Genomic DNA, 57,671 nt, shown 5'->3' with positions numbered 1-57,671 from the left:
AACAACAATCGATTGAATAGAGTTTGCCGATAAATTTCCAAAAACCGAAGAATTCTCGTTATTGGCATATGGAATTCCATCTACTACAATTAAAGGCTGACCGCCTGATCTGCTCCCATAAATAGACCCGAAACCTCTGATTCTGATTTTATCACCTAAACCTCCCTGACCCGTTGCTGATGTTACTTGCAGACCTGCAGCCTGACCTGCTAATGTATTTATCAAATCTCTGGAAGTAACGTAAGTAACTGAGCTGCTAATCATTTTTTTTTGATAACTTATACCATATGCTGTTACTACTACAGATTCCAGATTATTCGAATCAGAATCTAAGGAAGTAGAATTTCCTGAAATTTGAGCATTTTCTGAAAATACTGTTTTTCTTTCTGCATATTTATAATCCGTTTCATTAGTCACAGTATTCGATAAAGTGTCTTTCATCATCGAAAATTCTGCATGATCTGAAAATGAATTTTTAATTGTATTTTCATTCTTACTTTTAGTTTCGGCAACCAGATAAGCTAAATCTGAAAAATGAACTCTATTAAATTTAAAATAACCGCTTGAGTTACTTTTTGTTTCATACACTTTTCCATTATCGGTAAAAAACAACACTTTTACAGAGACTGGTTTGTTCTTATAGTTTAAAACGAAACCTTCAATCGTATTGCCTTTTTCTGGTTCGATATTATTTGTCTGTGCTATTAATTTTTGAAGATTTTTTTGATCGTATTTTCTCCATCCGTGTGTATTTAAAAGTAAATCAATGGCTTCTTCTCTTTCTTCCATTTTTTTATTCTCATCAAAATAAAATCTTGGTTCGTGAATTTTTCCTTTTAATTCTGCACCTAAAAGCATCCATGATAAAATATTATCCTGCTTATCATCAATATAAGTTAAGAGTTTTGAATCGACTACTGAAACAGAAAGATTAGACGCAATTGGATTGTTATTTTTATCTTTTGTTACTATCGAAACTTTTACCTGTTCTCTTGGCAGATAATTTTCCTTATCTGTTTTTATTTCTATTTTTAATCCATCCTGATAATTAAGGAAAACTAATCTTTCAGCCACAATTTTATTTTCAATTAATAATGAAAAAGACTGAATTCCAACAGGAAAATCTTTTGTTTTTACATCAACCAAATTCCATCCTTTTACTAGATTAAGATTCATCGTATTATGAATTTTAGCTGTATTCCGAATTAGTATTTTTGCCTCGATGGCAGCTGGGACAAAAATATTTAGAGCAACATTGTCTTTTTGTTTTTTTGCATTTACTACAAAAACATTTTTTACTGCCACTGGCAAAGCAATTTTTTCTGCCGATTTGAAAGGGGAAGTTACAACTCCAAAATACTTTTTATTTTCTTCTGTTTTTAAAACTACATTTCCCATTCCGTCATGCAGACTTTTAAAGTCCGCGATTTTATTTCCTGCTTCATCTTCAATAAAACCTGCAGCATCCATTGGAAGTCCAAATTCATTTTTTGCAATAAAAAACAAAGAAGAAGCTTCATTCAACACAAAATTGCCGCTTTCTGGTAGAAATTGAAGATCTATAAAATTTAAGTTAATAGGAATTGAACGTGTTACCGATTCTTGAAAATTATCATAATCGAGCATTACATTCAAAATTCCGTCGTTGGATTTTAAATCATTTGGAAGCTTAAAATTAATTACGGCTTTTCCTAAATCATCTGTTTTACCTTGAAGTGAATCGATTTTTTTTCCGCCAATAAAAACGTCATATTTAAAAGCATAATTTTTAATAGGCTGACTTTCGAGATTTTTCAATTCAAAATCAGCTTCACAAGTTTCACCTTTTCCGTAGGCTTTTTTCTTAAAATCGAGTGTCATTAAAATTCTTGGCGAAACCACTTTTTGCACAAAAACGGTTTTCTCAAAAATATTCTCGGAAACCTGATTCTGAATTCTTGTATAGGCTTTAATTTTATAGATTCCAGAAGCTCCATCTTCGGGAATTGTATACGAGCAAATCGCATTTCCGTTTTCTATACTATATATTTGACTGGTAATTTTTTTGTTACCGCCATCCAATAAATCCACATATAAATAATCACTTAAAGTTGTTGGCCGGTTATCACTTTCGGTAACGTAAGCTTTAAAATGAATAGTTTCACCGGGCGTATACAAAACGTTATTTAGATGTAAATAAACTTTTTCTGTTATCGAATTTTTATAAACAGTATTCCAATCCTTTTCAATGTTTTGAGCCAGAATAGTTTGAAATGCCAATAAGAATATCAGGTATTTTATATTTTTCATTTTCTTAAAATTTAATCATTAATGAAGAACCAAAGCTTCTCATCATTGGTGAATTAAAATAGTCTAATCCGCTTGTATCTATCGAATTAAACATGGCATTATTACTAAAAGCTGTTTTGCTTTTTGAAGCTATAAAAGCATTATTGACAAAAAGGGAAATTTTAAAACTAATCTTTTTCAAGCCTCTCGAATAGGATAAATTAACAGAACTTAACCGCAGATAAGTAGCATCTTCCATGGCGTCTTCAGCAATTCCGTCGGTTCCATATCTTGTCCATCGATTTTGTTCAACCGGAAACACCGGATCATAAAATGAAACTGCTTTTGTATTTATTGAACCCGATTGTGTGACACCTTTAAAAACATAATTAGTAACATTGCGCTCTTTTCCTGTTATTTCAGATTTTCCGTAGTAATTTAAAGTCTGCTGAGTTCCGTTCCAGATTTTTCCGCCCTGGCTCCAGTCTAACGTTAAGCTTAGTTCGAAATTTTTATAATTAAAGCAATTATAGAAACCAACAACAAAATCGGGATTAGGATTTCCTAAAATCTTGGGCTGTGCATTTTTTATCGGAAAACCTTCGTTATCAATAATTATATTATCATTAGCATCTCTTAAATAACTGCTGCCTGCAATTACCCCAAGCGGCTGTCCAACAATATAATTTTTACTAATATCTGTAAAACCAGCAAATGGAATTCTTGATTGATTGTTGTTTAGACTGGTAACTTCGTTTTTATAATAAGTAAAATTTAAATTGAAACTATGGCTAAAACTTAAGCGATAGTAACGCAATTTTTGAATTTCAAGTTCAACACCATTCTGCTTATAATTTACATTTGGAGACCAAGAAACGGCATTTGAATTAAAAATGGGCGCATAAAGGTTTTCAACTTTTTTATGATAATAACTTAAGTTAAAATACCAATTGTAACTTGCATAGTTCAATTCCAGATTGGTAGTACCCTCTTGTGTTGCAATTGCATTATTTGGAGTAATTAGTTCCAGCGAATTTTTAAGCTCTTTAAATTGATTAGTGCTGTATAATAAAGAATTAAAATTTAAATTATTGTTTTGTAAGGATGGCTCAACTTCATTATAACCGTGGCTTACAGCGAATACAAGTGGCGAATCAAAAAGGTTCCTAAACTCGGCAGAAACAAAATAATTAGGCAGAATATCATTTTTGACGGTTGAAGAATAATTTAAACTTGAATTTGCTTTTAAAATCAAATCCTGATCATAGTCAAATAGATCATCAATAGTATAAGAACCATTTATGTTATAAAGAACTTCAAATCGTTCCTGAGAAAAGTTGAGTTGATTTTGTATTGTGCCATTATTTGGAAAATCAGCCGGCGAACTAAATCCGCTAAAATAATTGCGGTCTAATTTTCTCTGTTGGAATCTAAAATCGACTTTTGATTCGATAAAATGACCATAATCAAACTTATATCTATAAACATCTGAAAAGGAATAACTTTTAAAGTTTTCTGTTCTTTTATCAAAATTAGGCGTGTTTACAGAAGCAAAATAAAAATTTTGTCCATTTGTATTTATAATTTCCGAAGACTGAAAACCAACATTTATACTATTTTGGTTTGGACTATCTGCATAAATATGATTGAAGTTAAAGGAAAGCGTTTTACTTTTATTTTCGTCTGCATTATTCTGAATTAAATAGTACGGATTATTTTCTAAAGCAGAATAACTTCTCTGCATTCCATTTGATAAAGTCGAAGTATATTTATTGTCAAAATGAATGGGCGTTACGGCATTTGCATAAATAATTTTATTAATTCCGAAATTGAAATTCGACAGATTATTTTCGAAATCATTATAACTTAAAAGTGTTTCAATTTTACTTTTGTCTGAAACGTTTCTAAAATATTTTAAAGAAGTTGTAATTTCATTATTTCGAGATTCGGGAATTGAAAGATTGCCGGTTTTATAACCAAAATTCACTTTTAGGTAATTTCCTTTCGGGCTTTCGACTTGAGCTGTAAATGAAATTTTATTGTCTTCAGAATTTCTAAAAAAATTATTGGGGTTATAAAGCTGCAACGAATTTTGATTCGCAGATGTTTTATTTACAATATTGCCAGAAGGATAATATTCTGTAGCATTCCCAGAATAAGTTAAAGAATTAATATTGGGTCCCCAGCTAAAAATTTCATTTGTTTCTGGAGATTGATAAGCTAATTCGCCGTTTTGGCTTCGTCCCTGCGCATATATTTTTTGATATTTTGGCAAGCGAATTGGCGTTGAAAAAGCATATTCCTGATTAACTTCAAAAGATAATTTATGATATTGACTTGAATTTTTTAAGCCATAAAAACCGTTATCATGTCTGGTTATTTTCATAACTCCTTGATTTTCGAGATTATTTCCCAGATTAAATTCAAAATATCCCGAAGGATTTGAAATCCCTGCAGAATCAATTGGCTTTTTTATTTTTTGAATGTAATCATCCGTATAAATAGGCGCTACAGATCCTTCATTATTTTTAAAAGTGCTATTGGTAATTTTAATTGTTTTGGTTTTCAAACCGATAAATGAAATCTGTAACTCATCTCCTATTTTAACTTCGATGGAATAATTTCCGTAAAAATCCGAAGTAGTACATCTGCTTGTATTTAAAATGCAAATGCGTGCACCGGGAATAGGTTCGTTATTGTTGCTCACATTTCCTTTATAAATTGTTTGCGAAAATCCAATTATTGGGAGTAATAGAAAGAGTAATAGTTTTTTCATATTCGGCTTTTAAATATATAGAGCGTATTTTTTTGTAAAAGGTTGGGAACAAAATAAAAAATGTAAGGATACAGCAAAATTTTAATTTTATATTAATTTTTTTTAACTTCACCTGTAACAAAAGTGATCTCAACACTACTAATACTTATATGAGCGAAAATCTAGAACAGTCATTTGTTGCGCAATTGCAGGCAAATCAGAATATAATCCACAAAATTTGTAGATTATATACTGCCGGCGAAGACGCCCATAAAGACTTGTTTCAGGAAATTACTATCCAGCTCTGGAAAGCATATCCAAAATTTAGAGGCGACAGTAAATTTTCGACCTGGACGTATCGTGTCGCTTTAAATACAGCCATTACCTTATACCGAAAAACAAAAAGAACCATATCTACCGTAGATTATGAGAGTCATCAGCATTTTGTAAAAGATGTAGATTACAACTATGAAGAGGAAGAACAGATTAAATTGATGTACAAAGCGGTTTATCAGCTTAACGACATCGAAAAAGCATTAGTTTTTATGTATTTAGAAGACAAAGATTATCAAGAAATAGCCGAAACCTTAGGAATCAGCGAAGTGAATGCGCGCGTGAAAATGAACAGAATTAAAGGGAAACTTAAAAAAATACTAAATCCTTAAAAATTATTATGAAAGAACTGGATTTACTAAAAAAAGACTGGCAAAAGAACTCCGATTCTTTTGAACAAATTTCTGAAAAAGAAATCTATAAAATGATTCACAAAAAGTCATCTTCAATTGTGAAATGGATTTTAATTATCAGTATTTTGGAGATTTCGTTTTGGACTTTTTCAAACTTATTTATCAACACCGATGATGTTTTGCGAAAAATAAATCATCCGGAAATTGTGGTTACGCTTGAATATTTAACTTATTTGAATTATTTAGTGGGATTGGTTTTTGTATTTATCTTCTATAAAAACTACACTACAATTTCTACAACTGTTGCCACCAAATCTTTAATGAGTGCCATTTTAAGAACCAGAAAAACGGTTCAGTATTACGTTTGGTACAACTTAGGAATGATTGTAATTACATCCATTTTAAGTTTCTTCATCGCTTTTGTTTACAATCCTGATATGGCTTTTTTAAGAGAAAAACTTGCCATAGACGGAAAAGCAATGTTTGCTACAATTGGAATATTAACCTTAGTGATATTAGGTTTCTTTGGATTGTTCTGGTGCTTCTACAGATTGCTATACGGAACTTTATTACGCAGATTGTATGTGAATTATAAGGAGCTGAAGAAAATTGATTTCTAATTGAGGGACAAAGGCTTAGAGGGACAAAGGCTTAGAGAGACAAAGGTTCAAAGGTTTTTTGAAAGGCGCTAAGGTTCTGAGATGCTAAGATTCTAAGTTTTTCCAACTTGAAACCTGAAACCTGAAACTTAAAACAAAAAAAATCTAAACTCTAAAATCAGAAATCTAAAATTCCTAATACTCCCACTGTCTGAATTTATTTAGTTCTTCCTGTGCTTTGATTTCTTCGGCTGGAATAACTTTTAAGAAAGATGGATGCTGTTCGATAGCGTATTCTACTTTTTCTACGATTTCTTCGATTGTATCGTTTTCATAATCAATTTCAAGAGGTTCTTTGATGATGAAAGACTGCAGGATATTTTTCTTTTTCATACGAAGTCCTTTTTTATCAAAAGAACGACGGAAACCATCAATAACAATAGGAATTACGATAGGTTTATGCTGTTTGATTATATGCGCGGTTCCTTTACGAACGGGTTTAAAAGATTTTGTTGTTCCCTGCGGAAAAGTAATAACCCAGCCGTCTTCAAGGGCAATACGAATATTTTCTGTATCGTTTGGATTTACGTCACGTTTTTCAGTAACATCAACACCTTTTGCACGCCAAGTTCTTTCTACGGTAATTGCTCCAACATAAGCTAAAATTCTTGGCAGTAATCCGGCCTGCATGGTTTCTTTTGCGGCTACGTAGTAAATATTCATTTTGGGCTGCCACAAATAACCAATGTTCTTAATAGTATCTTGACGTCCGCTTAAACTTGCGTTAAAGACATGAAACATTGCCACAACATCGGCAAAATAAGTTTGGTGATTGGATATGAACAAAACGTTTGTGTCTGGAAGTGTTTTAATAATTTCAGATCCTTCAATCTGTAATTCATTAAAACCTCTATATCTTCTATGAGTCATGGCTCCCAAAATACGGATTAACCATTTCTTGATGAATAATATATGCCCAAAAGGATTTCGCTTAAACAATCCCATAACGTTGTTTTGTATTTTTTAGGTTAAGTCGCAAACATACAAAAATTATTCTTTTAGCAATACTAATATACAATTTACGAAATAAATCTGTATATCAATGATTATCAAAATGTTAAATTAAAGTTATTATGATTTTTCTGAGAAAGTAAATTTTAGAACATCTCTCAATTCGCTTAAAATCATTGCGGTTGCACCCCAAACAATATGATTTTGAATATTAAATGCCGGAACCAAAATATCATTTCCGTAAGAAGTTGATAATTTGCTTTCGATTATAATTTCATCGTCTAAAAAAACAGATAACGGCAATTCGAGAACATCCGCAACTTCTCTTGCATCGGGATAAAATGCAAGTTCTTCTTTGGCAATTCCTAAATAAGGATGTACTAAAAAGTTACTTGGCGGAATATACATGGGTGTAAAATGCTTTATAATTTCAATTTTTTCAGGGCTAACACCAATTTCTTCGCTGGTTTCACGTAAAGCTGTTTCCTGATAATCACGATCTGTGAGTTCGTATTTTCCGCCCGGAAATGCAATCTGCGATGAATGAACGCCATTGTATGCATTTCGAACAATTAGAATCAAATGTGTTTTTTCGTTTTTAGGATAAAACAACATCATAACTGCTGCAATTCTTGGATTTTTTGCGTCAATATCTAAGTTTTTCAACGCCTGAATGCGTTCTAGAGGCGCCATTTTTGCGTGTGATGATTCTGCCGGAAGTTCAACTGGAATTAAATTAGGAACATATTGCAAAAAATCTTGAAAATCCATATTCAAAGTTTATTTTTGTACTTTCAAATTAAAATATAAATATACTCTAGAAAATGCGGTTCTACAAGTTTTCTAAAACAAAGCCATAAAAATGTACAGCAGAGAAGAATCACAAAGAATAAAAAGGGAATTTTGGGTCGCTTTTGCAGAAAAGTATCCAAGAAAATGGGTTCTTTATGATACCAAAATCAAAGATTTCTCTTTTAAATTTTATGTAGATAATAAAAAAGCGCAGGTTTTAATTGACATTGAACACCGAAGCGACGAAAAACGAAATGCATATTTTGAAAAGATTGAAGCTTTAAAAAATATCCTTGAAGAGGAATTTATTAAAGACTTGGTTTTCGAAAAAAACCACACTTTAGAAAGTGGTAAAACTATAAGCAGAATTTGGGTTGAAAAACTTGGAGTTGGTTTTAGCAATCGCAATAACTGGGATGCTATTTTTGATTTCTTCAACGAAAACATGCATGCTCTTGAAATGTTTTATCTGGAGTATGATGAGTTTATTAAAGAGATTGAAGTTTAGGTCGAAAGCTGCTAAGGTTCTGAGATACTGAGATTCTAAGTTTCTTTTTATATAGTAAACCCGACAGGTTTTTGAAATCTGTCGGGTTTATTATTATAACTAAAATTTATTTTTACTTTTTAATTATCTTTTTGGTTGTTACACCAGAATCTGAAAAGACTTTGATGAAATATACTCCAGGTGTAAATCTTGACATATCCACATCAATATTCTCTCCACTTTGTATTTTAGACGAATACAGTTCTTTTCCGTTTGATGAATAAACGGCCACTTTTGTTGGCACAACAGCATTTGAAAAAGATAAACTCATTTTTTCCTGTACAGGAACTGGAAATATTTGAACGTTAGAAATTGATTTTTCAGCAGTTACTGGATCAAGTCCTAATGAACCTGATTTCTTTCCTAAATTAACTTTTACAATTACAGATGAAATTCCATTAGATGGATTATTTACCTTTCCAAATGCATACATATATTTCGTATCTGAACTTGTATTTGAATCCGATTGTGATTTTGATTTTTTTGATGTTTCAGAGTTCTCTGCAACAGGTTCTTCTGAAGCAACAAGATCAGTAACCTGATCGATAGTAACTGGCATTGCAAAATTATTTACAAGTGTTCCATCTAGATTTATCGCTGTAACTTTTGAATCTCCTTCTGTAATATAAAGAACAGAATCAATTTCTTCGATTTTTCGATAATCATGACTCTGTGCATAACCTATTTGGTATAAACTTAAATTTTGATTAAATTGAAGATCCATCTCACCATCTTTCGATAATTTAACGATTTGATTTGGAATAGAAATTCCGTTAAAACTTGAAAAACCACCAGCCGTAATAATTTCACCAGAATTCAATACAACAATTTTTGAAATCCCTGCATCAGGCCCTTGCCCAATATTAAAGCTGGTATCAATTGAAGTATCAAGATTAAACCTAATCAACTTTGGAGTATAAATTCCCGTAAAACTATTTAAAATTGAATGACAAAGAATTTTATCGTCTTGCATTTCAAAACTAATTCCGGTAATCCAATAATCCGGACTTGAATTTATGGTGTAAACTGATTCCTGAACTCCATTTTCATTTAAAAGAAATAATCCCCATTGATCTGTTATTAAAATTTTACCGCTTTCTAATACTTTAAACTGCTCTATTCTTAATAATTGACTATCGGCCTTATAATCAAAATTCTTAGTGATGTTCCCTTGATTATCAAGTTTTAAAAACAAATCTTTAGTACTAACAAAAATTGTTGAATTATCAATTATTTGAAACTGTCTAATATCTCCCAGATAATTTTTAAAAACAAAAGACTCATCTACAGTTCCTGTTTCGTCTAACATTCCTATTCCAAAAGTTTCGACATCATTAATTTTAACAAAATCTCCTTTAACGATTAGTTTTCCATTAAAATAACCACCCGTTTCAAAACTACCTGCTCGATTTGGTTTTAAATTAGGAGAATCAATATTATTTCCATTCAAATCAGATGTTGATAAACCATATCTGTTTCCAGTATATTCAGAATTGTTATAAAGGATTTTATTATCTATAAAACTTAAAACAAAATTATCAAATCCAAATTCATTCAATTTAATTTTATTAAACTCTTCATCCAATGATCCATCAGATTTTAATCTTACCAGATAATTATTAGCAGAAACTCCATCATTAACTACTGTATCAATGTATAGAAAAGAGTCTTTTATTCCTACAACAGAGTTAGCATAATTATAATATTGTGAAGAAAAACTAGTATCAAATGATCCATCTGAATTTAATCTGGCCATATTGTATGTCGCAGTATTATCGACCATTTTTAAAAAATTGCCGCCTACTAATAATTTACCATCATCCTGAATAGTTAGTGAGAAATCACGACCATTAGCTCCAACTCCCACATCAAAACTTGAATCAATTGAGCCTTCGTTATTTAATTTTATAATGCTGTTTCTCGTTATTCCATCTACAACCGAAAACATACCGCTTACATAAATAGAATTACCAAAAACTTTTATATCTGATACTTTTTTATCAAACGTAATAACATTGTTAAAACTGTCATCTAAAGTTAGATCAGTATTATATCGGTACAAATTTCCATTATCAACTGCCCAATGTCCTAAAGAAACAAGAATTTTATCATCAGCTTGTACAGTTATTGAACTTACATCAGTTAATGATGTAATTGATGTAATCAATTCACCATTAGAATTTAATTGAAAAATAGTAGTTTGTTCACCAGGACTCCCCCACGGATTATCAACATTAGCCAAAACTATAATATTGCCACTACTTTGCAGCTCAGCTTTTTTTATTTTTAAGTTATTAGGGTTAGCAAATAGAAATGTTTCATCAAGTGAATAATCGGCATTTAATCTAATTAAGTTGTGAACTGGCGTATTTCCATAAAATGCAATATCACCTCCTAATAAAATTTTACCACCCGGAAGTTCTTTGGTAACAGTGATTTTTGCCGCTTTATAAGCTATAGGTTGCACAAAAGTATCATCTACAGTTTGACCGTAAGATGATAAAATTCCAATAAAAGTAAGTAATAATAAAGAGTAAAGTTTTTTCATTCGCAATGCGTGGATTAAATTAATTTGTTTTTGGGCTAAAGATTTGTTTTAAAATTTACTGTAATTATTTTGCTTTTTTAGCGAAAAACAAGGCATACACAGCACTATTTTAACAAGTCAAATATAGCTTTTTTTGGATGCAAACTTTGAAACTATTTATTAAATAATTAAAATAAAAAACCCGACATTTTGAACTTGTCGGGTCTATTAATTATGTGAGTTTATTTAAATAATTTATACGGTAAAAATATTATAAACTATAATATGATCGTCGTAATTAATATAAAGCTGTTTGCGATTATCTTGTTTTTTACGTGTAATAATAGAAAGTTTGCATTCCTTTCCGTCATTGTCTTTACACATAAAAGAATACACAATATCAGTATCGTTTTCCTCTCGTTCGATGTAATTCAGAATACTAAAAAGCTGAATTTCCTGAGAATAAACTACAATTCTATGTTTGTCAGTATCCAGAACGACAGAAAGATTAACCAAATCAAGATCAGACCATTGCCCCCACTTTCCTTTTTCATTTTTTTCTAAAACACTAAATCCTGAAGTTTTAAAATGATACGATTGACTCTGAACCTGTTGTAATCCAAAAGCCAGAAACAATGCTATTATATAAGTGCGAATAGAATTCATAAAATATTTCTTGCAGGTAATTAAAACTCAAATGTAGCTTTTTCTTCGCGAGCAGCTTTAAAATCGGCCATCATTTGTTGAACAATTTGTTCAACAGGCAAAATTTCATGAATCAGTCCGGCAATTTGTCCTATTTCAAGTTCACCTTCTTCAAGATCGCCTTCAAACATTCCTTTTTTGGCTCGGGCTCTTCCTAAAAGTTCTACTAATTCTTCTTTAGAAGGACATTTTTCATACAAAGCCTGAACATCATTATAAAATTTATTCTTTACCAATCGAACCGGAGCTAATTCTTTTAAAGTCAATTGAGTATCTCCTTCTTTTATACTAACTATCGTTTCTTTAAAATTATTGTGGGCAGAAGATTCAATTGAAGCCGCAAAACGGCTTCCAACCTGTACTCCATCGGCACCTAAAATCATAGTGGCCAGCATTCCTCTTCCCGTTGCAATACCGCCTGCGGCAATAATAGGGATTTGTATTTTTTCTTTAACCATCGGAATCAAAGTTAAAGTAGTAGTTTCGTCACGACCGTTGTGTCCGCCCGCTTCAAAACCTTCGGCAACAATAGCATCTACACCCGCTTCTTGCGCTTTAAATGCAAAAACACTGCTGCTTACAACGTGCACAACAGTAATCCCTTTTTCTTTTAAAAATGAAGTCCAGGTTTTAGGATTTCCTGCTGATGTAAAAACAATTTTTACGCCTTCTTCGACCACGATATTCATGATCTCTTCAATATTGGGATATAACATCGGAATATTAACACCAAACGGTTTATCAGTCGCTTTTTTGCATTTCTGAATATGTTCTCTTAAAACCTCGGGATACATTGATCCCGCGCCAATTAAACCTAAACCTCCGGCATTACTCACTGCCGATGCTAATTTATAACCACTGTTCCAAATCATTCCTCCTTGAATAATTGGATATTTTATATTGAAAAGCTGTGTAATTCTGTTCATTAAAACTCTTATTGTTTTATTATTTTTCCTGTTTTCTGTAAGCCTCCAGATTTAAAAGTATAAAAATACAGTCCACTGGTTAAGCTTTCAACAGAAAGAACCGGATTTTGATTTGTTATTTGTTTTTCAATCAGCTTTTGTCCCAAAATGGAATAAATAGACACAGAAGCTGTTTCATCAGCAAACAAAAATGAAATATTAGATTTTGCCGGATTTGGATAAACTGAAAAATCTGATGAAGACTGAAAAGTATCTACACTTAAAGTCGATCCAAAATTGGGAATTCCATAGCCATAATCATTATCCGGAGTTGTATATCTATCTGCAGATTCAACAATCATCTGTCTAATTTCCTGATTTGTTTTTGATCGAAATGCCTGCCAAAGACAAGCTACCATTCCTGCCATAATTGGACATGAAAAAGAAGTTCCGTTAGCTGTACCAATAGTTCCCGAAGTACTTGAAACTACTGCAGCCACTCCTTGCGCCATTACATCTGGTTTTATTCGATTGTCAAAACTTGGCCCAATAGAACTAGAAGGAGCTTTAACCTTTACAGAATTTACAGAACCAATTGTAAGAACAGAAACACCATCTGCAGGCGCACCAATATGTTTTTCAGCTGTATTACCTTCATTTCCGGCAGAAGCCAAAACAATAATTCCTTTACTAAAAGCCAGTTCAGCCCCTTTTGTACTAAAATTTGTTGTGCCGTTCATATCGCTGTATGTATGGCTATAATTGGCATTATCAAACCCAAAATAACCCAATGAAGTTGTAATTATATCAACTCCAAAAGCATCTGCTTGTTCTGCTGCTTCAACCCAGTACGATTCTTCAACAGGATTTTCTGATGCAACATCCTCAGTAATAAACAAATAATAAGAGGCATCTGGAGCTGTTCCTACTAAAGAATTTTCTTTGTAACCACCCATTGTAGATAAAACTAAAGTTCCGTGATCGCCTCCAGAATAGAAGTTTGTACTTCTGTTGACATAATCATAACCACCTAAAATTAAGTTATTATCACGAAGACGTTTAAAAGAATCTGCTGTATTTACGCCCGGAAAACCTCCATCTAAAACCGCAATTACTTTTCCCGAACCAGTATAATTCTGCTGATGCAAAACTTGTCCGTTAAGCATTTGAATTTGATTTGCAGAATTTCCGTATGCATAATCAATTGTAGTTTCCAGCTTATTTTTTACCGCAGCGATCTTATTTTGAGAAACTTTTTTTGAAGTAACATTTAATGTCTTATTAGCAAAAACTACTTTATCAACATACGAAAGCGATTTCAAGGCCGTAATATTAGTTTGAGTTCCTCTAACATGAAGTGCATTTAACCATTTTGACTGTGCCAAAACTGTTATTCCTGTGCTCGCTTTTACCTGATTTACATACGTAATTTCCAGAGGCGCATCTGTAATATTTAAGGCAATATTTTGTGCTGTACGACGATCTAATGATCTCTGCGAAAGAGTCAGTGATGGATTATTGAAAAAATCCTGTGAATTTGGTTTCCCGTTAAAATATACCCAGGCATCTTCTTCCTGAGAAAACATTAAAACCGAAAACAATAGTAAAAGAAAAGTAAAGTTCTGTTTCATAAATACTCTTTTAAAAGGAAATCCTTCGTAAAAAAGTATAAAGCTAAGAAATTACTCCCGAACCAACTAATTCATTTTCTAAATACCAGGCAACAAACTGACCTTCTGTTATGGCAGATTGTGGTTCTTCAAAATGAACGTACATTCCGTCTTCAAATTGATGAAGTGTCGCTTTTTGTAATGGCTGACGGTAACGAATTCTCGCCATAACTTCCATTTTTTCACCTGTTTTCAGCTTCATATCTTCGCGAACCCAGTGTACTTCAGATTCTCCAACAAACAAAGCTTTTTTAAACAATCCAGGATGATTGCTTGTTAAACCAGTATAAATAGTATTAGTTTCAACATCTGTAGCAATTACAAATAACGGATCTGTAGTTCCGCCAACATTTAATCCTTTTCTTTGACCAACAGTAAAATAATGCGCGCCCTGATGTTTACCCATAATTTTTCCCATTGTTGGAAGATAATCCAATTTTTGAGCTTCAATTTTTAGATTTTCTTCTAAAGATAATTCCCCTGGTTTTTCAAAGTTGTAGATTGGATCATTTTTATCAATTTGAACAATTGTACCTTCTTTTGGCTGTAATTTTTGCTGTAAAAATTCAGGTAAACGAACTTTCCCGATAAAACAAAGACCTTGAGAATCTTTCTTTTCGGCAGTTACCAATTCCATTTCAGCCGCAATTTCGCGAACTTCAGGTTTTGTCAGCGCACCAATTGGAAACAATGCTTTAGACAATTGATCTTGTGATAACTGACATAAAAAATAAGATTGATCTTTGTTAACGTCATTTCCGGCAATCAATTGATAAACCGTTTTTCCGTCAACCTCAATTTCGCTTTTTTGGCAGTAATGTCCAGTTGCAACATAATCGGCACCAAGACTTAGTGCGATTTTCATAAAAACATCAAATTTGATTTCGCGGTTACAAAGTACGTCAGGATTTGGAGTTCGTCCTTTTTCGTATTCATTGAACATATAGTCAACGATTTTTTCTTTGTATTCCTCGCTTAAATCAACAGTTTGAAACGGTATTCCAAGTTTTTCAGCCACCAATAAAGCATCGTTACTATCTTCTAACCAAGGACATTCGTTAGAAATAGTAACCGAATCATCATGCCAATTTTTCATAAAAAGCCCAATAACTTCGTATCCTTGCTGCTGCAATAAGTAAGCGGCAACACTAGAATCTACTCCACCAGAAAGACCAACAACTACACGTTTCATTTTAAAATCTTTAATTTTACAAGGGTGCAAAGATACGCCATATTTTATATAATCTAACTCCTTTCAATTAGTTTATATAATCCCGTGGTAGATAAAACTTATGGTTTAAATACTTACTTTTAATATTCAATACAATTGTCATGAAAAAATACATTTACGGCCTAGTTTTCTTCTTCATTTTCATGTCTTTAAGTGCACAAAGATATTCTTCATCATTAGCTGATTATGAAGCGTATAAAGCATTTAGAGGAAAACCTTTATCGGATAAATTCTCCAATATCGAATCGGTAAAAGTGGTTTATGATTTAAAAAAACAAAAAATGTATTATTTCAACAGTACATTGATTCCACTGCATTATGATTTTGTAACGAATTATCTGCACTACAATTATGATCTCCAAATTTTCAACAATGAAAATTACAGCAACACTTTAAAAGACAGAGATTTTTTACTGGGAAATCTCAATCATATCAAAGGAACTGATAAATGGATTTTTGAACTCGCCGCTTCAGATCACATGCCAATTGAACAAATCGAACGTTTTTTCAATTTGGTTAAAAAGTCAACTTTTATTGGTCAAAATTTAAAATTTTATTTGAATAATCCAGAGCAAATGGAATGGTTTCGTTTAGAGCAATTTAAAATTCCGTGTGTAAAATCAGATTATATTTTTAATGAAATAAAATATCAGGAAGTTGTTTCCGGAAGTAATATTGGTATTTTAAAACAATACAAAATCAAAGATCTGGATAAAGTAAAACCAAATCCTGACGAAATTATAGTTTTAGACGGAACGCCAGATATTTTACCCAATGTAAGAGGAATTATTGTCAACGAACTGCAAACACCTCTTAGTCATTTGGTTCTTTTAGGAAAAAACAGAAAGATTCCAATTATGGCCTATACATTGGCTTTAAAATATGAAAACATTAAAAGATTACTTTCTAAAAAAGTAGAATTAAAAATTCAGGTTGATACTTTTTTTATAAAAGAGACTGATAAAAAGATTGTTATTAAAACGAATTCTAAAAAGAAGAAGTTGATAATAGACAACACAATTACAGATTTAGTTGATTTATCTAAAATCTCAAAAAAAGGAGTCAATTACATTGGATCAAAAGCACAAAACATGTCGTATTTGATTGCTATTTCAAAAGAAATTCCTTTTAAAACACCAGAAGATGCGCACGCCATTCCGTTTTATTTTTATACGAAACACATTCAGAAAGAATCGATTTATCCTTTAATACAAGAACTTTTGAATTCTACTAAAAAAGATTCGACGGTTTGGGTAAATCAGCAATTGAAAAAAATTCGTGATGCTATTAAAAAAGAACCTGTAGATCCTGAATTAATTTCAAAATTGAATGTGACATTTAAAGATGCAAAATTCAAAAATTTCAGATTTCGTTCCTCAACAAATGCAGAAGATTTGGACGATTTTAACGGCGCCGGATTATACGATTCTAAAACCGGAATTCTTGGAGACAGCATCAAAACATTCGAAAAAGCGATTAAACAAGTTTGGGCAAGTGTGTGGAATGAAGCTTCGTATAACGAAAGAGAACTTTTTGGAATCGATCAGCAGAATATTGCAATGGGTGTTTTAGTTCATCGTTCTTTTCCTGATGAATTAGCAAATGGTGTTGTAATTACGAAAAACATTTTCAGAGGAGATTTTCCCGGAATTACAGTAAATGTTCAAAAAGGAGAAAACTCGGTTGTAAAACCAGAAAAAGGAGAAATCTGCGAGCAGTTTGTAGCGTATCATTTAAACTCCGGAACTGACGATGATGATTTTGATGTCGATTATACTTCAAACTCAAATCTCAATAATAATGAGCCTTTATTAAGCCGAAAAGAAATGAGCCGACTTTTTCTTGTAAGCAGTAAAATTGAAGAGAGAATGTACCGTTATTGGAGAAAAAACCTCTTTCATCCTGTAGATATAGAATTTAAGATCGTTGGCGAAAATAGAGATTTATATATCAAACAGGTTCGTCCATTTAATAATTAGTAGAATACTAAAAGATCAATTTCGTTGGTTACTGTATTCACTAAAACAATCTTAAAATCAAAATCCTGAATATTGATTTTCTCATGAACTACTTTGCGGATAGTTCCATTTTCTAAAGAAAAATCACCTGCAAATGCAATTTTGACATCAACTGTATTCAGATATTTTGAAGCTTTTCTATTTACGATAATCGAAGCAACAACATAGAAACCAATAATGATAATTTGAAAAAATAAGAGTATTTCAATTTTCTCAAAAGGATACATAATATCTAAAATCGAAAGCGTAATCGTAGCAAAAAGAAAAATGATCGCGTTTACAGTAAACGATTGTGTTCTAAATCTTAAAATGGAAAAAATGGCAAATAAACCAAAACCAATCCCAACTCCTATTTCAATTTTTGTGAATAAATAACAAAGTGAAAAGGTACACAAACCAACAATAACCATCAACGGATTTATAGTTTCGTTATCTTTTCTGTTAGAGAAAAAGTACAAAACCAAAATTGAAAAAAACAATAAAAAAAATCTTCCTGCAAGTTCGTTTAAATCCATTGAATCAAAATATTAGCTCAATCAAATTTAAACAATTGGACAAAAAATCAGCAACGAATTCACGAATTTATTTTGAATAAAAAAGGTTTGCCACGAATTACACGAATTTCCACGAATTAATTATTCTTCATCTTGTTAAATAAAAATTCGTGAAAATTCGTGTAATTCGTGGCAAAAAAAAATGCCCGCACAAGCGGGCACTAATATTATTCGTTTTTAGGTTTTGAATTGGCTTTGTAAGCACTTTTTGGATCGCTCATATTAACTTCTTTAGTCAATTTACCTCTTGTGTAAAACTGCCACATTCCGGCTTTTTTCCCTTTTACAAATTTTCCTTTTGAAGCAACAACTCCATCTGAATCATAAAAAACAGCATCACCTTCATACTCATTATTTTTGAATACAGACTGTTCCTGAATAGTTCCGTTTTGTCCTAGCTTTTTATAATTTCCTTCCTTTAAACCGTTCACATAAGTCATTTCCTCAGCAACTTGGTTATTCGGATAATAAACCGTTCTCAAACCTTGTAATTTACCTTTTTTATAAGTTTCAGAAGTCATCAAAATTTTAGAAGCTTTGTGATAATATTTCCACTCGCCTTCTCTTTCCTTTCCAACTTCCTTTCCTTCACTTACTATATTTTTATTCTGATCATAAAAAATAGTATATGAGCTTCCATCATTAGCCGTAAAATCGCGTGTTGCAATTACGTCGCCTTTTTTTGTATCGTCAAAAAACTTAAAAATTCCGGTTTCTTTTCCGTGGTTGAAAGTTCCTTCATATCTCGGACGTTTTGATTCGTAAACACCTTTCCAAACACCTTCTTTCTTTCCGTTAGCATCTAATTTATTAAACTCAGTTTGGGCATTTACAAAGAAAACATTTAGCAATAGCAGCCCAATTATTATTTTTTTAGAAATCATCTTATATTCAATTTTTAACTTAAACGAAAATTAGTTTCATAAAGTATATTTACTCATTCTCAAAGTTAAAATTTTCATTTGTTATTTGAAAAGTAAACACACTCTTTAAAATAAAAAATCCCGATTAGATCGGGATTTTTAAAATTTATTTCTTTTTATTCTGAGTCTTTTTTGCCGCCTCTTGCTGTTCCATTACATCTTGAAGACGCTGTTGAAACTTACTTGGCTTTTTAGGCTCTTTTAATTTATTTTCTTGAATTTGAGCGTGAATTTTCTCGCTGTCTACGATGTAATTTTTAATTACAAACATAATTCCGATAGTAATTAAGTTCGAGATAAAGTTGTACAAACTTAAACCTGCACCATAACTATTGAAGAAAATTAACATCATTAATGGCGAAACATAAATCATGATTTTCATCATTTTTGCCATATCCGGCATACCTTCTTGCTGAGGCGCAGCCATTTGCTGATCTCCAGAAGTCATTTTCATGTAGAAGAAAATTGCAATTGCTGCCAAAATTGGGAACAAACTGATATGATCTCCGTACAATGGAATATGAAAAGGTAATTTTACAACCGAGTCAAAAGATGATAAATCGTCTGCCCAAAGGAAGCTTTTTTGTCTTAGCTCAAAAGCTGATGGGAAGAATTGAAACGATGCATACATAAACGGAAGCTGAATCAATGCCGGAATACATCCTGCCATTGGGTTTACTCCTGCTTTATTATACAGTTTCATTGTTTCCTGTTGTTTCTTCATTGGGTCTTTTTTGTATTTTTCTCCCAACTCAGTAATATCCGGACGTAAAACTTTCATTTTAGCCTGTGATAAAAACGACTTATATGTAATTGGCGACATAGCCAATTTAATGATAATTGTAAAGATGATAATCGCAATTCCGTAAGCAATATAAGAGCTTAAGAATCCAAATAATGGAACGAAAATCCATTTATTGATCCAACCAAAAATTCCCCAACCTAATGGAATAATTTTTTGGAATTCTTTATCATAAGATTTCAATACTTTATAATCAGCTGGACCAAAGTATAAGTTCATCTTATAATCAATTTCTCCGTTAGAGAAAGCCAATGGAACTGTTGCTTTAAACTGTTTTGTAAAAAGAGTATCCACTTTTTCATCCTTAACTAAATTCTCAGAAACTAAATCAGCTTTCTCAAAAGCAGTATTTGTTTGAAGAATTGTAGCAAAAAAGTGCTGTTTAAATGCAATATAATCTACTTTTTCAGGTGTTTCTTCTTTGTGATCTCCCTGACCTACATAGCTTTCTTTGCCATCTGCATAGTTATAGTAGATTTCAGCATAACGATTTTCGTAAGAAACACTTTTTTCGTTTCTGTATGTTTTTAAATCCCAAGCTAAGTTTAATGGCTTAGAAGAATTTAAAACTCTGTTCAATCCTTGAGAACGAACATCAAAACCAATTAAATAATCGTTTGGTTTTAATACATATTTATATTCTAAAAATTCATTAGCTCCAGCTTTTAAACGCATTGTTAAAATTTGGTCTGCACCATTTTTTGTCAATGTTGGTTCAAAAAACAAATCTTTAGAGTTTAAAGTTCTGTTATCTGTAGTTTGTAATTGAATATTTAAGTTCGAATTGTTATTCTTAATTAATTCAACTAATTGTCCTGAACCTTTTTTAAATTTTTCGAATTCTTTAAGTGTAGCTTCAACTATATAACCACCTTTGTTAGCGATTTTAAGTTTAATCTTCTCGTTTTCGATAGTTGTAAAAGAGTCTTTTGCAGAAGGAAGCGTAGCAGAATATGCAAATCCTCCTAAAGTTTTTTGCAATTGTGCCAACTGAACTGTATCGCCTGGTGTAGCCGCAACAACTGGTGCTGCAATAGTTTTAGCTTTATCAGCTTTTGCCTGAGCTTCTTGTTTAGCTACTAATTCTTTCTTGGCTTTTTCAGCAGCAATTTCTTTATCAGAAGGCTGATTTTGGTACATAATCCAAATCAGGATTCCGAATATCAATACAAAACCAATGATTGAATTAAGGTCAAATTTTTTTTCTTCCATTATTTATTTAAAAAAGTTATCCGTCAGAAGTTATTAGTTATGATTATAGCTTAAAAGTTACAACCTCTTAGAATATTAATTATTATTTTTTATGCGCATTTACCGCAGCAGCTACAAAATTCACAAAAATTGGATGTGGATTTGCTACCGTACTTTTATATTCCGGGTGATATTGTACACCAATAAAAAACGGGTGGTTTTCAAGTTCTACAATTTCTACCAATCCAGTATCAGGATTAACTCCAGAAGCTTTTAAACCCGCTTTTTGCAATTCCTCTGCGTATTTATTATTGTACTCATAACGGTGGCGGTGACGCTCTGAAATGGTTGTTTCACCATAAATTCTGTGTGCCAGCGTATTTGGTTTAATATCACATTTCCAAGCTCCCAAACGCATTGTTCCGCCTTTATCTGTAACATTTTTTTGTTCTTCCATTAAACTCACAACCGGATGAGGCGTTTTATCATTCATCTCAGTAGAATTGGCTTCAGTGTAACCTAAAATATTTCTAGAATATTCAATAACAGACATCTGCATTCCTAAACAAATTCCGAAAAACGGAATGTTATTTTCACGTGCATAACGAACTGCTTCAATTTTTCCTTCAATACCTCTTTCACCAAATCCCGGAGCTACTAAAACTCCGTCAAGAACACTTAATTTCTCAGCAACATTATCAATATTAATGTGCTCTGAGTGAATAGAAATTACATTTACTTTAGTTTCATTTGCTGCACCTGCATGAATAAATGCTTCTAAAATAGATTTGTAACAATCCTGCATTTCTACATATTTTCCAATCAAACCAATATTTACGGTTTGTTTTGGATTTTTTAATCTGCGTAAAAAAGTATTCCATGTTTTTAAATCCGGAGATGCTTTTTTAGGTAAATCTAATTTTTTCAAAGCCACAACATCTAATCCTTCTTCAAGCATTAAATTTGGAACTTCGTATATCGTTGAAGCGTCAATTGACTGAATAACTGCTTCTTTTTTAACGTTACAAAACAAAGCCAGTTTTTGACGTAATTCCTGAGACAATTCATGCTCAGTTCTACATACCAAAATATCTGCTTTGATTCCGCTTTCCATCAAAGTTTTTACAGAATGCTGTGTTGGTTTTGTTTTCAACTCACCCGCAGCAGCCAAATAAGGAACTAAAGTTAAATGAATAACGATTCCGTTATTTTCTCCTAATTCCCAAACCAACTGACGAACAGACTCAATATAAGGTAATGATTCAATATCACCAACTGTTCCACCAATTTCAGTAATTACAATATCATAATCGCCAGATTTACCCAGCAATTGCATTCTGTCTTTAATTTCGTTTGTAATATGAGGAACAACCTGAACTGTTTTTCCTAAAAATTCCCCTCTTCTTTCTTTTTCAATAACCGAAAGATAAACTCTTCCTGTTGTAACGTTATTTGCCTGAGAAGTAGGAACGTTTAAGAAACGCTCATAATGACCTAAATCTAAATCTGTTTCGGCACCATCATCTGTTACATAACATTCTCCGTGCTCATACGGGTTCAATGTTCCCGGATCCACATTAATATACGGATCAAATTTTTGAATAGTTGTACGGTATCCTCTTCCTTGTAACAATTTTGCTAAAGATGCTGCAATGATCCCTTTTCCTAATGAAGAAGTCACACCGCCTGTAACAAAAATATATTTTGTTTGATTCATTCTGTTGTTGTTTGTAAGTAGTTGTGTAAAAAACTTGGCAAAAGTACAAATTTAATTAGATAATTTATCAATTAGAGAATGAGATAATTTGCAAATTTTTAAACAGATTGATTACTTGGTTTTGTAATCGATAATTTTAAGCTTTTATTAGCAGTATTTTTAAGAAATATCTTTAAAATGGCTTTGATACTGTTGCTCAATAATGTCAAAAATCAATTATTTTAAGTCTTTAATCTGGGTAGTGTCTTTAATTATTTTTTCAGATTTGATTACTGAATCACGATGGCGTTTTATATCTGCTCTAATAGCTTCTACTTGACTTTTAGACACTTTATCTTTCACATAGTCAGATTTAACAGCAAAAAAGACAGAAAAATATATTATTAAAGGAATAAAAATCAATCCTATTCCTAACCCTAATCCTATTTTTGCAAGTTTAGCTGAAACGTTTGCTTTTTTTGCTCGTGAAAAACCAATTACTCCAAAAATTATTGCGATAATAGCCAATACTATATAAGCTATTTTAAAAGCTAAATGTGGTACAAAAACAAAAATAAGTGCCAATACAGCCAGTATTATAGCATATCTGCCGTGGCTTTCTCCCGGTTTTGATTGTTGGGAATTGTTTTCCATTACTAGGTCTTTAATATTTACTGTAAAAATATAAAAACACTAAAAAGAAGTTAATATACTGAAACAAAGTTACTAACAATTAAAATAGCTATTTTTTAATTACTGCCCTTTTGGGTATTGCTTTTTGATATTCCGAATCAATTCTTCCAAACCATTTAATTTCAGCTCATAAATAAGCTGTAATTGCTGTCCTAATTCTCCTTTTGGAAAACCTTTATTATGATACCAAACGACATAATATTCAGGTAAATCGATTAAAAAACGTCCTTCGTATTTCCCGAAAGGCATTTTGGTATGTGCTAATTTTATGAGAAGTTTTTTGTCTTGTTCCATTTTTTTTTAAGAAAAAAGAAGCAAGAGGAAAGAATATAGACTTGTTCTTTCTTCTTGCTTCTAATTGCCTACAAAGCTATTCTTTTTTTTGCTTTTGCCACAGATTAAAAGGATTAAAATGATTTTTTTTCGCCACGAATTACACAAATTATCACGAATTTAATTTGTGGAAATTTGTGTAATTCGTGGCAAAAAACCTTAGAATCTTAGCATCTCAGAACCTTAGCAACTTAAAAGTGCCATCTCACGAAAGCTTCCATCGCTGCGTAAGTTGATAAACCTAATTGTTGGTATAAAGCAGCTGTTTCAGCATTTCTGTCTTCGGCTCTCTGCCAGAACTCTCTGGCGTCACTTCCTTGGAAAACAACTCCGTCTTTTTGAGATTGGTGTTTGAAGATTCCGTGACGTTTTGCTAAAACCTGATCTGGGCTCATTGGCACCGCCATTTCAACTTCGTCAATTCCCCATTCCTGCCAAGCTCCTCTGTACAACCATAACCAGCAGTCATTCATGAATAGTTTTGGTTTTAAAGCTTTTACAGCTTCAAAAATAGCATCCAGACAAACTTTGTGCGTTCCGTGCGGATCTGCTAAATCTCCTGCAGCGTAGATTTGATGTGGTTTGATTTTTTCAATCAAATCCATTGTTAATTGAATATCTTCTGCTCCGATTGGTTTTTTCTCGATTGTTCCAGTTTCATAAAATGGAAGTTCCATAAAATGAATCTGATCATCTGTTAACCCAACAAAATGACTTGTTGCTCTCGCCTCTCCTTTTCTGATTAAGCCTTTGATATATCTTACTTCCGGAATATCAATTTCACTGTTCTTTTTATTTTCTAAAAACGTCTGTGCCTTTTTATAAATGTTATCTGCTTCCTCGCTTTTAATGTTGAATTTTTCATTGTAATCAATTACGAATCTTGCAAAACGTAACGCTTCATCATCCGCAACAGCAATATTTCCCGACGTTTGGTATGCCACATGAACTTCATGTCCCTGCTCCTGCAGACGCATAAAAGTTCCTCCCATACTGATAATATCATCATCAGGATGCGGACTGAAAATTAAAACACGTTTTTTTGCTGGTTCTGCTCTTTCAGGACGATTCGTATCTTCCGCATTTGGTTTTCCTCCCGGCCAGCCCGTAATGGTATTTTGAAGTTTATTGAATATTTTAATGTTGATGTCGTATGCCGGACCAGAATCTGCCAATAAATCGCTCATTCCGTTTTCGATATAATCAGCATCGGTAAGCATTAAAATTGGCTTTTTAAGATCTAATGCTAAACCTAAAACTGCTTTTCTGGTTAATTTATCTGTCCAGACAATTTTTTCTACCAGCCAAGGTTTGTTTATTCTCGTCAATTTTGAAGATGCTTCTTTATCTAAAATAAAAACAGCATCATCATGTTCTTGCAGGAATGAAGCGGGAACTCTGTTTGTAACTTCATCTTCAACAGATCTTTTTACAATATTTGCTTTTCCTTCTCCCCAAGCCAGTAAAATAACTCTTTTGGCTTCCATGATTTTTTTTACTCCAAGTGTAATTGCTGTTCTTGGTGTATTGTTTAATCCGAAGAAATCTTTACTTGCAGCAACTCTTGTAATATGATCTAATGCAACCAATCTTGTTTTTGAGTTTTGAAGCGAACCCGATTCGTTAAAACCAATATGTCCGTTTCCACCAATTCCCAAAATCTGAAGGTCGATTCCGCCTAAAGCTTCAATTTTTGCTTCATATTCGTGGCAGTAATCTGCGATTTGTTCTTTTGTTAAAAGTCCGTCTGGAACGTGCGCGTTTTCAGGTAAAATATCAACGTGGTCAAACAAAAGTTCTTTCATGAAACGAACGTAGCTGTTGATTGAGTTGGGTTCCATTGGATAATATTCGTCCAGATTGAAACTAATTACGTTTTTAAAACTCAATCCTTCTTCTTTGTGAAGTCTTACCAGTTCTGCATACAATCCTTTTGGAGAAGAACCTGTTGCCAAACCTAAAATACAAGGTTTGTTTTCTTTTTGTTTCGATTGGATCAAAGCTGCAATTTCCTGTGCAACGGCTTTTGAAGCTTCACCTGAATTTTCAAAAACAACGGTGTTGATGTTTTCGAAGCGCTTTTCAAAACCGGTTGCTTTGTCTATTTTACTTTTTAACATGATATAGTTTTTTTTATTCTTCGGATTTATGTGTCGGCTTTAAGCCTGAAAATTTTATTTTTACATCGCAAAAACGCAAGTCAAAACATTGCTAAAACAATAGCAATCAATACCATATAAAGATAAAACCTTTATAAATGGAATACAACAAAATTTAAATTATTGATTTAGGGCAGAATTTGGAATATCATTTTTATCTCACTTAGAGATTCCAAATAATATTGAAAAAGTGATTCTCGTTTTCACTTTCGAATTGCATTATTTTTGCATAAATATGCGTATTTTTTGCAAGACAAAGATACTTCATATTATACTTAAGAACCAAAATTTGATATGAATATTTTGTTAATTTTTTCAATTATGAGAATTGTATAAAAAAAGCCGTCAATATTGACGGCTTTTAGAATATATCGTAAAAAAAATTATTTCCAATTAAAGGTTACATTTTTTTCAATTTCGGAACTTAGGCTTAAAAACACCGGACAAGTCATTGCGGCACGTTCTAAGATGATTTTACTCTTTTCATCGGCGTTGCTTTTCAGTTCAAAAACAACTTCGATTGCTCCAATTCTTCTTGGTTCAGCATTCATAATTTTAGTTACTTCGGCAGTTGAATTAACTAAATCTACGTTTAAATCACGGGCTTTAATTCCCATAATGGTAAACATACAGCTTGCCAAAGCATTGGCAACAGTATCTGTTGGAGAAAAAGCTTCACCTTTACCGTTATTATCAAGCGGTGCATCAGAAATGATTTCACTTCCAGATTGTATATGTATTGAACTTGTTCTTAAATCGCCTAAGTAGGTTACTTTTGATGTCATTAATTTGCTTCTTTTAAAGTTAAGTCTGAATCGTAATATAATATGTAAACACCTTTATTTGCGTGTCCGCCATCTTCTTTTTTATAAAATTGAAATTTATTATCCACTTGCTGTGTCGTCATTAAATCTGCCGTTTCCTGATAGGTTTTTCCCTGAACCAAACGCATCATGGTATCAAAAGTTACATCAAAACCTCTGGTTGCATACGTATTAGGATACGCTTTATTTTTCAATTTATATTCTTTCTTAAAGATTGAAACCGATTGATCGTCGCTGTCACGAGTTACAGACGGATACATTAATTTCAATTTCACCAAGTTATCAAAACTAATTTCGTCGGTATCAAGCGTGCTGTTTGGTTCTAAAATTACCAGTTGCACTTGACACGTTTTTTGGGCATCAGTCAACGCTTTAATTACTGTTTTAATCATTGCTGTATTTCCCGTTTCCATTACAACATAATTCATTCGGGTTGGCAGTAATAAGCTCTTTAAATTAGCAACATCTAAGCCGCCTGTTTCTGTTAAAGCCGCAAAAACAACTCCTTTTTGATTTTGTTTAATATAACTGATAACCGATTCTTTTTTCTTATCTACAACAGCTACAATGTTTCCGTTTTTAGCTCTCATATAATCGAAAATTGCATTTCGAACCATATCGTTTGAAGGTATCGTCTGATACAAATTATCAATAGGATTTGCCACATCTTTTGATAATGGCGAAATAACAGGCACATTATATAAACGTAATGAATTTGCAGTAGACTCTGCATTGTTTTGGTAAAATGGCCCAACAACTGCATCTGCTTCCTGCAATTTATTTTGTGCAATTAAACTCGAAATATTCGATGTTGTTTTTGTTTCCTGTGAATCATAAATAGCAACATCAATTGGCAGTTTCAATGTTCTTGCCGAATCTATCGCCATCATTGCTCCCGAATAGAAATCCAGTGTCATGTTTAAAAATTTATCTGTTTTTAAACGTGCTGCTGTTCCGGTTGTATCGCTTTGTAATTTAGCCAGGTTAAAAGGAAGTAATAAAACTACTTTCTTGCGTTCGTTTTGACCTCTTTTTTTACTCAGTTCGACAATTTCAGGATCTGCAGAAACCGTTTCAGATTTTACTTTATCTACAATTTTAATTCCGCCTCCGGTGCTTTCAACTGGTTTTTCAGTTGGTTTTTCGATCGCTTTTTCAACCGGTTTTTCTACAGAAGTTTGTACCGGTTTTTCAGTTGGCTGTGCTTGTGCAATAATTGGAGCCGGAGCTACATATCCTGCCGGAACTTTTAAAACCATTCCTTCTTTTACACCTTCTGAAAGTGATGGATTTAAAGCTGTTAATTCTTCTTGAGTTAAGTGAAAAACTCTTCCTAAACTATAAAATGTTTCTTTTGGTTTTACCTGATATTCCATGTAAGAAACTGCTTTTTTAGATTCTGCAGGTTTTTTAGTTTCTTCAGGTTTTGCAGCTGTAGTAACAGGCGCTGCAGTTTCCGTTTTTGGTGCAGTTCCTTTAATTGTCAATCGATATCCAACTGGTAAACTTGTTACAATTTCAGGATTTTTCTTTTCTAATTCTTCAATTGAAATTCCGTATTGTTTGGCAATTCCAAATTTAGTTTCTTTTGGAGCTACATCATGATAAACATATTTTTCAGCTCCTTTTTGTTTTTTGTCCGAAGTTGCTGCAGCTTTTGGCGCAGCACCTTTTCCAGGAATTGTCAATGTTTGTCCAGGTTGTAAACCATCAGTAATTAAAAAAGGATTTGCTGCTTTTAGAGCTTCATCACTAATACCGTATTTTTTTTCAAGACCAAATAATGTTTCTTTTGGCTGTACTTCGTGCGTAGTTGCTTTTCCATTACTGGTAGATTTTACCGCAGCTGTTTCTTTTTTGTCTGTATTTTTATTTGATGCTGCCGGAATCAGCAAAACCGTATTTGGTTTTACACCATTGCGTGCATCCGGATTTAGTTCGTAAATATCAAAAGGTGTAACCTTAAATTTTTGAGCAATTTGGTTAACCGTTTCTCCACTTGAAACTGTATATTTTATCGCTTTTCCTTGCGAAAAAGCAGAACAGGTTACAAAAAAAACAAGTAAAAATAATGTTGAATAATATTTCATAATAAAGGCTAAAACAATTTAATTTTTAATTCAAAAACAAGATACTAATTTCTCGTATACAAGATTCACGCCAGTTGTCAATTCTTCTTAAAATTATCGAAGATCGATTTCTAGCTTCGCAATAATAACGTTCTTATATAACTCATTTTCCTCTTTTTTCTTGCATTGATACAGAAGTTCTTCCATGTTTTGGAACTTATCTGAATAAACATAATAAGAAAGGCTGTTTATATTAAAGAAAAAACTAGCGTTAAAATCGCCCGAATCAATAAGTTGCATAATTAGCTTATCTCGCTGCGGCGCGTCTGTAAATATACCCAAAACTAAGTAATAGCCGTTTGAAACTTCTTTAAGATTATCATAAACTTCAATCTTTATATTTTTTTCATTTTTAAACGGATTTTCTTTTAGTTCGCGTTTCATTTCTTCCAGCGAAACTGCTTTTGAAGTTTCTGCAGAACCTGATTTTTTAATCGCTTCATCCTGATATTTTTTCAGTTTTACCAAAGCCAGTTTATCATCAAATTTCCTGGCTTCCATACTATAATAAGAAGCTTTGCTGATGTGACGTTTTACCTCAATTTGTTTTTGAGTATCGAGCGAATCAATTTTAGAAATTAGCAATTGATTTTTAGCATCACCTTGTTCCTGTTCAATTTTATAGCGTTTGATCTCTTCTAAAGAAAGTCTTTGCTGAATCGAAGTAACATTTTTATTTTTTTCGCTTTCGCGGATTTTCTTCTTGTATTCCTGATTTTCTTCAACAGCGATTTTCTCTACTTTATTCATTAAACCTGCATAGGCTTTTCGGTTTTCTGCCAGTTCCTTTTTTAATTGAGATGATAATTCATTTGTTTTTCCGATGCTTTCATACGATTGTTTTTCCAGACGTTTTGATTCATCCACATTTAAAACATCCATTCGTTTTAATTCGACCAAATCATTGTTCATCGTGTTTACCAACGAATCTAATTTTGCCATTAAAATATCCTGAACATTTTTATTAGCTTCTAAAACCAAACGCAGTTTTTCAACCGAATTTTCTTTGGAACCGTTCATATCATTTAAATTAACTTTTAGATCGTTAATTTTTATAATTTTCTGATTCATTTCTTTTTGAATAACCAGTCTGTCTTTTAAATCATCAATTTCAACCGTTTTGGCTTTTGTTTTTTCGACTACAACTTGTTTTTCGGCAAGAGCCAGCATCAATTCTTCGCTTTCGTTTACCGGTTTTATTTCCTTTGTATTGATGGCTAATTTGTTTCCAACAATTAATCCGTTTATAATTTCGGGATTTTGAGATTCCAGCTGATCGATTGTGATTCCGTATTTTTTAGAAATCGAAAATTTAGTTTCTTTTGGTTCAACCACATGAAAAACAGTTTCCTGATTGATCACACGAACTTTTCCGTCTAAAGTTTTTCGTTTGTTCGGAATTGAGATTGTCTGACCAATCTGCAACCCGTTTTGTAATAACTCTTTATTAAGATTTTCTAAATCCTGTACCGAAACATTATATTGTCTGGCAATGCTGAACAAGGATTCTTTTGCCACAACAAGATGTGTTGTTTTTGCAGCAACTGTAATTTCTGTTTTTGGAAGATTTGAAGCACTTTGCGGAATAATTAATTCCTGTCCAACCTGAAGTCCGCTTGCAAGAATTGGATTTGCATTTTGAATAGCTTCTACAGAAACATTATATTTTTTAGATAAACCGTACAGCGTTTCTTTTTCGCCAACAACATGAGTAATTTGCTGTTCCTGATTTATTTTTTGTGGAGAATGAACGGGAATCTTAATAATTTGATTGTCTTTGATTCCGTTTTGTGATTCGGGGTTGAGTTTGTAAATCTCGTCTACAGAAACCTTATACTTTTGGGCAATGAAATAAGCAGTTTCCCCTTTTTGAATCTTGTGCTCAATAATTGAATCTTGCGCAGCTATTTTGTTAAAAGACAAAATAAACACAAGAGAAATCGTTAAAAGTTCTCTCATAAATAGTAGGTTATAAAAAATTAAGGCCTTACAAATGTAAGACCTTAATTTTAAAAACAATACTATTCCCACTCAATTGTTGCAGGTGGTTTTGAACTTATATCGTAAACTACACGATTCACGCCTTTTACCTTGTTGATAATATCGTTTGACACTTTCATCAAGAAATCGTAAGGTAAATGAACCCAGTCAGCAGTCATACCGTCTGTTGATTCTACTGCTCTAAGTGCCACTACTTTTTCGTAAGTACGCTCATCGCCCATAACTCCAACACTGTTTACCGGAAGCAAAATTGCTCCAGCCTGCCAAACTTTGTCGTATAATCTCCAAGATTTTAATCCTTCAATAAAAACAGAATCAACGTCTTGTAAAATTTGTACTTTCTCCGGAGTAATATCTCCTAAAATTCTAATTGATAATCCTGGTCCCGGGAAAGGGTGTCTTCCCAATAATTCAGGATCTATTCCTAAAGTAGCTCCAACTCTTCTCACTTCATCTTTGAAAAGCATTCTAAGCGGTTCTACAATTTTTAATTTCATATAATCTGGCAATCCACCAACATTATGGTGCGATTTAATTGTTGCAGATGGTCCTTTTACCGAAACAGATTCAATTACGTCTGGGTAAATTGTTCCTTGTGCTAACCATTTTACGTCTTCAATTAAATGTGATTCATCATCAAAAACTTCGATAAACACACGTCCGATAGTTTTACGTTTGGTTTCAGGATCGCTGATTCCGGCAAGTTCAGAAAGAAAACGGTCTCCGGCATCTACACCTTTTACGTTTAATCCCATTCCTTTGTATTGATCTAATACGTTTTGGAATTCGTTTTTACGAAGTAATCCGTTATTTACGAAAATACAGTAAAGGTTTTTACCAATTGCCTGATGTAATAAAACCGCAGCTACAGTAGAATCTACTCCGCCTGACAATCCTAAAACTACTTTATCGTTTCCTAATTTCTCTTTTAATTCTCCCACCATTTCTTCTACGAAAGCATTTGGTGTAAAGTTTTGAGGAACTTCGGCAATTTTAACTAAAAAGTTCTCCAGCATTTTTGATCCATCTGTAGAATGGAAAACTTCTGGATGATATTGAATTCCGTAAGTTGTTTCGCCTTCAATTTTATAAGCGGCAAATTCTACGTCGTGTGTGCTTGCTAATTTTACAGCATTTGTTGGAAGTGCTTTAACGCTATCGCTGTGGCTCATCCAAACCTGACTGTTTTCTGAAACTCCTTCAAAGAAAACTTCATTATCTTTAATATAAGATAAATTCGCTCTACCGTATTCTCTAGTATTAGAAGCTGCAACTTCACCTCCACTAAAATGAGCTAAATATTGCGCTCCGTAACAAACGGCAAGCATTGGAAGTTTACCTCTAATTTGAGATAAATCAGGATGCGGGGCATCTTCTGCGCGAACAGAAAAAGGGCTTCCGCCTAAAATTACTGCTTTATAAGGTGATAAATCACTAGGAAAGTGATTGTAAGGGAAAATTTCGCAGAATATATTTAATTCGCGAACTCTACGCGCAATAAGCTGTGTGTATTGCGATCCGAAATCTAAAATAAGTACGTTGTGTTGCATGCGCAAAAATACTTTTTATATTCGAAATTGAAAAATCGGAACAATGAAAAAAAATTTTTTTTTTTTATTAAGCTTCTAAGATGCTAAGTTTCTAAGATTCTGAGTTTAATTTTTAACCTCAAAAAGAAAAAACTTAGCATCTTAGTATCTTAGAAACTTAGAGCCTATAAAAAAATCCAACCCCAAAGAAATATCGTATCTATGATAAAAACCCATATTTATGAAATCAAAATCAATTGCTCTTATCCTTTTATTGTCTCTGTTTTTAACTTCTTGCGATGCCGTAGATGATTTATTAAGTTTTACTATTTCAAACGAAGCTTCGATTAAAATTAAAAGTACATCGCCGCTTAATTTACCAACAGAAATCGTTACTCCGGATGTTACAACCAATTCTTCGGCTGAATTTGAAAACAATAAAACCAAAGCGAGTTTGGTAAAAGATGTAAAAATCAGATCGCTTAAACTTTCAATTTCTGATCCTTCTGATAAAACTTTTACGTTTTTAAAATCAATACACTTATATATTTCAACATCAAATTCTGATGAAATAGAACTGGCATATCAGGACAATATCAATTCGTCAAGCAATACGATTGATTTAATTTGTACCGATAAAAGACTGGATCAATATATTAAAGCAGACAGCTATAAAATTAGAACACAGGTTACACTTAAAGAAACGCTTACGAAAGATGTAACGGTGAAAGCGGATATGAAGTTTAGGGTTACTGCGGATCCATTTTAGTCTAAGATACTGAGATACTAAGTTGCTAAGGTTCTAAGTTTTTAAAAGAACCTTAGCATAGATTTATTTTGCAACTCTTACAACAGTGAGGGTTCCTTTATATCCCGCATCTAAATTATCCCAAAAGTATCTATCTATTAATTTCCCTTCAGAATCAAAAATTTGAAATTCAGCTGTATTTCCTCCTGAAGTACCTGTATTCAAAGCTTCAAATTCAATTCTATTTATTCCTAATGGTAGTGTTATTCTAAACTCTCTAAAAGAGCCTCCCATTTCTAAACCGCCTTGAATAACTTTAAAATTTTGAGAAACTTTAACCATATCGCCATCCACAACTATAAAGTCTCTATACCTAACTACAAAATATTCTGATTTTGTAGTAAATTCTCCAAAATCAATATTTTTTCTGACTAATATTCCTCTGTCCTCTTTTAATCCAACATCTTTTAATGCTTTATCCAAATCTTTTTCCATTTTAGGAACATATTGATCGCCTGGATTAGCAAAATCATTTTTTGGAGCCATTGAAAAATTACTTTTTTCTGCACCAACTTGAAGCTGCGATTTTGGAGTTATACTTGTATTATCAAAAACATTTGGTGTTTTAATACTTGGTATATCTGTCGTTTCTGCTTGTGGATCTTTTACTTGCGGAATTGGTGTCTTTTTCTTTGCGCTAAATTTAGGTGCCGGAATAGGCTTGAATTTGGTTCCAAATTCAGTTTGTGCTGAAACAGTTACAGCAGCAAAAAACAGTATGAAAAATAAAATATGCTTCATTGAAAAGTGGTTATCGAATCGGCTTTATAATTTTTTATAGAACTCAAGTCTAGCATCACAAAAATAGAATAAATAAGTTTGGTGCGACAACTTTAAGAGTATTATAACAATATATTAGGCTTATTTTCTGAAATCAAAAAACCTGCCAATTATTGTCTTTCTAAATAAAAATAAATTCCAATTTGGAAATTCCAAATTCCAAAACATGCGTTAATTTTTTCTTTAAACCTACACATCACTTTGATAGTTAACAACTTATTCTTAACTTCAATATCTCAATTTATTTTATCTTAAAATTCAAAAAGATGGATTATATCGATTATTATAAAACCTTAGATGTTACAAAATCGGCAACTGAAGCCGAGATTAAAAAAGCATATCGAAAACTGGCCAGAAAATATCATCCAGACTTGAATCCGAATGATAAAGAAGCAGAGAAAAAATTCAAAGAAATCAACGAAGCAAACGAAGTTTTAAGCAATCCGGAAAATCGTAAAAAATACGATAAATACGGAAAAGACTGGAAACATGCTGATGAATTTGAAAAAGCAGGCTACGATCCGAATCAACAGCAATATTCTAGACAACAGCAAGGTAATCAAGATTTTTCTGGTTTTGACGGAGGTGATTTTTCGGGAAGTGATTTCTCAGATTTCTTTAATTCTATGTACGGTTCAGGACGAAGCAGCCGAAGTCAGTCTAAATATAGAGGACAGGATTTTAATGCCGAACTGCAATTAGATTTGGCTTCTGCTTATACTACACACAAACAAAGTTTGACCGTAAATGGTAAAAATATCCGAATTACAATTCCGGCCGGAGTCGAAAATGGTCAGGTTATTAAAATTCCCGGACATGGCGGCGCAGGTGTAAACGGCGGGCCAAACGGTGATTTGTATATTACTTTTAATATTGAAAACAATTCTGATTTTAAAAGAGAAGGAAACAATTTGTATTCTAATGTTGATCTGGATCTTTATACCGCAGTTTTAGGCGGAGAAATTAATATTAAAACTTTTGACGGAAAAGTAAAAATTAAAGTTCCTTCCGAAACTCAAACTGGAACAAAGGTCAAATTAAAAGGAAAAGGTTTTCCTGTTTATAAAAAGGATAATCAATTTGGAGATTTATATGTGACGTATAACTTAAAAGTTCCAACCCAATTATCTGAAAAAGAAAAAGAATTGTTTACAGAATTATCTAAACTTAGAAATCATGAGTAACAAGAACTTAATCCAAATAAAACAGTTTTGTATTTATCACGAAATTGAAAATACGTTTATCACTGAACTTCATAATTATGGTTTAGTTGAAATTATTATGGAAGAAAATGACGAATATCTGCAGCCGGAACAATTACCTTCAATAGAAAAAATGATTCGCATGCATTATGATCTGAATATTAATTTGGAAGGAATTGATGCCATTTATCATTTGCTGAATAAAATTGAAACTTTACAGCAGCACTTGACAAATACGCAGAATAAACTCCGAATTTACGAAGAAAATCAAGCAGAATAAATTGTAAATTCTCTCTTTTGAAATATCACAAAAAAGAACGTTTTTCAGCATGATTTCAACTCATAATAATTCTTTTTGCGAGTCATATTTCCTAAATTGCAACGCATTAATTAACCTGAATTTGTTTTTAAAACGAAACAAAACAATTCAAAAAACCTCATAAAATGAAAAGAGAAAATATCTTAACAGGATCGCCGTGGGAAGACAAAATGGGATACTGCCGCGCTGTAAGAATTGGCAATATCGTTGAAGTTTCTGGAACTGTAGCAATTGTTGACGGCGACAAAGTAAAAGCCGACGATGCTTATGCGCAGACCTATAATATTATTGAGCGTGTTGAAAAAGTTTTAGAAGACTTAAACGTTGGAATCAAAGACGTTATCAGAACTCGTATTTTCACTACTAATGTTGATACTTTTGAAGAAGTTGCCAGAGCGCATTCTGCTTTTTTTAAAGATGTAAAACCAACAACTGGTTTTTATGAAATCAGTAAATTAGTTGCTCCTGAATATTTAGTTGAAATTGAATTTACAGCTGTTGTACAGTAAATATTTTTTTGCCACAAATTACACGAATTTCCACTAATTATTTTTTTTGTTTTGCCACAGATTAAAAGGATTTTAGAGATTTCTTTTTGTTTGCCTCAAATTAAAATATATTAATTCGTGAAAATTCGTGAAATTCGTGGCAGAAAACATCACACACAATTAATGACTTCCCAATCCCCAAAACAAATCCTGCTTTCTATTCCTAAATGGATTATTATTTGTGCTTTAATTGGCATATTTTCGGGATCTGCATCTGCGTTTTTTCTTGTTTCTTTAGATTGGGTTACACAATTTAGAATTCATCATGACTATATTATCTGGCTGTTACCTTTGGGTGGATTTTTAGTTGGTTCGAGTTATTATTATTGGGGAGAATCTGTGGTAAAAGGCAATAATTTATTGCTTGAAGAATACGAAAAACCTAAAAAAGTCATTCCGTTTAAAATGGCTCCGTTGGTTCTTTTAGGAACTTTATTGACCCATTTATTCGGAGGTTCAGCCGGACGCGAAGGCACAGCCGTACAAATGGGCGGCGCAATTGCGGATCAATTCACCAAAATTTTCAAATTAGATAATTCTGAGCGTAGAATATTAATTATTCTAGGGATCAGCGCAGGTTTTGCTTCTGTTTTTGGAACTCCTTTGGCAGGCGCCATTTTTGCTTTGGAAGTTTTGTATTTTAGTAAAATCAATTTTAAAAGTATCGTACTTTCCTTTTTAGTCGCTTATGCCGCTTACTTTACAGTAGAATTTTGGGAAATAAAACATACCCATTATAGCATTCCAATTGTTCCTGAGCTTAGTTTTAGGACTATATTTTATACTATATTAGTTGGTCTTCTTTCTGGTTTTGCTGCGTTATTATTTTCACGAAGCACACATTTTTGGGGTTCTCTATTTTCTAAAAACATAAAATATCCGCCGCTTCGTCCGGTTATTGGCGGAATTATTTTAGCAATCGCCATTGCAGGTTTAGGATTTACCAAATTCTCCGGACTCGGCGTTCCTGTTATTGTTGATTCCTTTTCAAACCAAAGCGATTGGTATGATTTTCTTCTTAAAATTTTATTTACCGGATTTACTTTGGGCGCAGGTTTTAAAGGCGGAGAAGTAACGCCATTATTCTTCGTTGGTGCAACTTTAGGAAGTGCTTTATCCTTATTTATCCCAATGCCAATTGCACTTTTAGCCGGAATTGGTTTCGTTGCCGTTTTTTCCGGCGCAACCCACACTCCTATCGCCTGCACCATTATGGGACTGGAATTATTTGGCATCGAATCTGGAATTTTTATTGCTATAGGATGTACAATTGCTTATTTTTCATCAGGTTCTGTAGGTATTTACAAATCACAAATTGTAAAAGGGGCAAAATTTAAATTGTACCAAAGATTTAAGGGAAAAGAATTGGAACATTTGTAAAATAAATTCCAAATTACATTTTTTAAATTCCAAATTCCAATTAATACGAAACTCTCTTTCCAAAAATAAAAAATCCGTTTAAATCAGCGTTTTCGCGAAAGCGAATCCGTATCATCTGTGTGCCAATTTTACACACAGAAAAACGAATATCTCCAACAGATTAAAATCCGCTAAAATCAGCGTTTTCGCGAAAGCGAATCCGTATCATCCGTGTGCCAATTCTACACACAAAAATTAAATCCCACAATATATCCAAAAACAAAAAAACCGAGGCAAAAATATTTTCAGCATTACATTAAAAAAATGTAAATTCGCACACTATGAAAATACAAGATATTCAGGCGATTCAATTATTGCTTGCTGCTCCAAAGAAAATTGTAATAATTCCTCACAGAGGACCAGATGGCGACGCCATGGGTTCTACTCTAGCTTTATACCATTTTTTATTAAAAAACAATCACCAGCCAACCGTGATTGCACCAAACGATTTTCCTGATTTTTTGGCCTGGCTTCCGGGTTCAGAAACCGTAAAAATCTTTGAAAAAGACACTGAAAACTGTACCAAAATATTAGAAGAAGCCGAGTTGATTTTTACACTCGACTTTAATGCTTTTCACCGCACGGGCGAAATGGAACATACTTTAGCCAAGCTGACTGCTCCGTTTATCATGATCGATCATCATGAAAAACCGCACGATTATGCAGCTTATATGTATTCTGATACTTCATACGGATCAACTTGTGAAATGATTTACAACTTCATTACCTTCTTAAACAAAAAAGAAGATATTGATAAAACCATTGCAACTTGTATTTATACCGGAATTTTAACTGATTCTGGTTCTTTTCGTTTTCCGGGAACTACAGGAAACACACACCGAATTATTGCAGAATTAATTGATTTAGGAGTTGAAAACACTCAAATTCCGGTTTTACTATACGATAACAGTTCGTACAGCCGTTTGCAATTATTAGGACGTGCGCTTCAGAACATGAAAATTTTCGAAGAGCACAAAACTTCTTACATGACTCTTACTCAGGAAGAATTAGATTCTTTTCATTATGTAAAAGGCGATACCGAGGGAATTGTTAATTACGGATTAAGTATTAAAGGAATTGTTTTTACGGCTATCTTTATCGAAAATAGAGACGAAAAAATAATTAAAATCTCTTTCCGTTCGCAAGGAGGATTTGATGTAAATCAGTTTGCGCGCGACCACTTTAACGGCGGAGGCCACGTAAACGCTGCCGGCGGAAGATCTGATGTTACAATGGAAGAAACCGTTAAAAAGTTTGAAGATTTAGTAACTAAACTAAAATTATAAACCAATATGAACTACTTAAAACTTAGCATTTACTCCCTGCTTTTTGCAGTTGTATTGGCAGGCTGTAAGCACCATGAAGAAGCACGAAGACCAATTTCGAGAGCTTCGGGTACTTTTATGAAAAAATCGGCTGACAGAAATAAAAAGTTAGTGGCAAGCGAAGAAGAAGTCATTAAGAAAATCATCAAAAGCAATCCGAAAGTAAAATATTACGCTACCAAAAAAGGATATTGGTTCTCTTATGATGAAAAAAGTACTACCGAAACTGCCACTCCAAAAAAAGGTGATATCGCTTACTTCAATTTAGAAGTTAAAAACATTGACGGTACACTTATTTATTCAGAATCTGATCTTGGTCCGCAGACCTATTATGTAGACAAACAAGATATTATGATGGGATTACGCGACGGAATCAAATACATGAAAAAGGGCGAAACGGTTACTTTTCTGTTTCCATCTCATATAGCATACGGATACCACGGAGACAACAAAAAAATTGGACCTAATGAATCCTTAATTTGTACCGTTACGCTTCGTAATTTTGTTCCGGATCCGGCACAAACTACTGCTGCTCCTGCTGCGGGTACGGGTGCCACATCAGTAAAAACTCCAAAACCTGCAGCTGTAAAACCAGCCGCAACAACTAAAAAAGATACAATAAACCCATAAAAAACATTTTAAGAAATGAAAAAAAGTATTTTATTATTACTATTAGCCGTAAGCTCATTGTATTCATGTAAAGACGACCACAGTAATTTACCAGATGGTTTATATGCTGATATCGAAACTAATAAAGGACACATCATTGTTGAATTAGATTACAAAAAAGCGCCAATAACTGTTGCAAACTTTGTAACCTTAGCAGAAGGTAAAAACGAATTTGTAACGGATGAAAAATTAAAAAGCAAACCATTTTTTGACGGTTTAAAATTCCACAGAGTCATTGAAGATTTCATGATTCAGTCTGGAGATCCGCTAGGAACTGGTTCTGGAGATACAGGATATAAATTTAAAGATGAATTCTCAGATTTAAAATTCGACAAAGCCGGTGTTTTAGCAATGGCAAACAACGGACCTGGAACAAACAGCAGCCAGTTTTTCATTACTCATGTTGAAACGCCTTGGTTAGACAATAAACATACGATTTTTGGACACGTTGTTGAAAAAGGACAAGAAGTAGTTAATAAAGTGGTTCAGGGAGATAATATCGTTGCTGTAACTATTATCAGAAATGGTGAAGCAGCTAAGAAATTTGATGCTGTAAAAGTATTCCACGATTATTTTGCTAATATCGCTAAGGAACAAAGCAAATACGCAGGAGCTCAAAAAGAAAAAGTTGATTTTTATGCTTCTATAAGACCAAAAGCAACTAAAACTTCAACTGGTTTAGAATATGTTATTACTGAAAAAGGTTCAGGAAAAAAACCTGCAATTGGGACTCAGGTTTACATTCACTACGCTGGTTTCCTTGAAAACGGAACTTTATTTGATTCAAGCATCGAAGAAGTTAATAAAACTTTCGGAAAATTTGACGCTGCAAGAGCAGAACAACACGGATATCAGCCAATTCCTTTTCAAGCAGGAAAAAAAGACGGTTTAATTCCTGGATTTATTGAAGGAATCGAAAAACTTTCTTTTGGTGATAAAGCGGTACTTTTTATTCCATCTCATTTAGCTTATGGAGCAACTGGAGCTGGAGGAGTTATTCCGCCAAATGCAAATATTATTTTTGAAGTTCAACTATTAGAAAAACCATAATTATTTTTATAATTAAATTCTTATAATTAGTTTTACAGACTTAAATTAAAAAACACAATGAAATTTAAATTTCTATTTTTATTCTGTGTGGCTGTATTAAACATTCAGGCGCAAGCAAAAAAAACTACTACGAAAGCAAAACCAAAAACAGCTAAAACAGCTGTTGCGGCAAATCCAGCTGAAGGTATTTTTGCTACAATTTCAACAACAAAAGGAGACATTGTTCTTTCATTAGAATATGTAAAAGCTCCAGTTACTGTGGCTAACTTTATTTCTTTAGCAGAAGGAAAAAATCCTTTTGTAAAAGTAGAAAAGCTTAAAGGAAAACCATTTTATGATGGTTTAAAATTCCACCGAGTTATTGCCGATTTCATGATTCAGGGTGGAGATCCGGACGGAAATGGTTCTGGAGGCCCGGGATATGCTTTTAAAGATGAATTTGTCAGCGATTTAAAATTTGAAAAAGGCGGTGTTTTAGCAATGGCTAATTCAGGTCCTGCAACAAACGGAAGCCAGTTTTTTATCACACATAAAGATACACCTTGGTTAAACGGAAAACATACTATTTTTGGTCATGTAGTTTCTGGAATGGATGTTGTAAATAAAATTGCTCAGAATGATGTAATGACAAAAATTACAATTACCCGCAAAGGTGCTGCAGCTAAAAAATTTGATGCTGTAAAAGTTTTTAGTGATAATGAAAAAAACCAAGAAGCTAATAAAGCAGAAGAGGCTAAAAAATTAGAAATCTTAAAAGCACAATCTCAAAAAGTTGCTGCCGAAAAAGCAGCTTATTTTACAGCTACAAAAGCTAAAGCAACTACAACTGCATCTGGTTTAAAATATGTAGTTACTAAAAACGGAACAGGTGTAAAAGGTGCTGAAGGTTCTAATATCTTTTTTCATTATGCAGGATATTTTGAAGACGGAAATCTTTTTGACAGCAGTATAACTGACGTTGCAAAAGCATACGGAAAATATGATGCAAACAGAGACGCTCAAGGCGGATATAAAGCTTTTCCTTTTACTGTTGGTAAAAAAGACGGTATGATTCCTGGTTTCATCGAAGCTCTTGATTTGATGACAGATGGAGAAAAAGCAATTTTCTTCCTTCCTGCAAATTTAGCTTACGGAGCACAAGGTGCCGGAGGAGTTATTCCACCAAACGCTACTTTGGTTTTTGAAATTGAAACGTATCAAAATCAGCCTAAATAAGATTTTAAATTCTTTTTAAACATAGTAAAGCCATCAAAATTAAATTTTTGGTGGCTTTTTTCATTTCTTAAATTCTGTCAAATATTTAAAATTGAATTCAATAACACACCAACAATACACACATTGATAACGTTTGCGCATATTTTCTATTAATTCTTAAACAAAATAACTTACCTTTGCCGGCTTGAATTTTTTAAAATAAACAATCAAAATGTCACAAAATAACGTATTAAAGGGAGTGTTTTTAGTTGCTTTAGGAGCTACAACTTATGGAATGTTAGCCACTTTTGTAAAAATGGCGTATTCTGAAGGATATACAACTGCCGAAGTAACAACTTCTCAATTTGTACTTGGAATTATTGGTATTTTGATCATCAATGCTTTTCAAAAAGTAAAAAACAAAGAAAAAGTAGTAAAAGCTACTTCAAAGAATATATTTCATTTAATGCTTGCCGGAACTTCATTAGGAATGACAAGTTTGTTCTATTATCTGGCTGTTAAATTTATTCCAGTTTCTATTGGAATCGTTTTATTAATGCAGACCGTTTGGATGGGCGTTTTACTTGAAATGATTTTAGAAAAAAAATTACCTTCTAAACAAAAAGTTTTTGCGGTTTTTATTGTTTTGATTGGAACTGTTTTAGCAACCAATATTATCAACAATGATATTGTGCTTGACTGGCGCGGAATCGTTTGGGGAGTTTTGGCTGCAGCCTCATTTACTACTACAATGTTTACGGCGAACCGTGTTGCCACAGGAATTTCTTCTGCACAGCGTAGTTTATATATGCTTTTGGGCGGTGCTGTAATTGTATTTACTTTCGCATTTTTTACTCAGGTTACCCCTTTCAATCTGGCAATTTTCCTGAAATGGGGAATAGTTTTATCTTTATTCGGGACTATTATTCCGCCACTTTTAATGAATTTAGGTTTCCCTTTAACCGGAATTGGTTTAGGAAGTATTGTATCTGCATTAGAACTTCCGGTTTCTGTAATGATGGCTTATGTACTTTTGAATGAAAAAGTGATTCTTACACAATGGGTTGGAATTGTTCTTATCATTCTGGCAATCATCATTATGAATGTAAATTTCAAACGTAAAATTTAAGATTTTTTTGCACGCTATTAAAAAAAGCTGTCTTGTAATGTAATAAGTGTTAATTTTTTTATAATTTAGTTGTAAATAATTAATTATCATGAATTTACCCTGGCATTTATATTTAATGGCGATACTTTATATTCTTGCCGGATTCAATCATTTTCGAAAACCCGGAATGTACATTAAAATCATTCCTCCATTTTTTAAAAACCCTAAAATAATCAACACATTAAGTGGAATTGCCGAAGTTTTACTTGGCATTTTATTAATGTTCTCTCTCACAACTCAGTATGCCGCATGGGGAATTATTGCATTATTGATTGCTATATTTCCTGCCAATTTATATATGTTTCAAAATAAAAAAGCGAGTTTTGGTTTACCAAAATGGATTTTATTTATACGTTTGCTCTTACAAATAATTTTGATAGTTTGGGCATTCCAATATACCCTATAACAATCAAATCTATTAATCTTAAATTATTTTATTATGAAAAAATTGTTTGCAGAGTTTTTCGGAACTTATTGGCTGGTTTTTGGAGGTTGTGGAAGCGCCATTTTTGCTGCCGGTTATCCTGAATTAGGAATCGGATTTGCAGGTGTTGCTTTAGCATTTGGTTTAACTGTTTTGACAATGGCATATGCTGTTGGACATATTTCTGGCGGACATTTTAATCCCGCTGTTTCATTTGGTTTATGGGCTGGCGGAAGATTTCCTGCCAAAGATCTTATTCCTTACATTATTGCACAATGTATTGGTGCAATTGCTGCTGCAGGAACATTATATACAATAGCATCAGGAAAAGCAGGATTTGTAATCGATAATACCAAAGCCGGAGCTTTTGCATCAAATGGTTTTGGAGCATTTTCTCCTGACGGATATTCATTAGGATCAGCTTTTATTGCAGAGTTTGTACTGACTTTATTTTTCTTATTGATAATTTTAGGTGCAACAGATAAATTCGCAAACGGAGGATTTGCCGGAATTGCGATTGGTCTTGGATTAACATTGATTCATTTAATTAGTATTCCAATTACAAATACTTCTGTAAATCCTGCAAGATCATTATCTCAGGCCATTTTTGCTGGCGGAGAACCTCTTTCGCAGGTTTGGTTATTTTGGGCAGCTCCAATTTTAGGTGCCATTGCAGCCGGATTTATTTATAAAACATTACTGCAAAACCACGCAGAAGCATAACTAATCTAATTTTAACTTAAAAAAAATACTATGGAATTTTTATATTTCTTATTAATAGGCGCAATTTCTGGATGGTTAGCTGGTCAATTATGGAAAGGTGCCGGTTTCGGACTAATTGGTAACATCATTGTTGGAATTATTGGCGGATTTGTTGGCGGCTGGATTGCCAGCAGATTTGGTATTGGCGGCGGGGGACTTCTTTGGCAAATTATAATTGCTGCCGGAGGTGCGTGGATCTTACTATTTATTATTAGTTTGATTAAAAAAGCATAAAAATTTTAACCAATTATAAAATTTAAAGAGAAAATCAGATATATTTATATTTGGTTTTCTCTTTTTCTTTAGATAAAATCGAAAAAAGAAAGCTTCATTTCAACTCAAATCTAATTGGTTATGAACGAGATTATTTCTTATTTCAGCACTATTCCGTCTTCACATCGCAGTCTTATCTTAATTGGCGGGATTACACTTTTTTGGGTAATAGAAAATACTTTCCCACTGTTTCAAATGCAATACAGAAAATGGCATCATGCGGGAATCAACATCTTCTTTACCATTACTACTATTATTGTCAACTTTATTCTGGCTTTTATTTTAATCAAAACGGCCAGCTGGACAACTGAAAATAATTTCGGGATTTTACAATGGCTTCCTCAAATTCCTATTTGGCTTTATACTATTATCGGTCTGCTTTTATTAGATTTAATTGGCGCTTATTTAGTTCATTTTGTAGAACATAAAATAAAGTTTTTGTGGCGTTTTCATATCATTCATCATACTGATACCTGGATTGATACTACAACTGCAAACAGACATCATCCGGGCGAGAGTGTCATTCGTTTTGTGTTTACAACGCTTGGTGTATTAATCGTAGGAAGTCCAATGTGGATGGTATTTTTATATCAGTCTCTATCTGTTATATTTTCACAATTTAATCATGCTAATATTTCGCTGCCAAATAAGCTGGATTTATTCCTAAGTTACTTTATAGTTTCTCCCAATATGCATAAAGTACATCATCATTATGTACTGCCATATACAGACAGCAATTATGGTAATATTTTTTCTGTTTGGGACAGGCTTTTTGGCACTTATACCTCTTTGCCAAAAGATCAATTAATTTACGGCGTAGACACTCATATGCTTGCAGAAGAAAACAACCGATTGAAAAATTTATTGCAAATTCCGTTTCAAAAATCAAGATCTGCAAAAAACACTAAAAATCAATAAAAAAAATATACTTGGGCGAACCAACTAATTATTTTTTTTATTAATATTGATATATAAAATGAAAATCAATCTATTAATCATTAACCCTCTATTTTGAATTAATTTTCACGAGATGAAAAAGAGTAACCGCAAAGAATTGAATTGGGAACAAACGGAAAGACTTGTTTCGTTAGCCTTAGAAGAAAGAAATCCATTTGAAATCATAAAAAAAGAGTTTGGATTGGAAGAAAAAGAAGTTCTTGAAATAATGAAGAAGAAAATGCCTCTTGAAAAATTTGAGATGTGGAAAAAGAAGGCTATAGCGAATAAACCTAAACCAAAGCCTATTAAAATTGATGATTTTGACGAAGACTTGGATGGTAAATATTATATTAAAAATAAATTTGACTAAGATTTAAAACTCCTGTAAAAGCAGGAGTTTTTTTTTATTTATAACTTTTTACAATGATTTTGTAACTATTTTGTAATTTTCTAGTCTCATAGGTATAACTAAACATAAACAAATGAAAAAAATACTTTACACTTTAGCTCTTGCAGTGACGCTTTGGAGCTGTAAAACAGGAAGTTCTTCAGTTTCTGAAAAAAATGTCGTAGACGTTAACATTAATCTTGTTGATGTAAAAGACGATAAAGTTTTGGTAACTGTAACGCCTCCAACAATTAAAACTGATGAAATTATCTACAGTATTCCAAAAACAGTTCCCGGAACTTATTCTACTGATAACTACGGAAAATACTCAGAAGATTTTAAAGCTTTTGATGCTAAAGGAAATGCATTAACTGTAACTAGACTTGGCGATAATTCATGGTCGATTGCTAATGCTAAAACGCTTAAAAAAATTACTTATTTAGTTAATGATACTTTTGATACTGAAAAAGGTACCGGATTTGGTAATGATGATGTTTTCTCTCCTGCAGGAACAAACATTAAAGCCGGAGAAAATTTCTTAGTAAATACACATGGTTTTGTTGGGTATTTCAAAGACAAACTAGAAATTCCGTATAAAGTTACAATTACACATCCTGAAACACTTTGGGGAGCAACGTCTATGACAGATGAAGATGCAAGCAAAACAAGCGATGTTTTTACAACAACTCGTTATGCAGTATTAGTTGAAAACCCAATTATGTATTCTAAACCAGATTACACTACTTTCAACGTTAACGGAATGGATATTTTAATTGCTGTTTATTCTCCAACAGGAAAATTTACTGCAGAAAGTATTACTCCTGAAATGAAAACAATGATGACGGCTCAGAAAAACTTTTTAGGCAAAGTAAATGCTAATAAAAAGTATACTGTATTATTGTACTTATCTAGCATGGCAAAAGACGATGCTCACGGATTTGGAGCTTTAGAACACCCAACTGCTACTACAGTTGTGCTTCCTGAATCTATGCCAAAAGAAAGATTGGTAGAATCAATGAAAGATGTTGTTTCTCATGAGTTTTTCCACATTGTAACTCCATTGACAGTTCACTCAAAAGAAATCCAGTATTTTGATTATAATGACCCAAAAATGTCTGAGCATTTATGGATGTACGAAGGTGTAACGGAATATTTTGCAAATCTTTTCCAAATCAACCAAGGTTTAATTGATGAGGCAGAATTCTATACTCGTATTGCAGATAAAATTGAGCAGGCAAAAAAATTAGATGATACAATGTCATTTACTAAAATGAGTGCTAATGTTTTAGAACAACCATATAAAGATCAATACTTAAACGTATACCAAAAAGGGGCTTTAATTGGAATGTGTATCGATATTATCATTAGAGAAAAAAGCAATGGCGAAAGAGGAATTCTTGACTTGATGCACAAATTATCTACTGAATATGGTGTTGAAAAACCATTCAACGATAATGAATTATTTGCTAAAATTACGCAATTAACTTACCCTGAAGTTGGTGATTTCTTAAACAAATATGTAGCCGGAACAACTCCAATTCCTTACGATTTTTATTTAGCTAAAGTTGGTGTAACAAAAGCAACAGAGAAAAAAACCGGAGCAGTTTTCTTAAAAGGACAAACGCCTTATATCAAAATTGATAAGCAGACAAAAGAAATTGCAGTTCGCCCTGATGTTGAACTAAACGATTTCTTCAAAAACTTAAACTTAAAAGGCGGCGATATCATTTTAGCGGTAAACAACAAAGCCTATTCTTTAGAGAACATTTACGAACTTATTGGTGCAAGTGAAAGCTGGAAAGAAAACGATCCAATTACTTTAAAAATAAAACGTGATGGTAAAGAAGAAACTATAAAAGGAACTGTAAAACTACCATTTGAAGAAACTGAAACTTTTAAAGCTACTGATGCTTCAAAAGAGAAACTTAAAAATGCATGGTTAAAAGGATAATTTCTTTAAACTCATAAAAAAACCGACAAGTGATTGTCGGTTTTTTTGTGATTATTTGTTCCGTTTGTCAGACTGAGCGAAGTCGAAGTCACGCAAGTCAAATCCGCACTGTTGAGGGCTTCGACTTCACTCAGCCTGACAATATTGTATTTCACCTTTGTCAAAGTTTAAAACTTTGACAAAGGTTTTAAAAGCCTAATTATTTCTTAACCGGGAACTTCCAGGCAAACTCATCTTTATCATTGATAATTGCACCAATTTCAAATTTTACAACCTCATCAAATTCAGTTTGAAGAATAAACCAATTGTCTTCGTTGAAGTAATTTTCGAAAGTATCAAAAGTTTCCTGAGTGTATTTTGTAATTCCTTTTGCAGCAAAATCTTTCTTTACATCAGCGATTTTTCTTCCGATTATTTTGAATCCGAAAACTTCCAAATCATTGCTTGAAGCTACTAAATATCCTAATTTAAGTTCTTCTTCTTCATAAAATGTCAATCTGATTTTATGCGCATTGTATACAAAAATCACATTATCGTCTTCGTCTTTATAGTTTTTATCAGGTTTTCCTAAAGCAGCTGTAACATCATTCTGCTTCATCCCGAAAAGCAGTTTATCAATTCCTGATTTTAAATTTATTTTCATATTGATTGTCTTTATTTGAAGTGCAAATTTCGTGAAGTTTTTTGTTGTTCTGTCACGAATTCACGAATTTTCTTGAATTTTAATTTTGTTCTTTTGTCAGGCTGAGCGAAGTCGAAGCCCTTTTCGTCGTAAAAGCCCTTCGGCTTCGCTCAGGACATTAGTGATTACACAACACTACAATAAATAAACATCAGTGTAAACCCGTTTCATCAGTAAAATCCGTGGTCTATCTTAATTTTGATAATTCTTTTTATTAGGTTTAGCACTCATATAAAAAGTAATTTTGCCGCCGCTAATAACGTCTGCATGTTTCAGGAAAGGTCTCGAAATTTCTTTTCCATTCAACAAAACTTTACTCACAAATACATTTTTATCCGATTGATTTACCGTTTCAACTTCAAAGTTTTTTCCGTTTTCTAAATTAAAAATTGCCTTTTTTACCAACGGACTTCCCAATGCATATTCATCAGAACCCGGCGCAACAGGATAAAAACCTAAACTGCTGAAAATATACCAGGCACTCATTTGACCGAAATCGTCATTTCCGCCTAAGCCATCTGCCCCATTTCGGTACATTTTTTTAAGAATCATTCTGATTTTATCTTGTGATTTCCAAGGCGAATCTGTCCAGTTGTATAAATAAACTACGTGATGCGAAGGTTCATTTCCGTGAACGTAATTTCCAATGATTCCGTCACGTGTGATATCTTCTGTGTTTTCAAAATATTTATCCGGCAAGTGCATGTTGAATAAAGAATCTAAACGGACTTTAAATTTTTCATTTCCGCCCATCATTTTAATCATATCGGCAGGATCTTGCGGCACGTATAAACTATAATTCCATGAATTTCCTTCGATAAAACCTTGTCCGTGTGTATCAAGCGGATCAAATTCTTTTTTGAAAGTTCCGTCGTTTAATTTAGGACGCATGAAACCAGTTTTTTCGTCGTAAACATTTTTATAGTTCTTTGATCTTTCGATGAATTCATTATAAATATCCGTTTTTCCTAATTTCTTCGCTGCCTGTGCAATTGCCCAGTCATCATAAGCATATTCTAACGTTTTAGAAACCGAAGCACCATTTTTATCTTCAGGAACATATCCTTTTTTCATATAAAATTCTAAGCCATCATAGTAAGGCACTTTTGCAGTATTGACACAAGCTTGAAGTGCTTTTTCTGCATCAAAACTAGTATTCCCTTTTACAATTGCATCTGCCACAACTGAAACCGAATGATATCCAATCATACACCAGTTTTCATTCGCATAATGAGACCAGATTGGAAGCATTTTATGCACACTTTGATCTGAATGTGCCAACATGGAACTTACCATATCCGAGTTTCTTTTAGGCTGCACAATATTGAATAACGGGTGCAAAGCTCTATAAGTATCCCAAAGTGAATAACTGGTGTAATTTGTAAAGTTTTCTGCTTTATGAACATTCATATCAAGACCTTTGTAATTTCGATCTAAGTCCATGTATTCTGTTGGGCCTAAAAAGGCGTGATACATTGCGGTATAAAAATTAACCAAATCTTCTTTTTGAATGGTTTCTACCTGAACTTTATTCAATTCTTTATTCCAAACTTCCTGACTTTGTTTTTTTACTTTTTCAAAATCCCAACCCGGAATTTCTTTTTTCATATTTTCTAATGCTCCGGCAGAACTTACCGGCGATAAAGCCATTTTAATTTTGATTTTTTCGCCTTCGTTTGTATTAAAATCAAAAAATAATTTTAGGTTTTGTCCTGCCATTTCAGGGAAATTTTTCGTTTGGTCAAATCTTCCCCAAAAACCTCTGTAAACACTTTTTTCCTGCGCGGCCTGTCCGTAACTTTTAATTGGTTTACTAAAAGACATGGCAAAATAAACCGTTCTCGTTCTCGCCCAGCCGTTTGTCTGGCGATATCCTGTAATTAAAGTGTCGTTTTCTACACGTACAAAAGTCCAGACATTCTTTTTATCATAATTATAAATTCCCGAAGTCAGATCAAGAATAATATGCGCTTCATCTGATTTTGGAAAGGTGTATTGATGCATTCCAACTCTGGTTGTTGCAGTCAATTCAGCTTTAATATTATGATCTTCCAGAAGAACACTGTAATAGGCTGGTTCTGCTTTTTCTGTTGAATGTGAAAATGCCGATCTATAACCTGATAAAGGTTTTGAAGCAACGCCGGGATTTAATTGCAGTTTTCCGGTTGTTGGCATAATTAGAAAATCTCCTAAATCAGAATGACCGGTTCCGCTAAAATGGGTGTGGCTGAAACCTACAATTGTTTTGTCTTCATATTGATATCCTGCACAATATTTATAAACTTCACCGTTGTATTTTCCGTTTAATCCGTACGCAATTGTATCGGTTTCCGGGCTTAATTGTACGCTTCCAAAAGGCACTGTTGCTCCCGGATAAGTATGTCCCATTTTTGCTGTTCCAATCATTGGATCAACATATTGAATCAAATTTTTGAGATTATTTTCTTTTTTCTGAGCATTTGTATTTGCTGTAAAAGCAAACATGAAAGCACCAAATGCAATAATAAAAGCAGGTTTGTGTAAAATATTCATTGGGTAATTTTCTGTAATTGTTTCGTTCAGAAAATTACGATAAAATATAGTTTTAAAAAATTTAAATTTTAAAATAGACATGATTTTAAAACCGAATTAAAATCCGGCCGAGCCTAACGGCTATTTTTATCTTGTTCATTCTTTTAAACTGGATTAAAATCCAGCCCTACAATATGAATCGAGCCTAGCGGCTCTTTAATATGATTATGTTTAATTGGCTCGATCTATGAAAATCCAATAGTTTTTTCCGAAAAAAAGATTCATTTTAAAACAATGGATTTTTAATCCATTTAATATTTATACGCAATAAACAAGAGTTCCGAAGGAACGGTTTATATTGTAGGGCCGGATTTCAATCCGGTTTAAAAATGAATCGATCCATTTTATGAGCCTAACGGCTCTTTTTAAAGCTTACGTTTTAGGTTTTCTTTTACCTGATCAAACCATTCGTTTTTTAGAATGCTTAAAACGATAGAATCACGACGAACATTACCGTCTCGTGTTGGCATGTTGCTTCTTAAAACACCTTCGATTTTACAGCCGATACTTTTCATTGCCGCGATGCTTCTTTCATTATTATTATCAGCACGAAATTCTACTCGCTCCATTCCAAGAGTTTCAAAAGCGAATTGAAGTAATAAAAATTTGCAGTGTTTGTTTAAACCAGTTCCTCTAAAAGCTGATCCGTACCAAGTATAACCTAATTGTAACGTTTTGAAATCAAGATTGATATCGTAAAAACGGGTTGAACCGGCATATTTTTGGGATTTTTTATCGAAAACAATAAATGGAAATTCTTTTTGTTTTTCTCTCTCTTTTATCGCCAATTGAATGTAATTAATCAAATTGTCTTTTCCTTCTGCACCAACTAAAGAATATTTCCAGGTTTCTGGTTCGTTCTCAGAAATTTCTAATAAATTTTCTACATCTGATTCCTGAATCGGACGTAGTAAAACGAAGTCATCTTCTAAAATGATATTATCTGTGAAATTGAAATTTGATGTTTGGTTCATTGGTTTATTTAGGTTAATTAAATATTTCCTGACATTTTTTGAGTAAAAATGTAGTCCCTACGGGACAATATGAAACTTATAAATACATTATGGCTACCGATATTTAATCTCTACGAGATATTTTTATTTTGATATCTTACTCTAATAAAATATCGATAACAAAAAACATCAAATTTAAATCTCTACGAGATATTTACTTTGAATATCTTATTCTGCTTAAAATATTGGTAATAACAAATATAAAACTACCGATATTTAATCTCTACGAGATATTTACTTAGAATATCTTACTCCGTTAGGAGTATAATGTCGGTAGAAAATAATAAATCCGATAAAAATGTCCCGTAGGGACTATACTTTTTTTGCAATTTTCACTCAAAATATTCGTAAAAAACTATTCACTCATTTCATCATAACGTTCCGGAACCTGCGGATCGTAAAGCGGGCATTTGAATTCTCCCATCAAGTCTACTAACTGATTCATGGTTTTTCCTTCTGTACCATAACAGTCAATTTTAATACTTTGCGGAGTGGTAATAACCTGAAACGCTCCTTTTCCTGCATTATTTTTCCAGCTGTTTTCATCAACTCTTTCCCATTTTGAAAAAACAGAATTGATACGATTGATAATTACCTCTACAGGAAGTTTCTCTAGACCGTCAACTTCTTCTTTTTCAACAAGAGCTTCGTAAACCTCATGATGGTTTAGGTAAATTTCGTCTATATATCTCCAAAAAAGCAGTTCGTACATAATACCGGCGTTTTATAAATTGTAGAGACGCACAGCAGTGCGTCTTTCCTAATGTTAGACGCACTGCTGTGCGTCTCTACTAAAAATTCAGATGTTAAAACCTTTGTAACTCTGAACCTTTGTAACTTTGTACCTCAAAAAAATTTAATATTCGAATGTTCCGTATTCGCTGGTAATCGTAAGTTTTTTAGCATCGGCTGCTTCTACTCTACCTACGATTTGGGCATCAACATTGAATGATTTTGAAATTTCAATAATATCTTGTGCAATGTTTTCAGGAACGTAAATTTCCATACGGTGACCGCAGTTGAAAACCTGATACATTTCTTTCCAGTCGGTTTTTGATTGTTCCTGAATTAACTTGAACAATGGCGGAACCGGGAATAAATTATCTTTTATAATGTGTAAATTTTGAACGAAATGTAAAATTTTAGTCTGAGCACCTCCGCTGCAATGCACCATTCCGTGAATTTCGTTTGGCGTGTATTTATCTAAAATTTTCTTGATAATTGGTGCGTAAGTTCTTGTTGGAGAAAGTACCAATTGACCTGCATTTATCGGGCTGTTTTCAACTTCATCAGTTAAATTAACCTGACCAGAATAAATTAATTCTTCGGGAACAGCAGCATCGTAACTTTCAGGATATTTTTTAGCTAGGTATTTTCCGAAAACGTCATGACGGGCAGAAGTTAATCCGTTACTTCCCATTCCTCCGTTATATCCTTTTTCGTAAGTTGCTTGTCCAAAAGAAGCCAAACCAACAATTACGTCTCCAGCTTTAATATTTGCATTGTCTACCACATCAGCACGTTTCATACGAGCTGTAACAGTTGAGTCCACAATGATTGTACGAACAACATCTCCAACATCGGCAGTTTCGCCTCCAGTTGAATGAATTGTTACGCCAAAAGATTTTAGTTCGTTGATTAATTCTTCGGTTCCGTTGATAATTGCAGAAATAACATCAGCCGGAATTAAGTTTTTATTTCTTCCAATGGTTGAAGAAAGTAAAATATTATCGGTTGCGCCAACACATAATAAATCGTCAATATTCATGATTAAAGCGTCCTGAGCGATTCCTTTCCAAACCGAAAGATCTCCGGTTTCTTTCCAGTACATATAGGCCAAAGATGATTTTGTACCCGCTCCGTCGGCATGCATAATTAAGCAGTGGTCGTTGTCCTGAGTTAAATAATCTGGAACAATTTTACAGAATGCCTGCGGAAATAAACCTTTGTCAATATTTTTTATAGCGTTATGTACGTCTTCTTTTGATGCCGAAACACCTCTTTGTGCATATCTTTTGCTAGAATCTGAACTCATGAAAATTAGTTTGTGTTGATGTGGTGCAAAGATAATCCCTTTTTTTAATTCTTTGGCTTATTCAAATATAGGTTTCAAAAAAGTTTGCCACGAATTGCACAAATTTTCACAAATTTCTACTTCTAAAAAACAAAAATCATCCTATTGGATGATTTTTGAAAAATATAATTCGTGAAAATTCGTGCAATTCGTGGCGAAAAAAATTATTTAGTAAACAATAATTCTCTGTATTTTGTTAATGTCCAGCTTTCATCATCCACTAATAATTCTAATTTATCACAGTGATTACGAATGTCTTCAAAATATGGTTTTACAGTATTACAATATGCTTCGGCCATTTTTTGACCATCCGTTAACTGATTTGCCTTTTTTCTTTCATTGGTCATGGCCAAAACTTTAGAATTGATTCCTTCAATATGACCAGAAATTTCTTTGATCAAAGTGATTTGCTCTTTTGCAATAGTTTCAAATTCTTTCCCGAAGATTTCTTTTAAACCTTTTACATTTTCAATTAATGTATTTTGGTAACGAATTGCTGTTGGAATTACATGGTTTCTGGCAATATCTCCTAAAACTCTTCCTTCAATCTGGATTTTCTTAGTATATTCTTCTAATTCAATTTCGTAACGCGCTTCGGCTTCAACGTGATTAAAGATTCCCAATTCAGCAAATAATTCTAAAGCTTGTTTAGAAACTTTAGCTTTTATAGCTTCAGGAGTTGTTTTAAAGTTGCTCAAACCTCTTTTTGCTGCCTCTTTTTCCCAGGCATCGCTATAACCATCACCTTCAAAAAGAATCTTTTTAGATTGTTTGATGTATTCTCTTAAAACATTAAAAATAGCATCGTCCTTTTTCATGTCTTTCGACTCGATCAGGATCTCTACTTCATTTTTAAAATCTATTAATTGTTTTGCCACAATAGCATTCAAAGTTGTCATTGCGTTCGAGCAGTTTGCATTTGAACCAACGGCTCTAAACTCAAATTTATTTCCTGTAAAAGCAAAAGGCGAAGTTCTGTTTCTGTCTGTATTATCTAAAAGTACATCTGGAATTTTACCTACTACATTTAGTTTAAGATCTGTTTTTTCTTCCGGAGATAATTTTCCGGTTGTTACACTTTCTAATTCAGATAAAACTTTTGTTAACTGTGCTCCAATAAAAACAGAAATAATAGCCGGCGGCGCTTCATTAGCACCTAACCTATGATCGTTACTTGCTGTTGCAATCGATGCTCTTAATAAAGTTTCGTAATCGTTAACTGCTTTTATCGTATTAATAAAGAAAGTCAAAAACTGCAAATTACTCATTGGCGTTTTACTCGGACTCAATAAATTAACTCCCGTATCTGTTGCCAATGACCAGTTGTTATGTTTTCCTGAACCGTTTACTCCTTTAAATGGTTTTTCGTGAAATAAAACTTTAAAATCATGACGTTCTGCCACTCTCTGCATTACATCCATTAATAAAGAGTTATGGTCTACGGCAAGATTGGTTTCTTCAAAAATTGGTGCAAGCTCAAATTGATTTGGCGCTACTTCGTTATGACGTGTTTTTACCGGAATTCCTAATAACATACATTCCTGCTCTAAATCTCTCATATAAGTAAGAGCGCGAGTTGGGATAGATCCGAAATAATGGTCGTCTAACTGCTGTCCTTTTGCAGATGTATGTCCTAATAAGGTTCTTCCTGTCATTACTAAATCCGGACGTGAATTTGCCAAAGCTTTATCGATTAGGAAATATTCCTGCTCCCATCCTAAAGTTGCGGTTACTTTTTTTACGTTTTTGTCAAAGTATTTACAAACTTCTGTAGCGGCTTCGTCAATTGCAGAAAGTGCTCTTAATAAAGGTATTTTATTATCTAAGGCTTCACCTGTATACGCGATAAAAACGGTTGGGATACATAAAGTTGTACCATATATAAAGGCTGGTGAAGTTGGGTCCCAAGCTGTATATCCTCTTGCTTCGAATGTATTTCTGATTCCGCCGTTTGGAAAACTTGACGCATCCGGTTCTTGCTGTACTAATTGCGCTCCTCCAAATTTTTCTACAGGATCACTTCCATCATATGATGTTTCAAAAAAAGCATCATGTTTTTCAGCAGTTGTTCCTGTTAATGGCTGAAACCAGTGCGTATAATGTGTAACACCTTTTGCTAATGCCCATTCTTTCATTCCCATGGCGATATAATCTGCCAGTTTACGTTCTATTTTCGTTCCGTGTTGAATGGCATCTCTTACTCCTTTTAAAGCATCTGAAGTTAAAAACTGCTTCATTGCTTTCTCATTAAACACATTTGATCCAAAAAGATTCGATTTCTTATCAATTTCTTCAAAGTGTACCGGCTTTCTTGTAGAAGCTTCTTGTAAAGCTTGAAAACGTAATGTTGACATGTATATAATTTTAAAAATTCGTAATAATTTTCACTAAAAAAAGAGGAACAAATATAAACAATAAAAGCCCCTTTTTTAAACTTATAATCGAGAATTTTATAAGCAGAATTTTCAACGTATGAAGCCTTTTTTAAAGAATAGTGATTATGTTGTAAAGAAATATAACAAAAAAGCTCAGTATTATTCATTAAATAAACATTTTTTCATAATTCCTTAACCCTAAAATTCAAAAACTTACCTTTATTTTTACGAATTTATTTTTTTTAAGTATTTAAAATTGCTTTTTTTAGAATATACCCCTATCAAAATTGCGCTTCTCAAAAAAATTATACTTCGCCCAACAAAATAGCCCCCTAATTTTTAGGACTAAAAAAATAAATCTATATTTGACCCAGCGAAAAAACAAAAAAAATAAATTTATATTATTATGGCTAAAATTAAGTTAGAGTACATTTGGTTAGATGGATACGAACCAACTCAAAATCTTAGAAGTAAAACTAAAGTTGAAGAACACGAAAATTTCAAAGGAACATTAGAAGAACTTGGAAATTGGTCATTTGATGGTTCGTCAACAAAACAAGCTGAAGGTGGTTCATCTGACTGTTTGTTAGTTCCTGTTGCAATCTATCCAGATCCAACTCGTATCAACGGATATTTAGTAATGTCTGAAGTTATGTATGCTGATGGAACGCCACACCCTTCTAACGGTAGAGCTACTATTGATGATGAAGATGATGATTTCTGGTTTGGATTCGAACAAGAATATTTCATCATGGATACTAAAACTTTATTGCCATTAGGTTTCCCTGTTGGAGGTTATCCTGCTCCACAAGGTATGTACTACTGCTCTGTAGGTGGAAAAAACACTCACGGAAGAAAATTAGTAGAAGAACATGCTGATTTATGTATCGCTGCCGGAATTAACTTTGAAGGTATTAACCAAGAGGTTGCTTGCGGACAATGGGAATTCCAATTATTCGCTAAAGGTGCTAAAAAAGCCGGAGACGAAATCTGGGTTGCTCGTTACTTATTAGATCGTTTGACTGAGAAATATGGTTACTATATTGAATATCACCCAAAACCTCTAGGAGATACTGACTGGAATGGTTCTGGAATGCACGCTAACTTCTCTAACGAGGTGTTAAGAACTTGTGGAGATCAAGCTACTTACGAAAGAATTTGTGAGGCTTTCCGTCCTGTTACTGCTGAG

The 57,671-nt window shown here is 33.0% G+C and carries 48 protein-coding genes (1 of these 48 running past the window's edge); 21 read left to right on the top strand and 27 right to left on the bottom strand.

Annotation, left to right across the window (positions count from 1 at the left end; genetic code table 11):
- Positions 1–2,289: the 5' portion of a TonB-dependent receptor plug domain-containing protein gene (locus B3C18_RS23885; protein ID WP_291152766.1), read on the bottom strand. It extends 2,244 nt beyond the left edge of the window; only the first 2,289 of its 4,533 coding nucleotides appear in the window; the start codon lies at positions 2,287–2,289; its stop codon lies beyond the left edge, outside the window.
- Between the two features lie 4 nt (positions 2,290–2,293).
- A complete protein-coding gene (locus tag B3C18_RS23880; protein ID WP_291152764.1) occupies positions 2,294–5,044 on the bottom strand; it encodes a carboxypeptidase-like regulatory domain-containing protein in 2,751 nt (916 codons plus the stop codon).
- Positions 5,045–5,193: 149 nt separating this feature from the next.
- On the opposite strand from B3C18_RS23880, the gene B3C18_RS23875 reads away from it, so the two are divergent.
- Positions 5,194–5,688, top strand: a complete 495-nt coding sequence (locus B3C18_RS23875; RefSeq protein ID WP_007810116.1) for an RNA polymerase sigma factor — start codon at positions 5,194–5,196, stop codon at positions 5,686–5,688.
- An 8-nt stretch (positions 5,689–5,696) separates the two neighbouring features.
- On the top strand, positions 5,697–6,329 hold the full coding sequence (locus B3C18_RS23870) for a hypothetical protein (protein WP_053473741.1): 633 nt from the start codon (positions 5,697–5,699) through the stop codon (positions 6,327–6,329).
- 174 nt (positions 6,330–6,503) lie between these two features.
- On the opposite strand, the gene B3C18_RS23865 is transcribed toward B3C18_RS23870, so the two are convergent.
- Complete coding sequence (locus tag B3C18_RS23865; RefSeq protein WP_291152756.1) at positions 6,504–7,313, bottom strand: lysophospholipid acyltransferase family protein; 810 nt, start codon at positions 7,311–7,313, stop codon at positions 6,504–6,506.
- Positions 7,314–7,439: 126 nt separating this feature from the next.
- Positions 7,440–8,090, bottom strand: a complete 651-nt coding sequence (locus B3C18_RS23860; RefSeq protein ID WP_291152754.1) for an NUDIX hydrolase — start codon at positions 8,088–8,090, stop codon at positions 7,440–7,442.
- A 91-nt stretch (positions 8,091–8,181) separates the two neighbouring features.
- On the opposite strand from B3C18_RS23860, the gene B3C18_RS23855 reads away from it, so the two are divergent.
- Entirely contained in the window at positions 8,182–8,619 is a 438-nt protein-coding gene (locus B3C18_RS23855; RefSeq protein WP_291152752.1) for a DUF4268 domain-containing protein, read from the top strand.
- Positions 8,620–8,731: 112 nt separating this feature from the next.
- On the opposite strand, the gene B3C18_RS23850 is transcribed toward B3C18_RS23855, so the two are convergent.
- From B3C18_RS23850 to mnmA, 5 genes are all read right to left on the bottom strand, one after another.
- Positions 8,732–11,206 (bottom strand): T9SS type A sorting domain-containing protein, encoded by a 2,475-nt coding sequence (locus tag B3C18_RS23850; protein WP_291152749.1) that lies wholly within the window; start codon positions 11,204–11,206, stop codon positions 8,732–8,734.
- Positions 11,207–11,440: 234 nt separating this feature from the next.
- Positions 11,441–11,851 (bottom strand): hypothetical protein, encoded by a 411-nt coding sequence (locus B3C18_RS23845; RefSeq protein WP_291152746.1) that lies wholly within the window; start codon positions 11,849–11,851, stop codon positions 11,441–11,443.
- Between the two features lie 20 nt (positions 11,852–11,871).
- A complete protein-coding gene (locus tag B3C18_RS23840) occupies positions 11,872–12,816 on the bottom strand; it encodes an NAD(P)H-dependent flavin oxidoreductase (protein ID WP_291152743.1) in 945 nt (314 codons plus the stop codon).
- An 8-nt stretch (positions 12,817–12,824) separates the two neighbouring features.
- Positions 12,825–14,426 carry a S8 family serine peptidase gene (locus tag B3C18_RS23835; protein ID WP_291152741.1) on the bottom strand — a complete coding sequence of 534 codons (1,602 nt, stop codon included), beginning with the start codon at positions 14,424–14,426 and terminating at the stop codon, positions 12,825–12,827.
- 43 nt (positions 14,427–14,469) lie between these two features.
- Entirely contained in the window at positions 14,470–15,657 is a 1,188-nt protein-coding gene (mnmA, locus tag B3C18_RS23830) for a tRNA 2-thiouridine(34) synthase MnmA (RefSeq protein WP_414655360.1), read from the bottom strand.
- A gap of 140 nt (positions 15,658–15,797) precedes the next feature.
- Here mnmA and B3C18_RS23825 point away from each other — a divergent pair, with 140 nt between their 5' ends.
- Positions 15,798–17,675, top strand: a complete 1,878-nt coding sequence (locus tag B3C18_RS23825) for a PEP/pyruvate-binding domain-containing protein (RefSeq protein ID WP_291152739.1) — start codon at positions 15,798–15,800, stop codon at positions 17,673–17,675.
- Here B3C18_RS23825 and B3C18_RS23820 read toward each other — a convergent pair.
- From B3C18_RS23820 to guaA, 11 genes are all read right to left on the bottom strand, one after another.
- Positions 17,672–18,229, bottom strand: a complete 558-nt coding sequence (locus B3C18_RS23820) for a DUF4956 domain-containing protein (protein ID WP_291152737.1) — start codon at positions 18,227–18,229, stop codon at positions 17,672–17,674. The genes B3C18_RS23825 and B3C18_RS23820 overlap by 4 nt on opposite strands.
- A gap of 206 nt (positions 18,230–18,435) precedes the next feature.
- Entirely contained in the window at positions 18,436–19,152 is a 717-nt protein-coding gene (locus B3C18_RS23815) for a toxin-antitoxin system YwqK family antitoxin (protein ID WP_291152734.1), read from the bottom strand.
- Positions 19,153–19,297: 145 nt separating this feature from the next.
- A complete protein-coding gene (yidC, locus tag B3C18_RS23810) occupies positions 19,298–21,205 on the bottom strand; it encodes a membrane protein insertase YidC (RefSeq protein ID WP_291152731.1) in 1,908 nt (635 codons plus the stop codon).
- Between the two features lie 82 nt (positions 21,206–21,287).
- Positions 21,288–22,901 (bottom strand): CTP synthase, encoded by a 1,614-nt coding sequence (locus B3C18_RS23805; RefSeq protein WP_291152728.1) that lies wholly within the window; start codon positions 22,899–22,901, stop codon positions 21,288–21,290.
- Positions 22,902–23,117: 216 nt separating this feature from the next.
- Positions 23,118–23,534, bottom strand: coding sequence for a hypothetical protein (locus tag B3C18_RS23800; RefSeq protein ID WP_291152726.1), 417 nt, complete (start codon positions 23,532–23,534; stop codon positions 23,118–23,120).
- A 99-nt stretch (positions 23,535–23,633) separates the two neighbouring features.
- Positions 23,634–23,867: a DUF3820 family protein gene (locus tag B3C18_RS23795; RefSeq protein ID WP_053473755.1), complete on the bottom strand. Its 234-nt coding sequence runs from the start codon at positions 23,865–23,867 to the stop codon at positions 23,634–23,636.
- A 230-nt stretch (positions 23,868–24,097) separates the two neighbouring features.
- The gene (nagB, locus tag B3C18_RS23790; protein WP_291153381.1) at positions 24,098–26,056 is read right to left on the bottom strand and encodes a glucosamine-6-phosphate deaminase; all 1,959 of its coding nucleotides are present in this window, start codon (positions 26,054–26,056) and stop codon (positions 24,098–24,100) included.
- Between the two features lie 392 nt (positions 26,057–26,448).
- Positions 26,449–26,850 carry an OsmC family protein gene (locus B3C18_RS23785; protein ID WP_291152723.1) on the bottom strand — a complete coding sequence of 134 codons (402 nt, stop codon included), beginning with the start codon at positions 26,848–26,850 and terminating at the stop codon, positions 26,449–26,451.
- A complete protein-coding gene (locus B3C18_RS23780; protein ID WP_291152721.1) occupies positions 26,850–28,979 on the bottom strand; it encodes a PBP1 and LysM peptidoglycan-binding domain-containing protein in 2,130 nt (709 codons plus the stop codon). Before B3C18_RS23780 ends, B3C18_RS23785 begins: the two co-directional genes overlap by 1 nt.
- A 93-nt stretch (positions 28,980–29,072) precedes the next feature.
- Positions 29,073–30,977 carry a muramidase family protein gene (locus B3C18_RS23775; RefSeq protein ID WP_291152718.1) on the bottom strand — a complete coding sequence of 635 codons (1,905 nt, stop codon included), beginning with the start codon at positions 30,975–30,977 and terminating at the stop codon, positions 29,073–29,075.
- Between the two features lie 62 nt (positions 30,978–31,039).
- Positions 31,040–32,569 carry a glutamine-hydrolyzing GMP synthase gene (gene guaA / locus B3C18_RS23770; protein WP_291152715.1) on the bottom strand — a complete coding sequence of 510 codons (1,530 nt, stop codon included), beginning with the start codon at positions 32,567–32,569 and terminating at the stop codon, positions 31,040–31,042.
- Positions 32,570–32,789: 220 nt separating this feature from the next.
- On the opposite strand from guaA, the gene B3C18_RS23765 reads away from it, so the two are divergent.
- Positions 32,790–33,317: a hypothetical protein gene (locus B3C18_RS23765; RefSeq protein ID WP_291152711.1), complete on the top strand. Its 528-nt coding sequence runs from the start codon at positions 32,790–32,792 to the stop codon at positions 33,315–33,317.
- A 63-nt stretch (positions 33,318–33,380) separates the two neighbouring features.
- Here B3C18_RS23765 and B3C18_RS23760 read toward each other — a convergent pair whose 3' ends face one another.
- Positions 33,381–34,097, bottom strand: coding sequence for a hypothetical protein (locus B3C18_RS23760; RefSeq protein ID WP_291152709.1), 717 nt, complete (start codon positions 34,095–34,097; stop codon positions 33,381–33,383).
- Positions 34,098–34,402: 305 nt separating this feature from the next.
- On the opposite strand from B3C18_RS23760, the gene B3C18_RS23755 reads away from it, so the two are divergent.
- The 15 genes from B3C18_RS23755 (at position 34,403) to B3C18_RS23685 (ending at position 47,767) form a co-directional block, all read left to right on the top strand.
- The gene (locus B3C18_RS23755) at positions 34,403–35,320 is read left to right on the top strand and encodes a J domain-containing protein (protein ID WP_291152706.1); all 918 of its coding nucleotides are present in this window, start codon (positions 34,403–34,405) and stop codon (positions 35,318–35,320) included.
- Positions 35,313–35,618 carry a chaperone modulator CbpM gene (locus B3C18_RS23750; RefSeq protein WP_291152703.1) on the top strand — a complete coding sequence of 102 codons (306 nt, stop codon included), beginning with the start codon at positions 35,313–35,315 and terminating at the stop codon, positions 35,616–35,618. The genes B3C18_RS23755 and B3C18_RS23750 overlap by 8 nt, the downstream gene beginning before the upstream one ends.
- A 164-nt stretch (positions 35,619–35,782) precedes the next feature.
- Positions 35,783–36,166 carry a RidA family protein gene (locus tag B3C18_RS23745; protein WP_053474087.1) on the top strand — a complete coding sequence of 128 codons (384 nt, stop codon included), beginning with the start codon at positions 35,783–35,785 and terminating at the stop codon, positions 36,164–36,166.
- Positions 36,167–36,328: 162 nt separating this feature from the next.
- On the top strand, positions 36,329–37,585 hold the full coding sequence (locus B3C18_RS23740; RefSeq protein WP_291152699.1) for a voltage-gated chloride channel family protein: 1,257 nt from the start codon (positions 36,329–36,331) through the stop codon (positions 37,583–37,585).
- Between the two features lie 320 nt (positions 37,586–37,905).
- Entirely contained in the window at positions 37,906–38,910 is a 1,005-nt protein-coding gene (locus B3C18_RS23735; RefSeq protein ID WP_291152696.1) for a DHH family phosphoesterase, read from the top strand.
- A gap of 6 nt (positions 38,911–38,916) precedes the next feature.
- The gene (gene gldI, locus B3C18_RS23730) at positions 38,917–39,579 is read left to right on the top strand and encodes a gliding motility-associated peptidyl-prolyl isomerase GldI (RefSeq protein ID WP_291152694.1); all 663 of its coding nucleotides are present in this window, start codon (positions 38,917–38,919) and stop codon (positions 39,577–39,579) included.
- A 15-nt stretch (positions 39,580–39,594) separates the two neighbouring features.
- On the top strand, positions 39,595–40,668 hold the full coding sequence (locus tag B3C18_RS23725) for a peptidylprolyl isomerase (RefSeq protein ID WP_291152691.1): 1,074 nt from the start codon (positions 39,595–39,597) through the stop codon (positions 40,666–40,668).
- A gap of 57 nt (positions 40,669–40,725) precedes the next feature.
- Positions 40,726–41,883: a peptidylprolyl isomerase gene (locus B3C18_RS23720; RefSeq protein ID WP_291152689.1), complete on the top strand. Its 1,158-nt coding sequence runs from the start codon at positions 40,726–40,728 to the stop codon at positions 41,881–41,883.
- A 211-nt stretch (positions 41,884–42,094) separates the two neighbouring features.
- Positions 42,095–42,991 carry an EamA family transporter gene (locus B3C18_RS23715; protein WP_291152686.1) on the top strand — a complete coding sequence of 299 codons (897 nt, stop codon included), beginning with the start codon at positions 42,095–42,097 and terminating at the stop codon, positions 42,989–42,991.
- 88 nt (positions 42,992–43,079) lie between these two features.
- Positions 43,080–43,436 carry a DoxX family protein gene (locus B3C18_RS23710; protein WP_291152683.1) on the top strand — a complete coding sequence of 119 codons (357 nt, stop codon included), beginning with the start codon at positions 43,080–43,082 and terminating at the stop codon, positions 43,434–43,436.
- Positions 43,437–43,469: 33 nt separating this feature from the next.
- Complete coding sequence (gene aqpZ / locus B3C18_RS23705) at positions 43,470–44,177, top strand: aquaporin Z (protein WP_291152681.1); 708 nt, start codon at positions 43,470–43,472, stop codon at positions 44,175–44,177.
- A 30-nt stretch (positions 44,178–44,207) separates the two neighbouring features.
- The gene (locus B3C18_RS23700; RefSeq protein ID WP_291152678.1) at positions 44,208–44,450 is read left to right on the top strand and encodes a GlsB/YeaQ/YmgE family stress response membrane protein; all 243 of its coding nucleotides are present in this window, start codon (positions 44,208–44,210) and stop codon (positions 44,448–44,450) included.
- Between the two features lie 120 nt (positions 44,451–44,570).
- On the top strand, positions 44,571–45,407 hold the full coding sequence (locus B3C18_RS23695) for a sterol desaturase family protein (protein ID WP_291152676.1): 837 nt from the start codon (positions 44,571–44,573) through the stop codon (positions 45,405–45,407).
- Positions 45,408–45,519: 112 nt separating this feature from the next.
- Positions 45,520–45,798, top strand: a complete 279-nt coding sequence (locus B3C18_RS23690) for a DUF2805 domain-containing protein (RefSeq protein WP_053474100.1) — start codon at positions 45,520–45,522, stop codon at positions 45,796–45,798.
- A gap of 112 nt (positions 45,799–45,910) precedes the next feature.
- The gene (locus B3C18_RS23685) at positions 45,911–47,767 is read left to right on the top strand and encodes a peptidase M61 (protein WP_291152673.1); all 1,857 of its coding nucleotides are present in this window, start codon (positions 45,911–45,913) and stop codon (positions 47,765–47,767) included.
- A gap of 199 nt (positions 47,768–47,966) precedes the next feature.
- Here B3C18_RS23685 and B3C18_RS23680 read toward each other — a convergent pair whose 3' ends face one another.
- The 6 genes from B3C18_RS23680 to B3C18_RS23655 all read right to left on the bottom strand — a co-directional run bounded on the left by B3C18_RS23680 (position 47,967) and on the right by B3C18_RS23655 (position 56,461).
- Positions 47,967–48,410 carry a hypothetical protein gene (locus B3C18_RS23680; protein ID WP_073482759.1) on the bottom strand — a complete coding sequence of 148 codons (444 nt, stop codon included), beginning with the start codon at positions 48,408–48,410 and terminating at the stop codon, positions 47,967–47,969.
- A gap of 231 nt (positions 48,411–48,641) precedes the next feature.
- Positions 48,642–50,981: a GH92 family glycosyl hydrolase gene (locus B3C18_RS23675; protein WP_291152669.1), complete on the bottom strand. Its 2,340-nt coding sequence runs from the start codon at positions 50,979–50,981 to the stop codon at positions 48,642–48,644.
- 404 nt (positions 50,982–51,385) lie between these two features.
- Positions 51,386–51,994 carry a GNAT family N-acetyltransferase gene (locus B3C18_RS23670; protein WP_291152667.1) on the bottom strand — a complete coding sequence of 203 codons (609 nt, stop codon included), beginning with the start codon at positions 51,992–51,994 and terminating at the stop codon, positions 51,386–51,388.
- A 394-nt stretch (positions 51,995–52,388) separates the two neighbouring features.
- Positions 52,389–52,745: a hypothetical protein gene (locus B3C18_RS23665; RefSeq protein ID WP_291152664.1), complete on the bottom strand. Its 357-nt coding sequence runs from the start codon at positions 52,743–52,745 to the stop codon at positions 52,389–52,391.
- A 144-nt stretch (positions 52,746–52,889) separates the two neighbouring features.
- On the bottom strand, positions 52,890–54,068 hold the full coding sequence (locus tag B3C18_RS23660) for an AIR synthase related protein (protein ID WP_291152661.1): 1,179 nt from the start codon (positions 54,066–54,068) through the stop codon (positions 52,890–52,892).
- Positions 54,069–54,271: 203 nt separating this feature from the next.
- Positions 54,272–56,461: a glutamine synthetase III gene (locus tag B3C18_RS23655; protein WP_291152658.1), complete on the bottom strand. Its 2,190-nt coding sequence runs from the start codon at positions 56,459–56,461 to the stop codon at positions 54,272–54,274.
- 427 nt (positions 56,462–56,888) lie between these two features.
- Between B3C18_RS23655 and B3C18_RS23650 the strand changes: the two genes are divergently transcribed.
- A partial coding sequence (locus B3C18_RS23650; RefSeq protein WP_291152655.1) for a glutamine synthetase beta-grasp domain-containing protein occupies positions 56,889–57,671 on the top strand: 783 nt, incomplete at its 3' end.

Source organism: Flavobacterium sp. UBA7680 (assembly GCF_002482975.1).
Classification (GTDB): domain Bacteria; phylum Bacteroidota; class Bacteroidia; order Flavobacteriales; family Flavobacteriaceae; genus Flavobacterium.
This window is presented reverse-complemented; position numbering and strand designations above follow the sequence as displayed.

Coding starts and splice junctions, on each gene's coding strand:
- B3C18_RS23880 (WP_291152764.1), bottom strand. CDS start 5,044: ATGAAAAAACTATTACTCTTTCTATTACTCCCAATAATTGGATTTTCG.
- B3C18_RS23875 (WP_007810116.1), top strand. CDS start 5,194: ATGAGCGAAAATCTAGAACAGTCATTTGTTGCGCAATTGCAGGCAAAT.
- B3C18_RS23870 (WP_053473741.1), top strand. CDS start 5,697: ATGAAAGAACTGGATTTACTAAAAAAAGACTGGCAAAAGAACTCCGAT.
- B3C18_RS23865 (WP_291152756.1), bottom strand. CDS start 7,313: ATGGGATTGTTTAAGCGAAATCCTTTTGGGCATATATTATTCATCAAG.
- B3C18_RS23860 (WP_291152754.1), bottom strand. CDS start 8,090: ATGGATTTTCAAGATTTTTTGCAATATGTTCCTAATTTAATTCCAGTT.
- B3C18_RS23855 (WP_291152752.1), top strand. CDS start 8,182: ATGTACAGCAGAGAAGAATCACAAAGAATAAAAAGGGAATTTTGGGTC.
- B3C18_RS23850 (WP_291152749.1), bottom strand. CDS start 11,206: ATGAAAAAACTTTACTCTTTATTATTACTTACTTTTATTGGAATTTTA.
- B3C18_RS23845 (WP_291152746.1), bottom strand. CDS start 11,851: ATGAATTCTATTCGCACTTATATAATAGCATTGTTTCTGGCTTTTGGA.
- B3C18_RS23840 (WP_291152743.1), bottom strand. CDS start 12,816: ATGAACAGAATTACACAGCTTTTCAATATAAAATATCCAATTATTCAA.
- B3C18_RS23835 (WP_291152741.1), bottom strand. CDS start 14,426: ATGAAACAGAACTTTACTTTTCTTTTACTATTGTTTTCGGTTTTAATG.
- mnmA (WP_414655360.1), bottom strand. CDS start 15,657: ATGAAACGTGTAGTTGTTGGTCTTTCTGGTGGAGTAGATTCTAGTGTT.
- B3C18_RS23825 (WP_291152739.1), top strand. CDS start 15,798: ATGAAAAAATACATTTACGGCCTAGTTTTCTTCTTCATTTTCATGTCT.
- B3C18_RS23820 (WP_291152737.1), bottom strand. CDS start 18,229: ATGGATTTAAACGAACTTGCAGGAAGATTTTTTTTATTGTTTTTTTCA.
- B3C18_RS23815 (WP_291152734.1), bottom strand. CDS start 19,152: ATGATTTCTAAAAAAATAATAATTGGGCTGCTATTGCTAAATGTTTTC.
- yidC (WP_291152731.1), bottom strand. CDS start 21,205: ATGGAAGAAAAAAAATTTGACCTTAATTCAATCATTGGTTTTGTATTG.
- B3C18_RS23805 (WP_291152728.1), bottom strand. CDS start 22,901: ATGAATCAAACAAAATATATTTTTGTTACAGGCGGTGTGACTTCTTCA.
- B3C18_RS23800 (WP_291152726.1), bottom strand. CDS start 23,534: ATGGAAAACAATTCCCAACAATCAAAACCGGGAGAAAGCCACGGCAGA.
- B3C18_RS23795 (WP_053473755.1), bottom strand. CDS start 23,867: ATGGAACAAGACAAAAAACTTCTCATAAAATTAGCACATACCAAAATG.
- B3C18_RS23785 (WP_291152723.1), bottom strand. CDS start 26,850: ATGACATCAAAAGTAACCTACTTAGGCGATTTAAGAACAAGTTCAATA.
- B3C18_RS23780 (WP_291152721.1), bottom strand. CDS start 28,979: ATGAAATATTATTCAACATTATTTTTACTTGTTTTTTTTGTAACCTGT.
- B3C18_RS23775 (WP_291152718.1), bottom strand. CDS start 30,977: ATGAGAGAACTTTTAACGATTTCTCTTGTGTTTATTTTGTCTTTTAAC.
- guaA (WP_291152715.1), bottom strand. CDS start 32,569: ATGCAACACAACGTACTTATTTTAGATTTCGGATCGCAATACACACAG.
- B3C18_RS23765 (WP_291152711.1), top strand. CDS start 32,790: ATGAAATCAAAATCAATTGCTCTTATCCTTTTATTGTCTCTGTTTTTA.
- B3C18_RS23760 (WP_291152709.1), bottom strand. CDS start 34,097: ATGAAGCATATTTTATTTTTCATACTGTTTTTTGCTGCTGTAACTGTT.
- B3C18_RS23755 (WP_291152706.1), top strand. CDS start 34,403: ATGGATTATATCGATTATTATAAAACCTTAGATGTTACAAAATCGGCA.
- B3C18_RS23750 (WP_291152703.1), top strand. CDS start 35,313: ATGAGTAACAAGAACTTAATCCAAATAAAACAGTTTTGTATTTATCAC.
- B3C18_RS23745 (WP_053474087.1), top strand. CDS start 35,783: ATGAAAAGAGAAAATATCTTAACAGGATCGCCGTGGGAAGACAAAATG.
- B3C18_RS23740 (WP_291152699.1), top strand. CDS start 36,329: ATGACTTCCCAATCCCCAAAACAAATCCTGCTTTCTATTCCTAAATGG.
- B3C18_RS23735 (WP_291152696.1), top strand. CDS start 37,906: ATGAAAATACAAGATATTCAGGCGATTCAATTATTGCTTGCTGCTCCA.
- gldI (WP_291152694.1), top strand. CDS start 38,917: ATGAACTACTTAAAACTTAGCATTTACTCCCTGCTTTTTGCAGTTGTA.
- B3C18_RS23725 (WP_291152691.1), top strand. CDS start 39,595: ATGAAAAAAAGTATTTTATTATTACTATTAGCCGTAAGCTCATTGTAT.
- B3C18_RS23720 (WP_291152689.1), top strand. CDS start 40,726: ATGAAATTTAAATTTCTATTTTTATTCTGTGTGGCTGTATTAAACATT.
- B3C18_RS23715 (WP_291152686.1), top strand. CDS start 42,095: ATGTCACAAAATAACGTATTAAAGGGAGTGTTTTTAGTTGCTTTAGGA.
- B3C18_RS23710 (WP_291152683.1), top strand. CDS start 43,080: ATGAATTTACCCTGGCATTTATATTTAATGGCGATACTTTATATTCTT.
- aqpZ (WP_291152681.1), top strand. CDS start 43,470: ATGAAAAAATTGTTTGCAGAGTTTTTCGGAACTTATTGGCTGGTTTTT.
- B3C18_RS23700 (WP_291152678.1), top strand. CDS start 44,208: ATGGAATTTTTATATTTCTTATTAATAGGCGCAATTTCTGGATGGTTA.
- B3C18_RS23695 (WP_291152676.1), top strand. CDS start 44,571: ATGAACGAGATTATTTCTTATTTCAGCACTATTCCGTCTTCACATCGC.
- B3C18_RS23690 (WP_053474100.1), top strand. CDS start 45,520: ATGAAAAAGAGTAACCGCAAAGAATTGAATTGGGAACAAACGGAAAGA.
- B3C18_RS23685 (WP_291152673.1), top strand. CDS start 45,911: ATGAAAAAAATACTTTACACTTTAGCTCTTGCAGTGACGCTTTGGAGC.
- B3C18_RS23680 (WP_073482759.1), bottom strand. CDS start 48,410: ATGAAAATAAATTTAAAATCAGGAATTGATAAACTGCTTTTCGGGATG.
- B3C18_RS23675 (WP_291152669.1), bottom strand. CDS start 50,981: ATGAATATTTTACACAAACCTGCTTTTATTATTGCATTTGGTGCTTTC.
- B3C18_RS23670 (WP_291152667.1), bottom strand. CDS start 51,994: ATGAACCAAACATCAAATTTCAATTTCACAGATAATATCATTTTAGAA.
- B3C18_RS23665 (WP_291152664.1), bottom strand. CDS start 52,745: ATGTACGAACTGCTTTTTTGGAGATATATAGACGAAATTTACCTAAAC.
- B3C18_RS23660 (WP_291152661.1), bottom strand. CDS start 54,068: ATGAGTTCAGATTCTAGCAAAAGATATGCACAAAGAGGTGTTTCGGCA.
- B3C18_RS23655 (WP_291152658.1), bottom strand. CDS start 56,461: ATGTCAACATTACGTTTTCAAGCTTTACAAGAAGCTTCTACAAGAAAG.